General features: G+C 73.7%; 46 protein-coding genes, 1 tRNA gene and 4 pseudogenes. 27 read left to right on the top strand and 24 right to left on the bottom strand.

The features are described from left to right. Positions 1 to 134 precede the first annotated feature (134 nt). A complete protein-coding gene (locus AB0F18_RS22370) occupies positions 135 to 347 on the top strand; it encodes a hypothetical protein (RefSeq protein ID WP_362063316.1) in 213 nt (70 codons plus the stop codon). Between the two features lie 46 nt (positions 348 to 393). Here the strand turns inward: AB0F18_RS22370 and AB0F18_RS22375 are convergent, their stop codons facing one another. The 3 genes from AB0F18_RS22375 to AB0F18_RS22385 form a co-directional block, all read right to left on the bottom strand. Then, positions 394 to 897 (bottom strand): metallophosphoesterase, encoded by a 504-nt coding sequence (locus AB0F18_RS22375; protein WP_362063318.1) that lies wholly within the window; start codon positions 895 to 897, stop codon positions 394 to 396. Between the two features lie 51 nt (positions 898 to 948). Continuing rightward, positions 949 to 1383 carry a hypothetical protein gene (locus AB0F18_RS22380; protein ID WP_362063320.1) on the bottom strand — a complete coding sequence of 145 codons (435 nt, stop codon included), beginning with the start codon at positions 1381 to 1383 and terminating at the stop codon, positions 949 to 951. A 145-nt stretch (positions 1384 to 1528) separates the two neighbouring features. After that, positions 1529 to 2134 (bottom strand): TIGR03086 family metal-binding protein, encoded by a 606-nt coding sequence (locus AB0F18_RS22385; RefSeq protein WP_362063322.1) that lies wholly within the window; start codon positions 2132 to 2134, stop codon positions 1529 to 1531. Between the two features lie 145 nt (positions 2135 to 2279). On the opposite strand from AB0F18_RS22385, the gene AB0F18_RS22390 reads away from it, so the two are divergent. Beyond that, a tRNA-Trp gene (locus tag AB0F18_RS22390) sits at positions 2280 to 2354 on the top strand. A gap of 82 nt (positions 2355 to 2436) precedes the next feature. On the opposite strand, the gene AB0F18_RS22395 is transcribed toward AB0F18_RS22390, so the two are convergent. The 6 genes and pseudogenes from AB0F18_RS22395 to AB0F18_RS22420 form a co-directional block, all read right to left on the bottom strand. Then, on the bottom strand, positions 2437 to 3321 hold the full coding sequence (locus tag AB0F18_RS22395; RefSeq protein ID WP_362063324.1) for an aldo/keto reductase: 885 nt from the start codon (positions 3319 to 3321) through the stop codon (positions 2437 to 2439). A gap of 183 nt (positions 3322 to 3504) precedes the next feature. Next, positions 3505 to 5280: a methyltransferase gene (locus AB0F18_RS22400; protein ID WP_362063326.1), complete on the bottom strand. Its 1776-nt coding sequence runs from the start codon at positions 5278 to 5280 to the stop codon at positions 3505 to 3507. Positions 5281 to 5371: 91 nt separating this feature from the next. Continuing rightward, positions 5372 to 6541 (bottom strand): 4-hydroxybenzoate 3-monooxygenase, encoded by a 1170-nt coding sequence (locus tag AB0F18_RS22405; protein WP_362063328.1) that lies wholly within the window; start codon positions 6539 to 6541, stop codon positions 5372 to 5374. A 228-nt stretch (positions 6542 to 6769) separates the two neighbouring features. Further along, a complete protein-coding gene (locus AB0F18_RS22410) occupies positions 6770 to 8260 on the bottom strand; it encodes a hypothetical protein (protein WP_362063330.1) in 1491 nt (496 codons plus the stop codon). Between the two features lie 1259 nt (positions 8261 to 9519). Then, positions 9520 to 9954: pseudogene (locus AB0F18_RS22415) on the bottom strand (trypsin-like peptidase domain-containing protein); the annotation flags it as partial. 161 nt (positions 9955 to 10115) lie between these two features. Next, positions 10116 to 10319 carry a hypothetical protein gene (locus AB0F18_RS22420; RefSeq protein ID WP_362063332.1) on the bottom strand — a complete coding sequence of 68 codons (204 nt, stop codon included), beginning with the start codon at positions 10317 to 10319 and terminating at the stop codon, positions 10116 to 10118. A gap of 187 nt (positions 10320 to 10506) precedes the next feature. On the opposite strand from AB0F18_RS22420, the pseudogene AB0F18_RS22425 reads away from it, so the two are divergent. The 4 genes and pseudogenes from AB0F18_RS22425 to AB0F18_RS22440 form a co-directional block, all read left to right on the top strand. After that, positions 10507 to 11484 (top strand): annotated as a pseudogene (locus AB0F18_RS22425) (glycosyl hydrolase); the annotation flags it as partial. A gap of 486 nt (positions 11485 to 11970) precedes the next feature. Further along, on the top strand, positions 11971 to 12321 hold the full coding sequence (locus tag AB0F18_RS22430) for a C40 family peptidase (protein ID WP_362063396.1): 351 nt from the start codon (positions 11971 to 11973) through the stop codon (positions 12319 to 12321). Between the two features lie 462 nt (positions 12322 to 12783). Next, positions 12784 to 13854, top strand: a complete 1071-nt coding sequence (locus AB0F18_RS22435) for a MerR family transcriptional regulator (RefSeq protein WP_362063398.1) — start codon at positions 12784 to 12786, stop codon at positions 13852 to 13854. Positions 13855 to 13876: 22 nt separating this feature from the next. Then, positions 13877 to 14386: a hypothetical protein gene (locus AB0F18_RS22440; protein ID WP_362063334.1), complete on the top strand. Its 510-nt coding sequence runs from the start codon at positions 13877 to 13879 to the stop codon at positions 14384 to 14386. A gap of 2 nt (positions 14387 to 14388) precedes the next feature. Here the strand turns inward: AB0F18_RS22440 and AB0F18_RS22445 are convergent, their stop codons facing one another. Further along, positions 14389 to 15180: an SDR family NAD(P)-dependent oxidoreductase gene (locus AB0F18_RS22445; protein WP_362063336.1), complete on the bottom strand. Its 792-nt coding sequence runs from the start codon at positions 15178 to 15180 to the stop codon at positions 14389 to 14391. Positions 15181 to 15331: 151 nt separating this feature from the next. Between AB0F18_RS22445 and AB0F18_RS22450 the strand changes: the two genes are divergently transcribed. After that, a complete protein-coding gene (locus tag AB0F18_RS22450; protein ID WP_362063338.1) occupies positions 15332 to 15922 on the top strand; it encodes a TetR family transcriptional regulator in 591 nt (196 codons plus the stop codon). A 106-nt stretch (positions 15923 to 16028) separates the two neighbouring features. Here AB0F18_RS22450 and AB0F18_RS22455 read toward each other — a convergent pair whose 3' ends face one another. Then, positions 16029 to 16814: an alpha/beta hydrolase gene (locus AB0F18_RS22455; RefSeq protein ID WP_362063340.1), complete on the bottom strand. Its 786-nt coding sequence runs from the start codon at positions 16812 to 16814 to the stop codon at positions 16029 to 16031. Positions 16815 to 16949: 135 nt separating this feature from the next. Here AB0F18_RS22455 and AB0F18_RS22460 point away from each other — a divergent pair, with 135 nt between their 5' ends. Together AB0F18_RS22460 and AB0F18_RS22465 are read left to right on the top strand one after the other, a co-directional pair. Continuing rightward, complete coding sequence (locus tag AB0F18_RS22460) at positions 16950 to 17186, top strand: chaplin (RefSeq protein ID WP_362063342.1); 237 nt, start codon at positions 16950 to 16952, stop codon at positions 17184 to 17186. Between the two features lie 132 nt (positions 17187 to 17318). Next, entirely contained in the window at positions 17319 to 18170 is an 852-nt protein-coding gene (locus AB0F18_RS22465) for a GNAT family N-acetyltransferase (RefSeq protein WP_362063344.1), read from the top strand. A 26-nt stretch (positions 18171 to 18196) separates the two neighbouring features. On the opposite strand, the gene AB0F18_RS22470 is transcribed toward AB0F18_RS22465, so the two are convergent. Both AB0F18_RS22470 and AB0F18_RS22475 read right to left on the bottom strand, forming a co-directional pair. Continuing rightward, complete coding sequence (locus AB0F18_RS22470) at positions 18197 to 19642, bottom strand: amino acid permease (protein ID WP_362063400.1); 1446 nt, start codon at positions 19640 to 19642, stop codon at positions 18197 to 18199. Positions 19643 to 19779: 137 nt separating this feature from the next. Further along, positions 19780 to 20616 (bottom strand): undecaprenyl-diphosphate phosphatase, encoded by an 837-nt coding sequence (locus AB0F18_RS22475; protein ID WP_362063346.1) that lies wholly within the window; start codon positions 20614 to 20616, stop codon positions 19780 to 19782. Positions 20617 to 20740: 124 nt separating this feature from the next. Between AB0F18_RS22475 and AB0F18_RS22480 the strand changes: the two genes are divergently transcribed. Beyond that, entirely contained in the window at positions 20741 to 21184 is a 444-nt protein-coding gene (locus AB0F18_RS22480; protein WP_362063348.1) for a GNAT family N-acetyltransferase, read from the top strand. 93 nt (positions 21185 to 21277) lie between these two features. Here the strand turns inward: AB0F18_RS22480 and AB0F18_RS22485 are convergent, their stop codons facing one another. The 3 genes from AB0F18_RS22485 to AB0F18_RS22495 all read right to left on the bottom strand — a co-directional run bounded on the left by AB0F18_RS22485 (position 21278) and on the right by AB0F18_RS22495 (position 24423). Beyond that, a complete protein-coding gene (locus AB0F18_RS22485) occupies positions 21278 to 21715 on the bottom strand; it encodes a subtilase-type protease inhibitor (RefSeq protein WP_362063350.1) in 438 nt (145 codons plus the stop codon). Between the two features lie 267 nt (positions 21716 to 21982). Beyond that, on the bottom strand, positions 21983 to 22816 hold the full coding sequence (locus AB0F18_RS22490) for a DUF4389 domain-containing protein (RefSeq protein ID WP_362063352.1): 834 nt from the start codon (positions 22814 to 22816) through the stop codon (positions 21983 to 21985). 263 nt (positions 22817 to 23079) lie between these two features. Then, positions 23080 to 24423 carry a YhgE/Pip family protein gene (locus AB0F18_RS22495; RefSeq protein WP_362063354.1) on the bottom strand — a complete coding sequence of 448 codons (1344 nt, stop codon included), beginning with the start codon at positions 24421 to 24423 and terminating at the stop codon, positions 23080 to 23082. A gap of 162 nt (positions 24424 to 24585) precedes the next feature. On the opposite strand from AB0F18_RS22495, the gene AB0F18_RS22500 reads away from it, so the two are divergent. Beyond that, positions 24586 to 25266, top strand: coding sequence for a MerR family transcriptional regulator (locus AB0F18_RS22500; RefSeq protein ID WP_362063356.1), 681 nt, complete (start codon positions 24586 to 24588; stop codon positions 25264 to 25266). 163 nt (positions 25267 to 25429) lie between these two features. Beyond that, positions 25430 to 25864 (top strand): VOC family protein, encoded by a 435-nt coding sequence (locus AB0F18_RS22505; RefSeq protein ID WP_362063358.1) that lies wholly within the window; start codon positions 25430 to 25432, stop codon positions 25862 to 25864. 34 nt (positions 25865 to 25898) lie between these two features. Here AB0F18_RS22505 and sigJ read toward each other — a convergent pair whose 3' ends face one another. Beyond that, positions 25899 to 26816: an RNA polymerase sigma factor SigJ gene (gene sigJ / locus AB0F18_RS22510; protein ID WP_362063360.1), complete on the bottom strand. Its 918-nt coding sequence runs from the start codon at positions 26814 to 26816 to the stop codon at positions 25899 to 25901. Between the two features lie 139 nt (positions 26817 to 26955). Between sigJ and AB0F18_RS22515 the strand changes: the two genes are divergently transcribed. Next, positions 26956 to 27333, top strand: a complete 378-nt coding sequence (locus AB0F18_RS22515; RefSeq protein ID WP_362063362.1) for a hypothetical protein — start codon at positions 26956 to 26958, stop codon at positions 27331 to 27333. Between the two features lie 223 nt (positions 27334 to 27556). On the opposite strand, the gene AB0F18_RS22520 is transcribed toward AB0F18_RS22515, so the two are convergent. Further along, positions 27557 to 28747, bottom strand: coding sequence for an FAD-dependent monooxygenase (locus tag AB0F18_RS22520; protein WP_362063364.1), 1191 nt, complete (start codon positions 28745 to 28747; stop codon positions 27557 to 27559). Between AB0F18_RS22520 and AB0F18_RS22525 the strand changes: the two genes are divergently transcribed. Next, positions 28733 to 29044, top strand: coding sequence for a hypothetical protein (locus tag AB0F18_RS22525; protein WP_362063366.1), 312 nt, complete (start codon positions 28733 to 28735; stop codon positions 29042 to 29044). The two genes, AB0F18_RS22520 and AB0F18_RS22525, sit on opposite strands and share 15 nt — an antisense overlap. A gap of 99 nt (positions 29045 to 29143) precedes the next feature. After that, positions 29144 to 29317 (top strand): CsbD family protein, encoded by a 174-nt coding sequence (locus tag AB0F18_RS22530; protein ID WP_362063368.1) that lies wholly within the window; start codon positions 29144 to 29146, stop codon positions 29315 to 29317. A gap of 75 nt (positions 29318 to 29392) precedes the next feature. Here AB0F18_RS22530 and AB0F18_RS22535 read toward each other — a convergent pair whose 3' ends face one another. Together AB0F18_RS22535 and AB0F18_RS22540 are read right to left on the bottom strand one after the other, a co-directional pair. Further along, positions 29393 to 30439 (bottom strand): SRPBCC family protein, encoded by a 1047-nt coding sequence (locus AB0F18_RS22535; protein WP_362063370.1) that lies wholly within the window; start codon positions 30437 to 30439, stop codon positions 29393 to 29395. 4 nt (positions 30440 to 30443) lie between these two features. Continuing rightward, positions 30444 to 31424 (bottom strand): histone protein, encoded by a 981-nt coding sequence (locus tag AB0F18_RS22540; RefSeq protein ID WP_362063372.1) that lies wholly within the window; start codon positions 31422 to 31424, stop codon positions 30444 to 30446. A gap of 196 nt (positions 31425 to 31620) precedes the next feature. On the opposite strand from AB0F18_RS22540, the gene AB0F18_RS22545 reads away from it, so the two are divergent. The 10 genes from AB0F18_RS22545 to AB0F18_RS22590 all read left to right on the top strand — a co-directional run bounded on the left by AB0F18_RS22545 (position 31621) and on the right by AB0F18_RS22590 (position 36556). After that, complete coding sequence (locus AB0F18_RS22545; RefSeq protein WP_362063374.1) at positions 31621 to 31920, top strand: gas vesicle protein; 300 nt, start codon at positions 31621 to 31623, stop codon at positions 31918 to 31920. Positions 31921 to 31950: 30 nt separating this feature from the next. Next, positions 31951 to 32436 carry a gas vesicle protein GvpJ gene (gene gvpJ / locus AB0F18_RS22550; RefSeq protein WP_362063376.1) on the top strand — a complete coding sequence of 162 codons (486 nt, stop codon included), beginning with the start codon at positions 31951 to 31953 and terminating at the stop codon, positions 32434 to 32436. Positions 32437 to 32439: 3 nt separating this feature from the next. Further along, positions 32440 to 33156, top strand: a complete 717-nt coding sequence (locus AB0F18_RS22555; protein WP_362063378.1) for a GvpL/GvpF family gas vesicle protein — start codon at positions 32440 to 32442, stop codon at positions 33154 to 33156. Between the two features lie 22 nt (positions 33157 to 33178). Further along, complete coding sequence (locus AB0F18_RS22560; RefSeq protein ID WP_362063380.1) at positions 33179 to 33427, top strand: gas vesicle protein GvpG; 249 nt, start codon at positions 33179 to 33181, stop codon at positions 33425 to 33427. 36 nt (positions 33428 to 33463) lie between these two features. Continuing rightward, a complete protein-coding gene (locus tag AB0F18_RS22565; RefSeq protein WP_362063402.1) occupies positions 33464 to 33877 on the top strand; it encodes a gas vesicle protein in 414 nt (137 codons plus the stop codon). After that, positions 33874 to 34683 (top strand): GvpL/GvpF family gas vesicle protein, encoded by an 810-nt coding sequence (locus AB0F18_RS22570; RefSeq protein WP_362063382.1) that lies wholly within the window; start codon positions 33874 to 33876, stop codon positions 34681 to 34683. The genes AB0F18_RS22565 and AB0F18_RS22570 overlap by 4 nt, the downstream gene beginning before the upstream one ends. 5 nt (positions 34684 to 34688) lie before the next feature. Beyond that, positions 34689 to 34937, top strand: coding sequence for a gas vesicle protein (locus AB0F18_RS22575; protein ID WP_362063404.1), 249 nt, complete (start codon positions 34689 to 34691; stop codon positions 34935 to 34937). Beyond that, positions 34927 to 35331, top strand: coding sequence for a gas vesicle protein K (locus tag AB0F18_RS22580; RefSeq protein ID WP_362063384.1), 405 nt, complete (start codon positions 34927 to 34929; stop codon positions 35329 to 35331). The genes AB0F18_RS22575 and AB0F18_RS22580 overlap by 11 nt, the downstream gene beginning before the upstream one ends. Before the next feature lie 70 nt (positions 35332 to 35401). Further along, positions 35402 to 35770, top strand: a complete 369-nt coding sequence (locus AB0F18_RS22585) for a hypothetical protein (protein WP_362063386.1) — start codon at positions 35402 to 35404, stop codon at positions 35768 to 35770. Positions 35771 to 35863: 93 nt separating this feature from the next. Beyond that, complete coding sequence (locus AB0F18_RS22590) at positions 35864 to 36556, top strand: UdgX family uracil-DNA binding protein (protein WP_362063388.1); 693 nt, start codon at positions 35864 to 35866, stop codon at positions 36554 to 36556. A 134-nt stretch (positions 36557 to 36690) separates the two neighbouring features. On the opposite strand, the gene AB0F18_RS22595 is transcribed toward AB0F18_RS22590, so the two are convergent. The 4 genes and pseudogenes from AB0F18_RS22595 to AB0F18_RS22610 form a co-directional block, all read right to left on the bottom strand. Beyond that, positions 36691 to 37473: a VOC family protein gene (locus tag AB0F18_RS22595; protein WP_362063390.1), complete on the bottom strand. Its 783-nt coding sequence runs from the start codon at positions 37471 to 37473 to the stop codon at positions 36691 to 36693. A gap of 84 nt (positions 37474 to 37557) precedes the next feature. After that, on the bottom strand, positions 37558 to 38574 hold the full coding sequence (locus tag AB0F18_RS22600; RefSeq protein ID WP_362063406.1) for an iron-containing redox enzyme family protein: 1017 nt from the start codon (positions 38572 to 38574) through the stop codon (positions 37558 to 37560). Between the two features lie 102 nt (positions 38575 to 38676). Beyond that, a pseudogene (locus AB0F18_RS22605) lies at positions 38677 to 38874 on the bottom strand (CDGSH iron-sulfur domain-containing protein); the annotation flags it as partial. Further along, on the bottom strand, positions 38858 to 39535 hold the full coding sequence (locus tag AB0F18_RS22610; RefSeq protein WP_362063392.1) for a HemK2/MTQ2 family protein methyltransferase: 678 nt from the start codon (positions 39533 to 39535) through the stop codon (positions 38858 to 38860). The pseudogene AB0F18_RS22605 and the gene AB0F18_RS22610, both read right to left, overlap by 17 nt. Before the next feature lie 163 nt (positions 39536 to 39698). On the opposite strand from AB0F18_RS22610, the gene AB0F18_RS22615 reads away from it, so the two are divergent. Beyond that, positions 39699 to 40259: a hemerythrin domain-containing protein gene (locus AB0F18_RS22615; RefSeq protein ID WP_362063394.1), complete on the top strand. Its 561-nt coding sequence runs from the start codon at positions 39699 to 39701 to the stop codon at positions 40257 to 40259. A 3-nt stretch (positions 40260 to 40262) separates the two neighbouring features. Next, positions 40263 to 41273: pseudogene (locus tag AB0F18_RS22620) on the top strand (NAD-dependent epimerase/dehydratase family protein); the annotation flags it as partial. Positions 41274 to 41448: the final 175 nt, after the last annotated feature.

Here is a 41448-nt window from a genome sequence, read left to right on the forward strand (position 1 = left end):
AACCCGCGGCTCCGGGGGGGCTTTGGGGGGGGGGCCGGCCGTGTCGGCCGGCCACCACCGGTGCGGGTTCGCCATGCTGGGCCGGGCGCGGCAGCGGGGTCACGGCCCTCCCGCACGGCGACAAGGAGAACGGCATGCCGACGGACTCGGTCGGACGGTTCCTGGCGGCTCTGGATCCCCGGCACCAGGAGGCCGTCGGGGCCAGGCCGCGCGAGGAGCAGGAACGGCTCGCGGCGGCCTGGGAGGAGGAGCTCGGGTCGGACGACGAGCTGGACACCCTGGACGAGCTCTCCCCCGCCGCCGCCGAGGCGGAGGCGGCCCGCCGCGTCATGGACCGCGAGTCCTGACCCGGCGGCCCGGGCGGGACCCGGTCGGGCCGCACCCGGGCCGCTGTCAGGACCGCGCGGGCAGCCGGTGGAGAACGGTGTCGCGCAGGGTGCCGTCGACGGCGGTGAGGGTCAGGTACGTGTGGTGCGGCTGGCGCCGGCGGTCGGTCGGTGAGCCGGGATTGAGCAGGCGGAGCCCGCCCGGGGCCGTGGAGTCCCACGGGATGTGGCTGTGGCCGAACACCAGGACGTCGGTGTCGGGGAAGCGCGCGGCGCAGCGCCCCTCCCGCCCGGCCGCCGGGCCGGTCTCGTGGACGACGGCGAAGCGCAGGCCGCCGAGCTCGGCCCGGGCGATCTCGGGGAGCCTGGCGCGCAGGGCGGGGCCGTCGTTGTTGCCGTGGACGGCGATCAGGCGGCGCGACCTCGATTCCAGCAGGTCGAGGGTGGCTTCGTCGGTCCAGTCCCCGGCGTGGATCACCACGTCGGCTCCGTCGACGGCCGCCAGCAGGGCCTCCGGCAGGCGCGCGGCCCGCGCCGGTACGTGCGTGTCCGAGGTCAGCAGGATCCTCACGCGCCCACCGTACGCCTTCCGCGTCCGCGCACCTGCCGGGGCCGGGGGCCGTCAGCAGGTCACGGTCACCTCGTGGACGACCGGGCGGGCCGGCCAGGGGAACGAGGCCACGCCGAAGGTGGCGCGGACGGTCGAGCCGCACGGGGCTTCGGCGACCGGACCGGGCACCTCGACGGTCGAGGAGGTGAAGACGACCGGAACCTCCCGGGTGACGGGCGCCTCCGCGCCGACGACCTCGACGGACAGGGTCGTGAACAGCTGCTTCGGCGCGGGCTCCGGGCTGCCGGGAGAGGGCGGGCCGGCGAGTGCGACCCGGCCGTGGAACGCGACGGTGGTGCCGGTGACCTCGGCGCACACCCGGGTGGACAGACCTGCCTGAAGGCCCGAGCCGCCGCAGGAGGTGACGGTATCGGCGGCGTGGGCGGGGGCGGCGGTCAGGACGGCCAGGCTCGCGGCGCCGGCGGCCAGCAGGGCCAAGCGGTTCATCGGGGTTCTCCTCGTCATTGGGTTCACCGCCCGGGCACCTCCCGGGCCGTATGCCATGTGATATTTCACATCGCATCCGAAGGGGAGGTGACCGCCGGCTGAACCGTTCCCGCCCACCCGATGACAGCTCTCCGATGGGCGTGCCTCACGAGGACGCCGGCGGCGGCGTCCAGCCCGGGTCGCGTCCGCTCAGCCCGACCGTCCGGTCCAGCAGCGGGGCGTCCTGCGGCACGGGCACGGCGGGGCCGAAGACGCCCCCGCCGCGGCCGTCCTCCTGGGCGGCCGCCCAGAGGAAGGCGTGGGAAGCCCGGAGTGCGGCCGCGTCGGGCGCGTACTCCTGGCCGGTGGCGCGGGCCAGGTCCCAGCCGTGGACGACCAGTTCGTCGGCCGCCACGGCCGCGGCCACACCTCCGGGCAGGTCCACGCCGCCCGCGCGGGTCATGCCGGTCCACGCGGCCGGGTCCCGCCAGGCCTCCGCCAGCTCGCCGAGGACCCCCGGCAGCCGTTCGCGCCAGTCGGCGGGCAGGGCCGGCACGGACCCGCCCGGGGGCGTGTCGGTCGTGGGGCCGAGGTCCTTGCGGGCGGCGTCGCGGAAGGCGACGGCCAGGCCCGCGAGGTGGCCCAGCAGGTTCCCCACCGTGTACGCGGGACAGGGCGTCGGCCCGCCCAGCCGGGCGTCGGGCACGCCCGCGACGAGGCGGGCCACGACGGCCGCCTGCGGTCCGAGATCGAAAGTGGTCGTGTCGGTCATCCTGCCGCTCCCTCCGGAACGAAATCGTCTGCAGGGTAGACCGGCGGCCGGGCCGGAACTCATCGGACATGCCCGGACGGGGCGAGGGTTTCCACGGGGCCGGTGAGGCCGGCGGCGGGTGCCCGCATAGGATGCGGGCCAGGGCGGGGCCGTAGCGCAGAGGTCGACGCGCGCGGTCTCCAAAGCCGCGAGGACGCCGGTTCGAATCCGGTCGGCTCCGCCCGCTCCGGCTCCGGAACGGCTCGACCGGCCGACTCCGCCGCCGCCCGCAGCCCCTCCTCGCGCTCCGGCCCGTTCGCGGTTCAGCCCGGCAGTTCCCCGTCGAGCAGTGTCAGTTCCGCTTCCGTCAGCCGCAGGTGGGCGGCCCGGGCCGAGTCGGTGATGGAGGCCGGGCGGCCGGCCCCCGGTACCGGGATCACGGCCGGGGAGCGGCTGAGGTGCCAGGCCAGGGCGATCTGCTGCGGGCTGACGCCCCGTTCGGCCGCGACGCGGTGGAAGGCCGTGCCGGAGGAGGCCGGGCCCGAGGGTCCGTCGAGGGAGCTGCGGGAGATGCCGCCGAGGGGGCTCCAGGGGAGGAACGCCAGGCCCAGCTCGGTGCTCAGCCGCAGCTGGGGCTCGCTGTCGCGCACGGCGGGCGAGTACTGGTTCTGTACGGACACGAGGCCGTCGCCGAGGATCTCGTGGGCCCGGCGGATCTGGTCGGTGGTCACGTTGGAGATGCCGGCGGCGCGGATCGTGCCGGCTTCGAGGAGTTCGCGCAGGGCGCCGACGGACTCCGCCCAGGGGACGGCCGGGTCCGGCTTGTGCAGCTGGTAGAGGCCGATGGCGTCGACGCCCAGCCGCCGGGCGGAGGCTTCGGCGGCGCGCTTGAGGTGGTCCGGGGTGCCGTTGACGGTCCAGCTGCCGTCACCGGGGCGGCCGCGGCCGCCCTTGGTGGCGATCAGGACGCCGGAGGTGTCGCCGCCGTAGCGGGCAAGGGCGCGGGCGATGAGCCGTTCGTTGTGGCCCGCCTCGCCGGCGTGCCAGTGGTAGCTGTCGGCGGTGTCGATGAGCGTGACGCCGGCGTCGAGGGCGGCGTGGACCGTGGCGATGGCCCGGTCCTCGTCGGGGCGGTGCTCGATGGAGAGGGGCATGGCACCCAGGCCTATGGCGCTGATGGTGGTGCCTGCGATGGCGCGGTGGAGCATGGCGGTTCGTGTCCCTCGGTCGGCAGGGTGGGCGGACGTGGTGTGGTGCCCCCACCCTGACCGACTCCCGTCACCAGCAGAAGTGACCTTCTACTGGATGCGTTTTAAGCAGGACTGTTGACGGATCGATCCGCCGGGGCCGAGGTGGCGGTCCCCGGGCCCCGGCGGTCGGTTCCGTGGCGGTCAGGCCCGCGGCGGGCTCGGGAGCGGGGCCTTGCCGACGTGCAGTACGTGGGCGTCCAGGGGCAGCGGGGTGTGGCCGTGGAGGCGGAGGCCGGCGTCGGCGAGCAGGCGCGCGTAGTGGTCGGCGCGGCGTTCGCGGCCTCCGACGTTGCAGGCCATGTGCAGGTCCCAGGCGGTCGCCAGCGAGGGCGAACCGTCGGCGGGCAGGAGGCGCTCGACGACGAGCAGGTCCGCGTGGGCGGGCATCGCACGGGCGATGTGGCCGAGGATCTCCCGGCAGCGGTCGTCGTCCCAGTCGTGCAGGACGCGGGCGAGCACGTAGACGTCCCCGCCGGGCGGTACGTCGGCGAAGTCGCCCGCCCGGTAGTCACAGCGCGCGCCGCAGCCGGCGGCGTCGAGCAGGCGGCGGGCCGTGGCGACGGCGTGCGGGCGTTCGAGGAGGACGCCGCGCAGGCCCGGGTGGGCGGTGAGGATCTGCCGGAGCAGCTCCCCGTTGCCTCCGGCGACGTCGACGACCGTCGCGGGCCCGGGCGCCCGGGCGGCGGCGGTGACGGCCGGGTGGGCGGGCAGCGGCCGGAACATGCGTGAACTCGCGGCCATGGAACAGTCGAAGACGTCGACGAGCTCGGGGTCGCGGGCGAAGTGGTCGAAGTGGTTCTCGCCGAAGACGTGGTCGAAGGCCGGCTGCCCGGTCCGCACGGTGTGGTCGAGGGCGCCGAAGGAGCGGTAGAACGGGCCGCCGTACATCAGGGCCAGGGGGCGCATCGACGCGGGCGCGTCCTCGCGCAGCAGGGCTCCGAGTTCGGTGAGGCGAAATCCCTCCTGCTGCTCGTCGTCCGCGTCCGGGGTGTCGTCCCGGGTGACGGCGCCGAGCATCGTGAGGTAGCGCAGGAGCGTGGTGAGGCTCCCGGGGTGGGTGCCGGTCCGGCGGGCGAGGTCCTCGGCGCGGTACGCGGTGCGGGTGTCCATGGCGTCGGGCAGGCGCAGCCGGGCGAAGGAGGCGAGGGCCTGGGTCGTCCACGCGCCGGTGAGCAGATGAAGGAGCGTTTCGGCGGGCGGTCGCGCGTCGCTGCGGGGGCGGGCGGGGCCGTCGGGCCGGTCCAGGTGGGCGGCGAGGGAGTCGCGGTGGTCGCCGTGCGCGTAGAGCTCCATTCTGCGGTAGCCGCAGGCCGCGTCGGCGGGGGTGGTGAAGTACAGGACCGTGCCGTCCTCGTGCGGGTTGTAGCCGCCGCCGTCGGGGCGTGCGCCGTGGCGGGCGAGGATCGCGCACAGGCCGCGCAGCACCAGCGGGTCCGGGTGGTCTACCTCGAAGGCGAGGTGTGCCTCGTGCCGGCCGGTCCGCTCCAGGGCGGCGATCCCTTCCAGGCCGGAGTGCGGGGACACGGTCAGAGCGAAGACCTCGACGGCACGCCGTTCCCCCGCGACGCCGTACACCCGGGGGCGCAGGATCCGTACGTCGAGTTCGGCGGGGTCGCGGCGGTGGCGCCGGGCGAGGCGTTCGCGGACGACCACGCTGGGGTGCGAGGGGGTGTCCACCGCCAGTCCGCAGTCGGCGAGTTGGGCCCGCAGGGCGTCCGCGTCGGGCGGGAAGAGCAGCAGCCCGGCATGGGCGAAGTGGCAGTGGCCGGCCAGCGCCCGCAGGTCGGGGGCGCTGATGCCGGGCAGGAGCAGCGGGAGCAGGGTGGCGCTGTCGTGCTCGCGGACGAACGCGGCCGCCGCGCGCAGGCGGGCCGTGTCGTCCAGCAGCATCGTTTCGTCGGGGAAGGTCGTCGTCATCGTGGGCATGTCCTCGGGCCGGTACTGAGTCAGGGCAAGGCAAGGCAGGGCAGGGCGGGACAGGAAGGGAAGGAGCGGGGCGCTGCGGGGGTCAGACGCCGACGTAGTTGTCGGCGAACCACTCCTGGTGGACGCGCGAGGTGCGCAGCGAGGCGATCCGGGAGCGCCGCAGGGCGGCCTGGAAGAACGATCCGGCGGGCTCGTCACCGTCGGGTGCCGCGTGCAGCAGGCGGGTCATCCACCCGGTGAACTCCTGCGCCTTCCAGATGTGCGTCAGGCACCGGTCCGAATACGCGTCGAGTCCCGCGGTGTCGCCGCGGGTGAGGGCGTCGGTGAGCGCCGAGGCCAGGATCCCGGCCTCCAGGACCGCGAGGTTGGCGCCCTTGGCCGCGGCCGGGGCGAGCAGACTCGCCGCGTCACCGGCGAGGAAGAGCGACCCGTGGCGCAGCGGTTCGATCACGTCGCAGGCCAGGTCGACGAGGCCGCGTTCCAGGAACGCGCCCCGGTGCAGCGGACCGTGGTCCGCCGCGCGCATCCGGAGGTCGAGTTCGTCCCAGATGCGCTGCTCGGACCAGGCGTCGGCGGCGGTGCCGCGCTGCCACTGGAGGTAGTAGCGGGTCACGTCCGGGGTGCGGGCCATGTGTCCGGCGAATCCGCGGTCGTGGAGGGCGTAGCCGACGGCGTCGAGGCTCGGCGGGGCCTCGGCGAGCAGGCCGAGCCAGGTCACGCCGTGGTCGTGGTGGTGGCGGACGGTGTCCGGCGGCAGGGAACGGCGGGCCGCCCCGTGCCGTCCGTCGCACCCGGCGACGTAGCGGGCGGTCCACCGGGTGGGACGGCCGTCGGGCCCGCGCGTCGTGACGGACGGCCGGGTGCCGTCAGCGTCGTGGACGGCGAGCGCCTCCGTGTCGAAGCGGATGCGTCCGCCGCGGTCGAGGTAGTGCCTCAGGAGGTCCGTGACCAGGTTCTGCTGCGGGTAGACGTGGTGCCCTACGCCCTCGCCGAGGGCGCCGTAGTCGAGCCGGAAACGGCCCTCGGGGGTGCGGAACTCGCAGGCGCCGTGCCGGCGGCCGTGGCGGTGCAGGCCGTCGGCGAGGCCGTGCCGGTCCAGGATCCGGGCGGTGTGGGGGGCGAGGAACCCGGCGCGGGGCCGGGTCTGGACGTGGGAGCGGGAGGAGCGTTCCAGGATGACGCAGTCGATCCCGGCGGCGAGCAGGAGGTTTCCGAGCACGAGCCCGGCCGGACCGGCACCGAGGATGACCACGTCGGCTGATGCGCGTAAAGCGCAGGATGTCTGACTTTCCGTCATAGCGGGTGAAGCATAAGCACGCGAAGATCCGCGAACCTACGCCAGCCATCCCTTAGCGGGAATAGAGTGACAATCGCCCCGGGTGGCGGCGGCCCGTGACGGCGGGCCCGAAGGCGGGTTCCCGTGGCCTGCGGGTGGTACGCGCCGGGCGCGCGGGAGCGGGAGCACGCTCCCGTACGCCCCCTACTGAGCCCCCGGGGACCGGGGCCCCGTCGGCGGCATGCGCGGGATCACCGGTCCGGGTGAACCGCGGCCCGGCCGGGGCGGCGTTCCAGCGGCGCAGCAGGAAGGGGAGCTCTCGTAGCCGGAGCGGACGGTCCCCTGGTGGATCATGACCAGGACGGCCTTCGCCCTGCGGCGGTAGAAGGAGAGCACGTCCTCGTCCTGGGACAGTCCCACCAGCAGGCGCGGTGCCCGGGGGTGGCCCAGTTCGGCGAGGAGCCGGGCCGCCTTCACCCGTACGAAGGAACGGACGAGCAGCTCGCGCGGGGTCGAGGCGGGGCCCCGGACCGGGCGCACCAGCTCCGTCAGCACGGGTACGGCCCGGGTGTCCCCCAGCCGTGCCAGCGAATGGGCGGCGTTGACGCGGGAGACGGGGTCGAGCGCCTTGTCGCGGGCCATGTCCGCGAGGATCCGGTGCGGGCGGCGGTCGCCGAGCCGGACCGCCAGCAGGCGGGCCGCCAGCGCGCGCCCGGTGCCGTCGAAGCCGGGGTCCTTCGCGAGGGACAGCAGCAGTTCTCCCGCCCCCGCGTGCCCCAGCTGGGCGAGGGCGTGGGCGCGGGCGATCGGGGGTGTGCCGTCGGCGTGGACCAGCTCCAGCAGCAGTTTGACGCCGCGCCCGTCGCCGCCCGCGGCGAGCCGGAACGCGGCCTGGATGCGGGCGATGTCGTTGTACAGGCGCAGCATCCGCAGGCCCACCAGCCCCGCCTGGGACCGGGAGACGAGCGGCGGCACCGGGCTGCGGGCGTTCTCGTCCCGGGCGATCCGCAGGAGGAGGTCGCGGGCGCGTTCCTCGTCGAGGTCGGCCAGGGCCACGGCGGCGTGCAGTTCGTCGCGGAAGAGGTTCTGCCGGGTGGCGGCCAGTGCGGCCAGGGCCGAGGCCGTCCTCTCGGCGGCGTCCGGCGGTATCCGGGTGCCCAGCCTGGCCTGTGCGGCGATGAACTCCAGGTCGGGCAGGCCCGCGTCGCCGGCGCCGGCCAGCCGGTGCAGGGTGCGGGCGGCGGGGCCGGCGGGGCCGGCGGGTGCCGCGTCGAGCAGGAAGCCGACGTACGACATCCGCGCCGTCCGCAGGTCCAGGCGGGCGCGCAGGCTGCCGGGGCGTTCGGGGCGGCGGGTGCCGAGGAAGCGGCGCAGCTCGCCGCGCAGCCGCCGGGGGGCGGCGGCCACGGCCTGGGCGGCGAAGTAGTCGGCGAGCGTCTGGTGGAGGAAGGTGAGGCCGGCCTCGTCCTGGGTGAACAGCCCGCTGTGGCGCAGCAGGTCCGCCAGGAACCGGTGCCAGGTCTCCTCCGGCATGGGTGCGGGGCGCGCCGCCTCCGGGAAGCCGAGCAGCGCCGTGAGGACGTCGGTGCGGTGCGGGGCGCCGGGGCGGCCGGGCGGTCCCTCCACGTGGGGTGCGGCGAGGCGGGACAGGAGTGCGAAGAGCCGGTCGACCGTCTCCTGGGCCCGGCCGAGCACGGGGGGGGCCGTAGCGTTCCAGGGCCTGGCGGGTCTGCTGCTGGATCCCGGACATGCCGGCGGCGTGGTGCCGGTTGGAGAGCGCCCCGACGAAGCGGCGGTACAGGTCCCCCCGGTACACGGGCAGCGGCTCGTCCGGCGCCGCCGAGCCGAGGGTGCACAGGATGGCCGCCATCAGCGGGACCGTGCCGAGGCCCGTCGCGGGCCGGGCGGCGGCCGTCTGCGCGAAGCGGTCCGCCGCCTGCTCGGGCGCGGTGCGGCCCGCGGCGCGGAACCATCTCAGGGCGAGGGAGCGGAACTCCGGCGGGTCGAACGGGCGCAGTTCGAGCACCGGTGTGTCCTCGCCGAGGACGCCGAGCTCGGACTCGGGCAGCGGACGGGTCGCGACCACGAACCGGAACGGACCGCCGGCGGGCGCGGCCGCGGGCGGCGGCCCGGTGCGGGCGGCGAAACCGGCCAGGGTCTGCAGGGCCTCGCGCCGGGACTCCGGCAGCAGGATCTCGTCCAGCCCGTCCACCATCACCAGCCACGGCACACCCGGCTCCGCCTCGGCCCGGAAGAGTTCGGGGCCGGGCCCTTCGAGCAGCCCGAAGCGGCTCAGGTCCCGGGTGACGGCGCGGGAGAGGACCTGCGGCAGGGGTTCTCGCGACAGCAGGTCGGTGGCCCGGAGCAGCACGGGCAAGGCCCGCACGTCGGCGTCGGCGGGCGGGTCCGTGTCCGTGTCCGTGTCCGTGTCCGTGTCCTCGGCGGTGAGGCGGCGGCGGGCGGCCGTGGCCAGCGCCATGCGCAGGAAGGTGGTCTTGCCGCCGCCGGGTCCCGCCGTCAGGACCGTGACGCCGGCTTCCCGGCCGCCGCCGAGCCGGTGCAGGGCCTCCTCGGCGGTCAGCTCCCCCGGTGTGACCCGGGAGGCGCCGGGGCCGAGGGCGCGGACGCGGGCCCGCTGACCGAGGCAGACGTCGGCCAGCGGGGGTGCGCCGGTCCCGATGGTGCCGCCGACGTACGGGTGCTCCCGGGTCGCTCAGGTAGTCGTGGACCTGCTGGGCCTGTGGGTCGGCGGGCGTGAGGCCGGCCGGGCCGGGCGGCAGGCCGATCAGCCCGTGCAGGGCGGTGCGTTCGGCTTCGCCGAGGATCCCGTACCAGCGGTCGACGCGGCTGGCGGTGAGGGTTCCCGCGCCGTCGGTGGGGCGGTGCTCGCTGACGATGCCGATCAGGCAGCCGCCGCTCCACACCGCGGCCCCGGACATGCCCTCCCAGGGCGACGTTCCGGCGCCGTCGGCCTCGTCGCCGCCGGGCGGGTCGACGATCAGCTCCAGCGTGCCTTCGCGCCGCCCGGACAGGGCCACGGCGCTGCCGTGGGCGTGCCGGGTGTCCCGGTACTCGAACGGGGCCCCGTCCGGGCCCACTTCGTGGCGCAGCTTGAACCGCGGGAAGCCCACGGCCTCGCAGGGCGCCGAGCGGCCGAGCCGCCCGTACCAGAGCGGGTCGGCCGCCTGCTCCGGTACCGCGCGGGTCCCGCCGGGGGCCGGCCGCAGCGCGAGGACGGCGATGTCGAGCCGGCCGTGCAGGAACCCGGTGTCGGCCGCGACGTCCGTGATCCCGCCGCGGCCGTCCACGAAGCGGACCCGTACGGTCCGGGCGTCGTCGACGACATGGGCCGCCGTCAGCACGTGCCCGGGCCCGACGCGGACACGCATGGCGCGCACGGCGGACCGGACGCCCACAGCGCCCGGCCCACGTACGCCGCTGCCACCGTACGCACCCCCGAGCGCCCCTGTACGCGGGTTGGCCGAACCCCATCCGAATCCGGTCACACCCCCTCCCGTCCGGCCACCGCCGCGGCCGCGGGACCGGCCCGTCAGGCGCAGGTGTCCGTGTAGGGACTGCTGTCGGGAAGCCGGCCGACCTCGGCACGGATGCGGACCAGTACGTCGTCCTCGCCGCGCGTCCGACGGGGGGTGCCAGGGTCGCTGGAGGGGAAGAGGGCGGAGATCTGCTCCGCCGCCCGCACGGCCGCCGGCTCCGGGCCGCGGATCTCGATGGTGATCACGTTCGCGCTCATGCCGAAGGGGAGCGGCGGACGGCGGGTACGGTTCCTGCCCCCGGCCGCGGCTCACCCGAAGGGACGCAGGAGTGCGCGTGCGCTCCCGCGAATGGCTCAGGATCGGGACGCCGGGCAGGCCGTAAGTCGGATGGGATGTCTAGCGTCGTTGCAAGCACATCCGTTCGCGAGTCCTGTGGAGACGACCATGTCCCGTAGAGGGCGGTGGATGGCCGGCGCCTGCGTCAGTGCGGTCGCTGCCGGCCTGCTCGCCACCGCGGGCAGTCCTGCTCCGACGGCGCGCGAGGCCTCCGGGGGCGGCGCCGGTTCCAGGATCGCCGTGGGCGCCTATCTTCACTACGGCTCGCCCGGCGTCGACAGGATGCGGGGGCTTTCGCGCTGGCTCGGGGGTACCGAGCTGCGCGCCGGGCACACCTACCTGCCCGGCGACACCTGGGAGAACATCGAGGGGGCGCCCGATTCCCTGCGCAACTGGGCGCGTTGGCGCAAGGAGCGGCGGGACCGGCTGTTCGTCCTGAACGTGCCCATGTTCGAGGGCAACGAGGCCGACGTCCCCGACGAGCGGGTGGCCGAGCTGCTCCGGGCGGGCGCGGAGGGCGAGTTCGACCACCACTTCCGGCGGCTGGGCGAGCGCCTGGTCCGGCTGGGGGTGCCGGACACCGTGATCGTGCTGGGCTGGGAGATGAACGGCTTCAACTACACCCACCGGTGCCAGCCCGACCCCGAGAGCTGGAAGAGGTACTGGCGGCGCGTCGTGGCCGCCATGCGCTCCGCGGAGGGGCAGCGGTTCCGCTTCGACTTCGCCCCCAACCGGGGCAGGGACGCGATCCCCTGGACCCAGTGCTATCCCGGGGACGACGTGGTCGACATCGTCGGCATGGACTCCTACGACCAGCCTCCCGGCGACTCCTTCGACGAGCAGATCGACCAGCCCTACGGGCTCCGGCAGCACGTCGAGTTCGCGAAGGCGCACCACAAGCGGATCTCGTACCCCGAGTGGGGGCTGTTCCGCAACGGCGACAACCCCGAGTACATGCGGCGGATGCTGGCGTGGATCGCCGACCACAAGCCGCTGTACCACAGCATCACCGACTACTGCCCGCACGGTGTGTGGCAGTGCGGCGAGAACCCGCGCTCCGCACGGGTGTTCCGGGAGTCCCTGTCACCCCACCGGAAGGGCCGCCAGTCGCCCCGCCCCCGGCCGTGAGCCGCCGGGGCCGGTGAAGGGGGCGGCGGCGAGGCCGAGGCCGACATATTCGATGGAAGTCATGCCCGGGACGCCAGACGCGGCCCGGGCACGTCCGCTTCTCGATTCCTGATTTCCCCGCCCCGACGGGGCGGCGTACGGGGGAATGGTCGGACAAAATCAAGGCATATCATCTCGGATTGCTTTGCCCAACCGAGATATTTCACGCCGTGTCCGACACCTCGGGGATGCACGAGTCGTGCAAAATTGGCCGTCGTCGGGAGCCGTAACGCAGTCACCGAGAACAGTCACCGTCATGGTTTGTTCCAGTACCTGAATGCGGAGGTATCACGATTGCCGAAAACAAAAAAACGATGGGAGAGCCATCGCTCTCCGGCCCTGTTCCTGGCCGTCTCCGTGACCGCCGCACTGTTCACCCCCGCCGGCCCCGCCCAGGCCGCCTCGATGTACGGCATAAAGGCCGTCGCCGTCGCCGCGTCCAAGAAGGGCGCCCCTTACGTCTACGGCGCCACCGGGCCCAGCGAATTCGACTGTTCGGGCCTCACCCTCTACGCCTTCCGCAAGGCCGGCCGGGTCCTCCCCCGCACCGCGGAGGCCCAGTACGAGAGCACCGACCACATCTCGCGCACCCAGCGCGCACCCGGCGACCTGGTCTTCTTCCCCACCGGGGGAACCATGGCCCACGTCGGCATCTACGCGGGCCACGACAAGATCTGGCACGCCCCCCGGCCCGGCACCCGCGTGAGGCTCGAACGCATCTGGACCGGCACCGCCCGCTACAGCCGGGCCAATTAGCCGCACCGGCGCGAGCCGCCAGGAATCCCGACCGAGAAAGCCGAACCGAATCGGAATCGGCACGGACACGGCCCCGGCCGGCGGAAGCAAAAGAACACATTCACCGGCCCACGAGGAGCCCCCACGCGAAGGGCGCCCGACGGTCGCAGCACCGCCGCGCGCCCTTCGGCCCGAACTCCGAATTCCCACCGCCGTCATTGAAGGGATGAATGGGTGCCGGAATGGAATTACCGGATCAGGTCACTGGCCGGCGCTGACGGCAGTAAGGCGCGTCGTGTGGTCGCGCAGGGCCGTGACGCGGACCCGCCCCGCGGGGAAGGGCTCCCTGCCGTGCCGCCCGGGGGCCTGCGCGAACGGGGTCCATGACCCCGCCTCTCGATCAGGCCGTGCCGTGCGGCATCGGGTAGCCCTACCGCTCGTCGGTGTTGACCTTCACGTTGGTTGAAGGTCGATGATGGCGCGGTGCCAAAAGATGATCTGATGCCGATCGGAGTCTTCGCCCAGCGCACTGGTCTGACGTCCAGCGCGTTGCGGTTCTACGCCGACTCCGGGCTCCTGCCCCCTGCCGAGGTCGACCCGGTCTCGGGTTACCGGTACTACAGCGCCGACCAGGTGGTTCGGGCGACCGTGCTGCGTCGGCTGCGCGAGATCGCCATGCCCCTCGCCGGTGTCGGGGCGGTGCTGGATTCCGGGGCTGACGCGGCATCCCGGCTGCTCGATGAGCATGTCGCGAGGGTCGTCGGGAACGCGGTGGCGGCACAGCAGAAGGCTGCTGTCATCAAGTCCGCCCTCGGCCATGCGCCAGGTCTTCCGATTGCGGCGCTGAAGGGTCCCGTGCTGGCGGATGCGGTCGAGCAGGTCCTGACCGCGACCGCGCATGAGCCCGGGTTGCCGGAACTCGCCGGCCTGCGCATCGAGGCGAGCCATGAGGCGGTGACCCTGACCGCGACCGACCGTTACCGGCTCTCCACCCGAACCCTGGTGCCGGCTGGACCACCGACGCAGACGTGGGCCGGCACGGTCGACGGTGACGAGCTGCGGGTGGCAGCCGCCGAAATCCGCCGCAGCCCGCTGGTTCAGGTCGAAGCGGTGTCGCACGGGATCTGGCTCCGCGTGGCCGGCCGGGAGGACCGGCATTGCCGGTTGCTGCCCGGGGTCTTCCCCGACCATCGGCTGATGCTCGCGTCACTGGGCGAGGTCACCACCCGCGTGACGGTCCCGAAGGACCTGCTTCTGAGGGCCCTGGAAGAACATCCCGGTGAACGCATCGGGCTGCACGTCGCCGGCCACGGGGTGAAAGTCGTCTCAGCCGATGACAAGCGCCCCGGCATCCCGCTGTCGGCCACCGCGACGGGGCAGGCCCTCCGGATCTGGTTCGAGCTGACCACCTTCTACCCCGCCGTGAGCACCGCGATCGGCCCCGACGTGATGCTCGATCTGAGGGGGCACGACCAGCCCGTCACGATCCGCTCCGCCGACCGCGGTGATCTCACCACCCTGGCCATGCCCATCAAGGCCGACCACGCCGCCTGAACGAGACGACGAGGAACACCCCATGACGACCACACCCGCGAGCCCCGACCCGACCATGGCAGCCATCGGCCAAGCCGTCGCCGAAGGCCGGGCCGGTGACGTCCGTTCCGCCCGCCGAAGACTCCTGAACCTGTGGTCCGCGATCGGTGTCACCGGCGATCCGCTGCAGCGCTGCTCCCTGGCCCACTACCTGGCAGATCTCTACGAAGATCCCGCCCAGGCCCTGGCCTGGGACGTCCGAGCCCTGGACGCTGCCGACGCCGTGACCGAGCAGCGCGTCCAGGAGCACCACGCCGGCCTCCACATCGCCGGCTTCTACCCCTCCCTGCACCTCAACCTCGCCGACAACTACCGCCGACTCGGCTCCTTCGAAGCCGCCACCGAACACATCAACGCGGCCCAAGAGCACGCCCCCCGGCTTCCTCGGGATCCCTACGGCGACCTCCTTCGTCGCGCCATCCAAGAGGTCGCCGAGGCCATCGGCAGACGGGACCGCACACGGCGAGCCTCTGCACCCGGTTCTGCTGCGTGACGCTAGCGGTGGGAGCGCTGGGCCTCGACGATCCGGCGGACGGAGCCGTCGAGGCCGGCGCGGGCCTGGACCCGCTCGGCGAAGCCGGGGAACTGCCCGGCGACGGCGCTGAGCAGCCGCAGCTCCAGCGGCGCCACGTTCACCTCGCACCGGTCGCGCCGTACGGCCCGTACGACGCCGTCGGCGACCTGTCGGGGCGTCACGGTCCTGATGCCGCTCGGCGGGGTCGCGCCCGTCGCGGCGAACATGCCCGCGTCGCGGACGAAGCCCGGCTGGACGAGGGAGACCCCGACCCCGGTGCCCCTGAGTTCCTGGCGCAGGGCGAGGGCGAATCCGCGCAGCCCGAACTTCGTCGCGTTGTACAGGGAGGTCGACCCGGTGGCCGCCTTGCCGGAGATCGAGCCGACCAGCACGATGTGGCCGCGGCCCCGGGCCGTCATGCGCTCCGCGAGGAGGCGGGTCAGCAGCACGGGTGCGCGCAGGTTGACGTCGAGGGCGCGGTCGAGCTGCTCCTCGGTGTAGTCGATGAGGTCGCCGCTGGCGGGCAGGGCGGCGTTGGCGACGAGGACGTCCGTGTCGGCGCAGGCCTCCGCGAGCCGGACGACGTCCGGCCGGAGGGCCAGATCGGCGACCACGGTACGGGCGCCGTAAGCGTCGGCGGTGGCCTTGAGGGCCTCCTCCCGGCGCCCGGTGAGCGTGAGGCGGGCCCCCTGCGCCGTCAGGCGGGCCGCCAGGGCGGAGCCGATGCCGCCGGTGGCTCCGGTGAGCAGGACGTTGGATCCGGACAGTTCCACGATGACTCCCCTGCGGAGGCGTTCCCCTGCTGACTGTTCGTTCGAACGAACAGTAGGGATCCCCCCCGCTCCTGTCCACACCCCGGACGCCCCAACTCCCCTTCCCCGTAAGGGCGGACGGCCGTCGCGGCTGGTGGGGCAGAATATCGGCATGCCTCCTGCCTCCGACACCCGCCAGAGCATCGTCGACGCCGTGCTGCGGATCATCGGGCAGGACGGGATCGCCGCCGTCACCAACCGGCGGATCGCCAAGGAGGCCGGGGTCTCCCTCGGCTCCGTCACCTACCATTTCGCGACCCAGCACGAGCTGTTGCGCGAGAGCCTGCTGCACTTCGTGGCCGAGGAGACCCGGCACTTCACGGGGCTCGCCGACGCCTGCACCGACGAGCACTTCGACATCGGGCAGGCGGCGGACGTGGTGGCGCGGGTCGCGGGCGGCAACGCCTTCGACAGCCGCCATATCGCGCCGTTCGAGCTGTACGTCCAGGCCGGCCGCGACGAGCGGCTGCGTGCCGCCGCCACCGAGTGCTTCGCCGCCTACGACCTGCTGGCCGCCCGGGTCCTGACCCGCCTCGGCGTACCGGACCCCGAACGCCTGGCGGGCGCCGCCGTCGCCCTGGTCTTCGGGCAGCAGCTACGCCGCCTGGCCACCGGAGCCCCGGCGGAGCACCTCGTCGACGCCCTGCTGCTCCTCACCCGGCCCGCCCCGACGCCGCCGGCTCCGGCGCGCGGCGCGTCGTAGACGTACGCGTCCAGGTCCAAGCCCTCGGGTGCTGTGCCGTACCGCCTCCGCGACGACCTCGATGTCCGGGGCGGCCCGGAGCAGGGAACTACGCCTGGGCAGGGGGCTACAGCGTGTCGAGGAAGGTCCGCACCGTCGTCGCGAATCCCTCCGGGTCCGTCTCGTGGACCGTGTGCCCGGTGGCGAGTTCGGCGAGGCGGGTGCGGGGGCGGCGGGCCGCCATCTCCTTGGCGTGTCCGGCGGTGAGCGTGTCGCTCCGGGTGCCGTGAACGAGCAGGGCGGGGCAGTCCGTTGACAGCCAGTCGGCCCAGTGGTCGCCGTTGACGCGGCCGACGGAGGTGACCATGTCCTGCGGGCGGAAGGCCAGTCCCCAGCCGTCGGGGTGCTCGCGGACGGCGTCGGTCAAGTAGCGTGCCGAATCGCCGAGTTGCTCGATCAGCGCCGTGCGGGTGGGGGCCCGGTGCGGCCACCTCAGGCAGAAGGACAGGTCGGAGTCGATCTCGGCGCCGACGTCCTCGATGACCAACGCGCTGACCAGGTGCGGGTGGTGGGCGGCGAGCTGGTAGGCGTTGACGCCGCCGAGGGAATGGCCGAGGACCACCACCCGGTCCAGACCGAGGTGGGCGAGGAGCGCGGCGGCGTCGTCCACGTAGCCCTCCCGGGAGAAGTCGGCCGCCCGGTCGGAGAAGCCGTGGCCGCGCTGGTCCGGCGCCACGACCCGCCAGTCGGGGGCCAGGGCCCGTGCCAGCGCGGTGAAGGTGCGGCCCTCGTTGAAGTGGCCGTGCAGGGCGAGGAGGGGCCGGCCCGGGCCGCCGAAGTCGAGGTAGGACAGGCGGCGTCCGTCCAGGGTCATGGCTGCGCGTACCGGCTCGGTCCGGGGTGTCGGGATCATGAAATCAGCTTGCCACCCGGTGCCGGGCGTCGTCATGCGTCCCGTGACACGCCGGTGGTCAGGTGAATGCCGGGCGGAACACCCTCGGAGGCGGTGTGATCCTGCTTCGACGTCCGTCATCGACTTTGGAGTGACATGCGTATTCGCACTGCGTTCGCCGCCACCGTTCTGGCTGCGGTCGGGATCCTCGGAGCCACGGGTTCCGCCGTCGCCGACGCCAACGCCAACGGTTTCGCCATCGGCTCCCCCGGTGTGCTGTCGGGCAACGTCGTCCAGGTGCCCGTGCACGTACCGATCAACGTGTGCGGCAACACCATCAACATCATCGGTCTGCTGAACCCGGCGGCCGCCAACACCTGCGTCAACACCTGATCGCACCGCGGCCCCCGGGCCGCTCCGACGGTCCCGTCCGGGGGTTAACGCCCCCGGCCGGGGCCGTCGGCCACGTCCGCCCCCGGCCCCGTGTCAGTGCCCCGTGTCAGTGCCCCTGGCTAGGGTGAGTGGATGAATCGGATAGAGGTCGTCGCCGACCGGGGCGAGTGGCGTGGCGGGTTCGAGGAGCGGCTGCTGGCCGCCTACCGGGATGCGGGGTGCCCGGAACCCCTGGCCCGGGCCCTGAAGGAGCGGGCCCTGAAGGGGATCGACGGCTGGACGCTGGCCACGGACGGCACGGGGTGGATCGCCGTCGGGGTGACGCACGACAACGGGGCGGCCGTGGGCCGGATCCACGATCTGACGGTGCCGCAGGGGCGCGAGTGGGCCGAGCGGTGGTGTGCGGAGCAGGGGGCGCGGCGGGTGGAGGTCCGGCTCACCGGCGGGGCGGGGGTCTTCGCCGACTACCCCGTACGGGGCCAGAGCCGGATGCGTGCCGTGGCGGAACGGCCGGGACTGCCGCCGGGGCTGACGGTGCGGCGGCTGCGCGAGGAGGAGTACCGGGACTGGTACGCCCGTGAGGAGGCCTCCTACATCGCCGACATCGTCCGGGCCGGAGCCCTGACGCCGGAGGAGGCCCGGGAGAAGTCCGACCGGGACTTCGCCGAACACCTCCCCCAGGGCTATCTGACGCCGGGACACGCCTTCTACGCGATGGAGGCCGACGGCCTGGTGGTGGGAACCGGCTGGGTCAACCACGGCTTCCTGCCGGGCGTCACCTTCGGCTTCTCCCTGGAGGTGTACGAGGAGCACCGCGGCAAGGGCTACGGCCGGGCCGCGATGGCCGTCGGCGAGTGGGCCACCCGGCAGGGCGGGGACGAGGCGCTGATGCTCAACGTCTTCGGCGGTAACGAGGTCGCGATGGGCCTGTACGACAGCACCGGTTTCGCCGTACTGGACGAGTACCGCTCCATCGATCTCTGAGCGGCGGCCCGGGGAGCGGGCCCCCGCTACTCGGGCAGGCCCCCGCTGCCGGGCGTGCCCGCCGGCCGGGCCAGCCGGGAGTTGCGGTAGGAGTAGCCGAAGTAGATGACCAGGCCGATGAGGAACCAGACGACGAAGCGGATCCACGTCTCGACGCGCAGGTAGGTGATGAGCCAGACGGAGGCGATGACGCCGACCGCGGGGGTGAAGGGCATCAGCGGGGTGCGGAAGGTGCGGGGAAGGTCGGGGCGCCGGTAGCGGAGCACGATGACCGAGGTGCACACGACCGCGAAGGCGAGCAGGATGCCGATGTTGGTGAGCTCCGCCGCCTCGCCGATCGGCACGAAGCCCGCGATGACCGCGGACACCACGCCGACGATCCAGGTGACGCGGGTGGGGACGTGCCGGGTCGGGTGGGTCTTGGCGAACCAGTGGGGCAGCAGTCCGTCGCGGCTCATCGAGAACCAGACGCGGGTCACGCCGAGCATGAACGTGAACATGACGGTGAGGATGCCGATGATGGCCCCGACGGCGATGACGTCGGCGACGACGGGCAGCCCTGCCGCCTTGAAGGCGCTGGAGAAGCCGCTCTCCGGGTCGATCTCCGTGTACTTCTGCATGCCCGTCAGGACCAGGCAGGCCAGGACGTACAGGACCATGGCGATGGCGAGGGAGTAGAGGATCGCCCGGGGCATGTGCCGCTGGGCGTCCTTGGACTCCTCGGCCGCCGTGCTCATCGCGTCGTAGCCGAAGACGGCGAAGAAGACGGTGGCCGCTCCGGTGAAGGCGCCCCCCACCCCGAACGGGAAGAAGGGCGTGTAGTTGCCGCTGTGGACGTGGAAGAAGCCGACGACGATGACGAGCAGGACGACGAGCACCTTGAGGCCGACCACGACCGTCTCGAAGCGGGCCGCGTTCTTGATGCCCAGGGTGAGCAGGTAGGCGGTGAACAGGCACAGGACGGCCGCGATGAGGTCGAAGCGGTGTCCTTCGCCGGTGCCCGGCGCTCCGAGCATCCAGGTGGGCAGGGAGGCGCCCGTCTCCTCCAGGAGGAAGTTGAAGTACCCGGAGATGCCGATGGCGACCACCGCCACGATGGCCGTGTACTCCAGCAGCAGGTCCCAGCCGATGAACCAGCCCGCGAGCTCGCCGAGGACGGCGTACCCGTAGGTGTAGGCGGAGCCGGCCTTGGGGATCAGGCCGGCGAACTCGGCGTAGGAGAAGGCCGCCGCGGCGCTCGCCACGCCGGCGATGAGGAAGGAGAGGAGCACCGCCGGGCCCGCGACGCCGTTGGCGACCGTACCGGCGAGGGTGAAGATGCCCGCGCCGATGATGCCGCCGACGCCGATGGCCGTGAGCTGCCACAGGCCGAGGGTGCGGGTGAGCTGCTCACTGGGGGCGCCTTCGGGCTCCTCGATGTGCTCGATCGGTTTGCGACGGAACGCTCCCTGCCCTGACCAGACGCCGGCCATGCTCCGAACCTTTCCGCCGGGGATGACGAGGATGACGAGAATGACGAGCACACATCATCCCGAAACCCCCATCCTTGCGGAACTAGGCGCTCCGACCTCGGGTGAGGAAGGTGGAGCAGGCCGGCGCGGCGCGGGGGTCAGGCGTGCAGGACGCCGGTGCCCAGCAGGCCGAAGAGGAGGACGCCGACGGCGATCCGGTAGGCGACGAAGGCGTTGAAGGAGTGCTTGGCGACGAACTTCAGCAGCCAGGCGATGGAGGCGTAGGCCACGCCGAAGGACACGACGGTGCCGACGGCCAGCGGGAGGGTGTCCACGCCGGCCCCGAGCGCGTCCTTCAGCTCGTAGAGGCCCGCGCCGGTGAGCGCCGGGATGCCGAGGAAGAAGGAGAGGCGGGTGGCCGCGACGCGCTCCAGGTCGAGGATGAGGCCGGTGGCCATGGTGGCGCCGGAGCGGGAGAAGCCGGGGAAGAGCAGGGCGAGGATCTGCGAGGAGCCGACCAGCATGGCGTCCTTGAGGGAGGTGTCGTCCTCGCCGCGCTTGTGGCGGCCCATCTGGTCGGCCGCCCACATCAGACCGCTGCCGACGATGAGCGAGCCGGCGACCACCCACAGGGAGGCCAGCGGCCCCTCGATCAGGGGCTTGGCCGCCAGGCCGACGACGACGATGGGGATCGTGGCGTAGATGACCCACCAGGCGAACTTGTAGTCGTGGTGGTACCGCTCCTCCCGGTTGGCCAGCCCCCGCCCCCAGGCGGTGACGATCCGCGCGATGTCCTTGTAGAAGTACGTCAGGACCGCCGCGATGGCGCCGACCTGGATCACGGCGGTGAAGGCGACGACGGACTTGTCGTCGACGGGGATGCCCATCAGCCCTTCGGTGATCTTGAGGTGGCCGGTGGAGGAGACCGGCAGGAACTCGGTCACCCCCTCCACGACGCCCAGGACGACGGCCTGTCCCACACTGATCGCGCTCACGTGCCTGCACTTTCGGTCGGTCGGTTGACGGGGCACCCGGCATCCGGACCGGACGCGCGGGACGCACAGAGTAACCAACGGCCGCCGGGCCGCAGCGGCGGCGGCCGGCGGATACCGTGGGCTCGTGAAGATCATCGACCTGGAACCCGGCGATCCCCGCCTCGTCGCCGACATGCTGCCCGTGCTGCGCGAACTGCGGCCGCACCTCACCCCCGAACTGTTCGCGGAGGTCTACGCCGAGGGGTACGGCCAGGGGCTGCGGTTCAGCGCCGCGTACGACGGGGACGGCAGGTGCGTCGGCGCCGCCGGCTGGCGGATCGTCGCCGGGACCTGCGACATCCGCAAGCTCTACGTGGACGACCTCGTCGCCCGGGGCGACGCCCGCTCCGCCGGCGTGGGGCGGGGCCTGCTCGCGTACCTGGAGGACCGGGCCCGCGAGGCCGGCTGCCGGCTGCTGGACCTCGACTCGGGCACGCAGCGCACCGCGGCGCACCGCTTCTACTTCCGCGAGCGCATGGGCGTCATCGCCTTCCACTTCGGCAAGGAGCTCGACGCGGGAGACGGGTGAGACCGGCAACTGACACCGCCCGGCCGGCTGCTGAGGGCCGCCACCCGTCTGGGTGGCGGCCCCCGGTGTGCGGCGCTCCGGGAAGAGGACGCGTCAGAAGGCGAAGACCGCGTTGCCGTTGAGGGTCGCGGACATGGCGCAGGTGTTGGAGAAGGTGTGCTTCCAGGTGACCTGGCTGCCCTGCCAGACGCCCTGCGCGGTCACGGTGACGGGGGCGTAGTGCATCGGACAGGCGCGGTTCGCGTCCGGGGCGGCCAGCAGCCGGTCGAAGGTGCCGCCGGTGGAGTTGAGCGCCGCACAGGCCGCCTTGGGGTCCGGGTGCGTGCCCTGGGCGGAGGGCATGCAGCTGAGGGTGGCGGCACGCAGGACGGTGCCGCCGTCCGCGTCGTCGCCCTGGGCGATGGAGAAGACCAGGGCTGAGGGGGCGTACAGGCTGGTGGGCTTGGCCTCGGCCATGCCGGTGGCGCCTGCCAGGCACAGGAGGGCGGCGGCGGAGACGGCAGCGAAGCGGTAGCGCACGACAAGACTCACTTTCGATACGAAGGTTTAGCGCGGCATTTTGTTTCGTTGTCGCGCTTCGATGTGGCCGAGTCTGTCGGATCCGAAGGTGGGGCGCATATCGATGACCGATTTACGGACAGACCGTTCGAATGCCGGTGAACGAACGGTCGTTCGGGCAGCTCAGACGGGGTGTGCTCGCTCCGTATCCGGGCGGAAACGGGGGGTGATCGCCCGAAGGGCCGTCCGGGCAGGCGCGCTGACCTGCGGTCGAGCACCCCGCGTACACCTGGAGGTCATTCAGCTTGTCCGGATAGGTACGGTTGCGAGCCCGACGTCGTAGTTCCAGCGCTCCCGCCTGATGTGCACGCTCTGGGACGCGGCCGCGCCGGCCACACCGAGCACGAGGATGAGGACGAGCAGCACCCTGGCCGGCGTCCCGAGGAGCAGGGGGCGGGTGGCGGAGGGCGGCGGCCCCGCGGCGGGAACGGGGGCGGGGACGGGGGCGGGGACGGGGGGCGACCCGTCGCCGAACAGGCGCTTCGGATAGGCGGAGGTCAGCATCATCGCGTACGCCTGGTAGCGCATGCGGAACCGCGCCACCGCCGCGACCGCACCGAACACCGGCTCGGGCATCCGCCCCAGCACCAGGGTGATCAGCCAGAACACCCAGCAGACGGCCCCCCAGCCGTACTGCAGGACGGTGCTCACGATCATCGCCGGGATCATCAGGACGAGGCGGAACAGCACGGCCAGCCGGTTCAGCTCCCCCGGGCGCAGTTCGATCCGGACGGGGTGGTCGGGGGCGTCGAAGGAGAAGGGCGGGTAGCGGTCCACGAGCAGCATCGCGCTCGCGGTGACCCGTGTCTCGTACGCCAGGAATCCGCCGAGGAAGCCGGCGATGCCGGCCGGGAGGCGGCCCTGGATCAGCGCCGCGAACCAGCCGACGATCGTCACGAAGAAGGCGGCGATGCCGAGGAGGGCCGTGACGATGAACTGGGGCAGCAGCAGGAGGAGCCGCAGCAGGACCGTCCAGCGCCGCTGCCGGCCCGGTGGAGGGACGTCGAGCTCGGGCAGGAACTCGCCCGGCGGGAAGCCGGGCTGGGGCGGGCGGGGGGTCCAGCCTGTGGTCACGGGGCGCTCCTGCCGTCGGTGGGCGCGCGGTCCGTGTCCCGGGACTCGCCGGAGAGCCCGCGGCTGCGCGCATGGGCCCTGCCAGGGGTACCGCGCGGAACCCGTCATTCCAAGGATCCCGGCTGTACGGGGCCGCCCATTGCCCTGAAGGGCCCCTCCCCCGGCCCGCGCGCCGTGGTCCCCGCCGCCGATGCGCCGGAGCGCCGGCCCGCCGTCTCTCCGACGGTGGACCGGCGCTCCGGTTCGGGTGCTGCGGGGGCCGCTCAGGCCGTGGCCGGCTCCGCGGCCTCGGGAGCGGCGGGCGCCTCGGCGGGGGCGCCGGTCTCCGCGTCGGGCCGCGGGATGCGGTGCAGGCCCCGGCGGTCGTAGAGGGCGGCGACGGCGAAGCCGAAGGCCAGCGCGGCGACGAGGGCGATGCCCATCGAGGTCCAGGCCCGGGTCAGGCCCGCGTCGGCCTGGGCGCCGTAGTAGAGCAGGGAGCGCATGCCCTCGGTGATCTGGCGCAGCGGCTCGAACTCGGAGAGCCCGCGGAAGAAGCCGGGCAGCGCCTGGAGCGGCACGGTCGCACCGGAGGACGGCACGGCCATCGCGACGAAGACGACGGTGGCCAGCAGCATGCCGGGGGTGCCGAAGGCGGCGAAGAGGGCGAGGCTGCCGATGCCGACGACCGCGATGGTGGAGACCGAGTAGAGCCACAGGTGGCCGAGGTGGGAGGCGTCCATGTCGAGGATGCCGACCGTGGCGACCTCGACCAGGGAGCCCATCACCAGGGACAGGCCGAGCATGAGCGCGATGCCGATGGCCAGGGTGCGGACGCGGCTGGTGTGCTGGACGGGCTCGCGCTTGCGGACGGGACCGAAGTCGGTGTGCAGGTAGCCGAGCGCGGTGTCGACCTGGGAGTTGACCAGGTTGGCGCCGAGCATGCCGCAGACGACGAGGACGAGTGCGTAGTAGAAGGCGCTCAGGCCCATGGCGCTGCGGGCGCCGACGGGGTGGCCGTCGGCGACGGTCACGGTCACCGGGTCGGCCAGCTTGAGCTGGGCGGCCGTCGGCAGCTGGGCCTTCTGGGCCGCGGCCTGCTTGAGGAGCTCCTGGCCGATCTGGGCGGAGGCGGCGTGGGCGGCCTTCTGCGCGGCCTGGGAGGACATGGAGGAGCCGATGCTGCCGGCGGACTGGTTGGTCAGCACGCTCAGGGTCGGCGGGGCGGGCTGCTTGCCCTGGGCCGCGGGCTGCGGGGCGCCGAGGGCGGTCACCGTGGCGCTGAAGTCCTGCGGGATGACGAGGGCGCCGAAGACCTTGCCCCGGCCGAGGCGCTTGTCGGCCTCCTCCCGGCTGACCAGCTGCCAGTCGATGCTCTTGTCGTTCTCGGCTGCCTTGCGTATGCCCTGGACGACCTGGTCGCCCAGCTTGACGTGGCGGCCGCCCGCGTCGGCGCCGGCGTCGGCGTTGACCAGGGCCACGGGGAGGTCGCGCAGGTTGCCTCGGGGGTTGACGTTGCCGCCGACGTAGAGCAGGGCGAACAACATCGAGACCACTGCGGCGATGAGCCCCGTTCCGATCCACAGCTGGGGTCGGCGGAGCACGGAGCGGGGCATGGGGTGGGGCATCGATTCTCCGGATTCTCCGGTGCGGCTGCGGGTGGGCTGCTTGGGCTGTGTTCCTAGAGCTGGATACTTCTGGTATCCAGCTACTGGATACTGGCAGTATCTTGTTGTGGTGTCCAATCGCCGGTGACGGATGCCGGACCGGAAGACCAGCAGGGAGGCCGCATGAAGATCTCGGAGCTCAGCCGGCGGACCGGCGTGCCGGTCGCCAGCATCAAGTACTTCCGGCGGCAGGGCCTGTTGCCCGCCGGCCGGGCGACCGCCGCGACCCTGGCCGAGTACGGGGAGGAGCACGCGGAACGACTGCGGCTGATCAAGGCGCTGACCACCCTCGGCGGCCTGTCCATCGCCGCCACCCGTGACGTGCTCGGCGCGGTCGACGAGGCCCACACCACCGAGGGCGCCCTCGGAGCGATCAGCTACGCCCTCCCTGTGCCGGTGGCCTCGCAGGGCGGGGCGGACGAGGACGAGGACGCCGCGGCCGAGGAGGCCGCCGGGGCGGAGGTGGCGGAGCTCCTCACGGCGCTGGACTGGCGGGCGCCCGGCACGTCACCGCACGTACGGGGGCTGACGACGGCCCTCAAGGAGCTGCGGCGGCTGGACGCCCAGTACGCCCCGGGCGAGCTCGCCGCGTACGCCAGGCTGGCCGAGTCGGTGGCCCGGCTGGACCTGGAACGGGCGGAGTGCCTCGACGACCCGCTGGCCCTCGCCGAGCGGGCCGTCATCGTGTTCGCGATCTGCGCACCCGTCTTCGAGCTGCTGCGGCGCCTCGCCCAGGAGGACCAGGTCCGGCGCCGGATGACGGACGAGGAGGCCGGGGCGTCCCCGGCGTGCGGGCCGCACTGAACCGGCGGGCTAACCCGTCGGCCGGGAGGGCGACGACGTGCGTCCCGCAGGACGGAATGGGTGTCCCGGGAGCGGCGTCCGGACGGGGCGATCGGTGCAACGGGCCGGTTTTCAGCGGGAATTGAGGGTGAACGCGGCGAGGCCGTCCTGCTAGGGTGCGCCGATGTCAACGATCAAGAAGTTCCAGGTCACCTTCGACTGCGCGGAGCCCGAGCGCGTCGCCCGCTTCTGGTGCGAGGTCCTGGGGTACGTCGTACCGCCGCCGCCCGAGGGGTTCGCCACGTGGGAGGACTTCGGCCTTTCGCTGCCGCCGGAGCGTCAGGGGGCGGATTTCGTCTGCATGGATCCCACGGGGGTGGGCCCCCGTATGTACTTCCAGCGGGTTCCCGAGGGCAAGGTCGTCAAGAACCGGGTGCACCTCGACGTGCGGGTGGGCACCGGGCTCGTGGGGGAAGAGCGGGTCGCCGCGCTGGAGGCGGAGTGCGCGCGGCTGGTGGCGCTCGGTGCGGTGCGCGTGCGGCTGCTGCTCGCCGACGGCTTCGACGAGTCGTGCCTGTTGATGCAGGACGTCGAGGGCAACGAGTTCTGCCTCGACTGAACCGCCGGCCCGCGCGGTCGTGGCCTGTGAGGGGTCAGGGGTGGGTGGGGGTGGTCCAGGGGTGGAGCTTTCTGGGGTTGCGGACGGCCCAGATGTGGGTGATGCGGCCCTCCTTGAGGTGGAAGGCGGCCACCGTGGCCGTGAGGCCCTCGCGCTGGGCCACCAGGCCGGGGCGGCCGTTGACCGTGCGTTCCAGGAGGGTCAGGCCGGGGGCGAGGGCGGCGATGTGCATCAGGTACGCGGCGATGTCCCGGCTGCCCTCGATCGTGCGGCGGGCGGTGCTGGCCAGTCCGCCGCCGTCGGCCGTCATCACGGCGTCGGGGTCGAGGAGGCTGATGAGGGAGGTGATGTCCGCCGTCTGCCACGCTTCCTTGAAGTCGCGCAGCAGGGCCGCCTGTTCCGGTCCGGGAGTCGGTGTGGTGCGGCCGGCGGTCACGCGGCGGCGGGCCGAGGAGGCCAGTTGGCGGCAGGCGGCCGGGGTGCGGCCGACGATCCCGGCGATCTCGGGGAAGGGGTAGCGGAAGACGTCGTGCAGGATGAACGCCACGCGTTCGGCGGGCGTCATCGACTCCAGGACGACGAGGAAGGCCATGTCGACCGAGTCGTCGAGGGTGACCCGGTCCGCCGGGTCGGTCCCGCCCCGCGGTCCGCCGGGCCACTCCGAGCGGTCGGGCAGGGGCTCGGGGATCCATGCCCCCACGTAGCGTTCGCGGCGGACGCGCGCCGAGGCGAGCAGGTCCAGGCAGATCCGGCTGGTCACCGTCGTGAGCCAGGCACCCGGTGACTCGATGGCCGCCTGCCGTCGCGGCGGCATCGCGTACCAGCGGGCGTAGGCCTCCTGGACGGCGTCCTCGGCCTCGGTCAGTGAACCGAGCAGCCGGTAGGCGAGGTTGGTCAGGTGGCGCCGCTCGCCGGCCACCGCCGTCGCGTCCGGCGCGGGTGTGGTGGTCATGGCCGCGGTCGCTCCTCGGTTCGTCTCGCTGCACGGTGCTCGGAGTTCGGCGTCGGAGCTCACATTTCACGGGGCTGCGTCGTCGGAGTAGCGAGACAGTACCGAACACTGCCGCTGGGCAGAGAAGGGGGGCCGTTCCATGGCCGCCATAGAGACGACGACCGGCCCGCGCGGAGCGAGTTTCCTGCGGGTCGCGCTCGCACTGCAGACCCTGGCCGTCTTCTTCCAGGCCGTCACCGCGGGACTGCTGCTGGCCACCTCCTACGGGGAGACGCTGCACGGCGTCGGCGCGCGCGTAATGTACGGCGCGACGATGCTGTACGTGCTCGCGGCGGTCCTGGCGTGGCGTCCGGGGGGCGGGTCGGCCCGCCCCGTCCTGCGCTCCTGCGGGTTCCTGGCGCTCGCTTCGGTGCAGGTGGTGCTGGGGATCGCGCACGTCCCCTCGGTCCATGTCCCGCTGGGGGTCGCGATGTTCGGGCTCAGCCTGCTGGACCTGGGGCGCGGCGACCGGAGTTAGGCCGTGCCCTTGCCCGTCCCGGCGGGTCACCGGGCCCTGGGGAGGACACGGGTGGCCTCCGTGCCGGGAACGCGCATGGCGATGTGCGCCTCGGCGGTTTCGGGGGCGTGACGCGGCGGACGTCGTATGGGGGGGGTCCGCCGAGACGCTTCAGGTGCCGAGTTCCGCACTGCCCCGGCTGGGAGCCGCGCGCTGAAGGCCGCCGCGGCGCCCGTGCCCGCCGCTACCCGGGGAGGCGGAAACCGTTGAAGAGGTCGTCCATGCCGCGCAGGGCCAGGCGGGTGGGGGTGGCGCGGACCGCGAGGTCGCGGGCCGCCGTCGTGAGGGGGCCGCGCAGAGCGCCCAGGCGGCCGACGCGGCGGGCGCGGACACGTACGGCGTCGGTGCGGTCGCGGCGGGCCACGGTGTACGCCGCGAGGGCCGCCCGGACCGGGTCCGCGCCGTCCGGACCCGCCGGGCCGTCGCCGCGCGGCAGCAGGTGGGCCAGTACCACCGCGTCCTCGATGGCCTGGCAGCCGCCCTGGCCGAGGTTGGGGGCCATGGCGTGGGCGGCGTCGCCGATCCAGGCGATCCGGCCGCGGTGCAGGGCGGGGAGCGGGGCGGCCAGGTCGTAGAGGTCGTTCCGGAGGACCTCGGCGGGGTCGAGCCGGCCGACGCGGTCGAGGAGGGCCGGAATGGGGTCGTGCCACGAGCCGAAGCGGCGCCGCAGCTCGGCCCGCGGGTCGCCCGACCGCGCCCCGGCGGGCAGGACGGCGGTGGCGTACAGGTAGAACCGGCCGTCGGAGAGCGGGGTCACACCGAAGCGCGCACCCCTCCCCCAGGTCTCGCTCATGGCCGGGATCCGCAGGTCCGGGGCGTCCACGAGGGCCCGCCAGGCGGTCTCGCCGAGGTAGTGCAGGCCGGGGTGGGCGGGGAAGTGCGCCCGGCGCAGCGGACTGCGGATGCCGTCGGCGGCGACCACCAGATCGGCGGGAAGGTCCGGGCCGGCCGCCGTGCGTACGGTCGGGCGGCCGTCGCCGTCGTCGACGCCGGTCACGGCGGTGCCGTAGCGGACGGTCCCCCGCGGCAGCCCGGCCGCGAGGGCGGCGGTGAACGCGGGGCGCGGGACCGCGATCGGGGGAACGCCGTAGCGGGAGGCCAGGTACGCGGTCTCGGTGCGGGTCAGCCACTGGCCGGCGGAGCGGCGTACGCCCATCCACCGGGGCACGGCGCCGCCCACGGCGTACGCGGCGTCGACGCCGATGGCGTCGAGGGCGCGCAGCGCGTTGGGGGCGAGGCCGATGCCGGCGCCGGTGACGGGGGGTTCGGGGGCGCGTTCGCAGACGGTGACCCGCCAGCCGCGGTGGTGCAAGGCGAGGGCGGCGGTCAGTCCGCCGATCCCGGCCCCGGCCACCACCGCGTGACGCTTCGGCACGCCCCACCCCTTCGCTCGGCTCGGGCGCCGTTCGCCGCCACGGGGGCCCCACTCTACGACCGGGCGGCGCGGGCGCGTCCAGGCCCGGTCGCCGTCACCGGCGGCTCGGCCCGGGAGACCGGCCTGCCGGCGGCCCCCTTCACCCAGGTCTTCGGCCGGCTGCTGCCGGTCACCGACCACCACCTGTACGTGGTGTGCGTGGTCCTGGGCGGCTCGGCCACGGGAGCGCTCACCGCCCCCATGTGCCTGAACCGCCTCGTCCTGCTGCTGGGCACGGTGTGGCCCTGGCCCTGCTGATCGTGCTCCGTACGCTCGGAAAAGGTCCTGTATGGAGGCATATCCGGGGATCTGCCGGGAAGGCGGGGTAGTGAAGCTCTGTCCAGGAGGTGACCACGCATGGCAGCCGGCAAGAAGGCCAAGAACATCGGCAAGGACGCGAAGGGCAAGGTCAAGGAAGCGACCGGCAAGGTCGTCGGCAACGAGAGCCTCGAAGCGAAGGGGCGGGCCGAGCAGGCCGTCGCCGACGCGAAGCAGACCGGGCAGAAGGCCAAGGACACCCTGAAGCACTAGCCGACGCCCAGCTCGTGCGGAGGCCGCCATCCTCGGGGATGGCGGCCTCCGCGCGGGTGGACGCGTACGGGGCTGTCAGCGCCGGCGGGCGCGACGGGCGCGGGGGTGTTCCTCCTCCTCGTCTTCGTCCTCGTCCTCCTCTTCCCCGTACTCGGCCTCCTCCTCTTCGTCCTCTTCCCCGCCTTCCTCGGCCTCGGGCTCTTCGTCCTCCTCGTACCCCCGGTCCTCGTCCTCCGCGTACCCCTGGTCCTCGTCCTCGTCCTCGTATTCCTCCTCGCCCTCCTCGCCCTGCGACTCCTCCTGCTCGACGGCCTCCTCGTGGGTGGTCACCACCTCGCCGTCGCGGATCTCACCGCGCCAGCCGTCGGGCTCGTCGTCGCCCGAGAGGGTCACGTAGCGCAGGAAGTTCTTCAGGTCCAGGCGCATACGGCGGCCCTGGGCGCGCCACAGGTTGCCCGTCCTCTCGAGCAGGCCGGAGGGGTAGTACTCCACGACGAGCAGCACACGCGTGAGGGAAGGGGCCAGCTCGTGGAAGCTGACGCATCCGCGGGTGGTCCCCTTGGGCCCGTCCGAGGACCACACGATCCGTTCGTCGGGGATCTGTTCCTGGACCTTCGCCTTCCAGCCGCGCGTGGAGGGACCGACCTTCACCTTCCACTCGGTGGTGGTGTCGTCGTCCTGGGAAACGCTGCGCACGCCCTCGGCGAAGCCGCTGAACTCCTCGAACCGGGTCCAGTGGTCGTAGGCGGTGCGCACGGGGACGCCGATGTCGACGGACTCCGCGATGTGGGTGGGTTTGGAGCCGCCCTTGTGGCTCTTGCCCCCTCCGCCGCCCAGCAGGCCGCCGCCGATCTCCTTGGCCTTGTCCACGAGGCCGCCGACCGTGCCGCCCACGGCGGCCTTGAGGGGGGAGTCGCCCTGGAGCATCCGACCGCCGATCCCGGCGAGGGAGCCTCCGTTCTCCGCCACGTCGATGAGCTGGTCGGTGAGGTCGTCGATCTTGTCCGCGGCCTTGTCGGCCAGGTTCTCGGCCTGTGCCGTGAGGTAGTTGCCGAGTTCGCCGAGCAGTTGGTCCATGGGGGACGTCTTGTCTCCGGAGCGGGAGCGTTCGGTGGTGGCCATGGCGCTACCTCCGGGCCGACGACTTGCGGGCCGCCGTCTTCTTCGCGGGTGCGGCCGTCTTCTTGGCCGTACCGGCACGGGTCGGACGCCGGGAGGCGGCGGTCTTCTTCGCCGGCGCCCGCTTGGCCGCCGTCTTCTTCGCGGGCGGCTTCGTCGTCTTGCGCGCCGGAGCGGCCTTCTTCGCCGGAGCCCGCCGCGGGGCGGAGGTCTTCTTCGCGGACGCGGCCGCCTTCTTGGCCGGCTTGGCCGACTTCGCCGGGGGTTTGGCCGGCGGTTTGGCCGACTTGGCCGACTTGGCCGGCGGCTTGGCCGACGACGCGGACTTGGCCGACGGAGCGGACTTCCTCGCCGGTTCGGCCGCCTTGCGGGGCCGTGAAGCGCGCGGGGCCGCCCGGGCCGACGACGAGGAACGTGAGGGGGTGCGGCGGGAGTGCGGGGCGGACCGTGTCCTGCGCGGCTTCTCCTCCTCTTCCTCCTCCGGTTCTTCCTCCTCTTCCTCCTCCGGTTCTTCCTCCTCTTCCTCCTCCGGTTCTTCGTCGGCTTCGTTCCGTTCTTCCTCCTGGTCCTCGTCCTCGTACTCTTCTTCCTCGTCCTCGTACGGCTCCTCGTCCTCGTACTCCCGGCCGTCGTCCTCGTCGTACGCCTCTTCGTCCTCCGCCTCGTCCTCGGGCCCCCGCGTGAGTTCGAGGGTGCGCTCGTGGAGCGTGTCGGCCAGGCCGGACAGCTGGCGGTTGGCGGCCGCGGCGAGGGCCTTGCGGCCCGCCGCGAAGGCTTCGCCGCGGACCTGCTCCCCGAGTTCGGCGACCTGGGGCATCTCACCGAGTTTCCGGAGGCCCTGCGTCATGAGCTGGCCCGGGTCGAGGCCGAACCTGCGGCCCGCGAGGTAGGTGGCCAGTGACAGGGCCATGCGCCCCTTCTTCGCCCGGCCCAGTACGTAACCCCCCGCGATGGCGGCCGCCAGGGCGATCTTGCTCGCGTCGTCCATCAGCCTGGTCCCTTCCGACGGTAGTGGGTCAGCGCGCCGTACCGAGGCCCATCCGGCCGGTGCGATACCTACAGGCCTGCTCGCCCCGGAGCGGATTATGCAGGTATATGACGGAAAAGTTCTGTTTAAGGGGTGTGATGCGCACAGGGCTGGGGAGGGGCGCTAGTCCATGGAGATTCGTACGCGAGGGGAGCAGATGGCCACGCAACGACCCGCACGCCGCAGGCGCGGTGCGCCCGGTGCGGCCGCGGTGCTCCGGGCCGCCGCCCAGCAGCTGGCCGAGCTGCTGGGACGGCCCCCCGACTCGGTGTCTTCCGTGAAGCCCACGGAGGACGGCTGGGAGGCGGTCGTGGAGGTGGTCGAGCTGGAGCGCATCCCCGACACCACCAGCGTGATGGGCAGTTACACCGTGCTGCTGGACGAGGACGGCGAACTGATCTCCTACGAAAGGACCCGGAGGTACAGCCGGGGCATGGTCGACCGGCGGGGCCGCTGACACCGGACCGCCGGGAAGGGAAGCGACGCCATGACGATGATGCCGCAGGGAGCGGGCGCTGCCGTCAGGGGCGCCGGCGGAGGCAGCGACGCCAGCAGCCTCTACGACGTCCTGGAACTCATCCTCGACCGGGGAATGGTCATCGACGTCTTCGTGCGCGTCTCCCTGGTCGGAATAGAACTGCTGAAGATCGACGCGCGGATCGTGGTCGCGAGCGTCGACACCTACATGCGCTTCGCCGAGGCGTGCAACCGGCTCGATCTGGAGGTCGGCCGCAAGGCGCCCGCGCAGCTGCCCGACGTCGTCGGCAAGATGGTCGAGGGCGGCAGCCGGGGCAAGAGCCAGGGCGCCCTCAGCGGGGCGGTCGAGGCCGTCAAGCAGTCCCTCACGGGCGGCGACGACGAGGAGGAGCCGGAGGAGCAGGAGGAGGACGAGCGCGAGGAACGGGAAGAGGAAGAGCAGCCCGTCCGGCGCCGTAGGACCGCACGCCGGCCGGCGCGCCGTGAGAGGGAGTGACCCATGGCCGTCTACGTGTACGCCGTCACCCGGCGCGAGCACCCCTGCCGACTGGACGGCCTCCCGGGCGTCGGCCCGGACGCCCCGGCCGTGCGGACGCTGGAGAGCGGGGACCTGCGGGCCGTGGTCAGCGACGTGAGCGAGGAGATCCGCCCCAAACGGCGGGACGTCACCGCCCATCAGGCGGTCCTGGAACGGCTCCTGGCCGACGGGACCCCGCTGCCCCTGCAGTTCGGCTACACCGCGCCCGACGACGAGGCCGTACGACGTGTCCTCGACGAGCGCGCCGACACCTACCTCGACGCCCTGGACGACGTACAGGGGTGCGCCGAGTACAACGTCAAGGCCGTGCAGGAGGAGGGTCCCCTGCTGCACGGGATCCTGGACGACTCACCGCGCGCGAGCAGCCTCAACGAGGAGATCCTCGCCGGGGACACGGATCCCCGGCTGTCCCTGGAGCTGGGGCAGCTGGTGGCCACCGAGGTCGACGTGCGGCGCGCGAACGCGTCCGCGGAACTGATCCGGGCCCTGGCGCCGCTGGCCCGTGCCTACGTCGTCCACCCGCCCACCGGCGAGGACTTCCTCAACCTGTCCCTCCTCGTACCCCGGGACGGCGAAGGCCCCTTCCTCGACGCGCACGCCGGACTCGCCCGGGAGGTCGACGCCGGCGTCCGGATCCGGGTGGCCGGGCCCCTGCCCCCGTACAGCTTCGTGCCGTGACCCACGAGAGGAGCGCCCGGCCATGGGACTGATCGCCAAGCTGGTCACCTCGCCCCTGCTGCCGGTCCGTGCCGCCCTGTGGGTGGCGGAGCGCGTGGCGCAGAAGGCGGAAGCCGAGTACTACAACCCCGCCCCGGTCTGGGCGGCGCTCGCGGAGCTCGAACGCCGGCTGATCGAGGGGGAGATCAGCCAGGAGACGTTCGACCGCGAGGAGGATCTGCTGCTCGACCGCCTGAGGGAGATCGAGGAGTTCCGCAACCCCGACCGCTGACGGGACCCGCCGGAGGTGAACGCAGTGACTGACCCGATGGCCCGCAGGTTCGGTTCGGGCCCCGCGATGGGCGGCTACCCGTCCGGTTCCTCGGCCAGCCTGGCCGACATCCTGGAGCGCGTGCTCGACAAGGGGATCGTGATCGCCGGGGACATCCGCATCAACCTCCTCGACATCGAGCTGCTGACCATCAAGCTGCGGATCCTGATCGCCTCCGTGGACAAGGCCAAGGAGATGGGCATCGACTGGTGGGAGCACGACACGTCGCTGTCCTCCGGCCGGCGGGACCGGGCGCTGGCCGCCGAGAACGAACGGCTGCGCGCCGAGCTGGAGGAGCTGCGCCGGACGGCCCTGCCTCCCCCCGGGGCCGACGCGGCGGCCGAGCCCGTCGCCCGCGCGGAGGACGAAGCCCCCGTGCGCCGCACGGCGAAGCGCAGGCCCCCGTCATGAGCGGCCCGGCCCCCGTGCTCACGTACGTCTACGCCGTCGCCCCTCCCGCGCCCGTGGTCCGGCGGCTGCTGCCCGGGCTCACCGGCGTGGGGGGCCGTCCCGTCACCCTGCTGCACGCTCCCGGTGACGACCCCGGCCCGGTCGCGTTCGTCATCAGCGACGTCCCGCGCCCCGAGTGGGACGAGGAGGCCCTCAGGGCCCGCTTCGAGGACCTGCGGTGGCTGGAGGAGGCCGCGCGTTCGCACCACCGCGTCATCGAGGCCCTCGCCGCGCACACCACCGTCCTGCCGCTGCGCATGGCCACCCTCTACGAGGACCACGCCGGCGCGCTGAACGCCCTGCGCGCGCAGGCGCAGGACTTCGCCACCCTGCTGGCCCGCCTCAGCGGCCACACCGAGTACGGCGTCAAGCTCTACGTCCGGCCCGCCCCTCCCCCGGACGCCGGCGCGGCGCCCGCCGACACGAGCCCCGGCCGGGCCTACCTCCAGGCCCGGCGGACCCAGCGGAGCTCCCACGAGGAGCACTACCGGCAGGCCGCTCTGGCCACCGAACGCGTCGTCGCCGTCGCCCGCCGCTTCACCGCGGACCGTGTGCGCCACCCCGCGCAGAGCGGGCCGCTCGTCGCCGCCTCGGCCGAGGAGAACGTCCTCAACGACGCCTATCTGGTGCCCGACGCCCACGCCGAGGAGTTCCGCTCGGCCCTGGCCGGTGCGACGCACGGCCTGCCGGGGATCCGCCTGGAGGTGACCGGCCCCTGGGCCCCGTATTCCTTCGCCGCCCCGGCGCCCCCGCCCCCGGAGCCGTGAACGTCATGGACCCCCTGGAGCCCGTGAACGCCCTGCCGCCCGCCGACCGCCGTGAGGCCGCCCTGCCCGGCCGTCAGGTGGCCCTCGTCGACCTGCTCGACCGGCTGCTGGCGGGCGGGGTGGTCATCGCGGGCGACCTCGTGCTGTCGATCGCCGACATCGACCTCGTCCGGATCTCCCTGCGCGCCCTCGTCTGCTCCGTCGCCACCGCCGACGACCCCGGGCCGCGGGACGGTGACCGCGATGGCCCCTGACGAGCGCCCGCCTGCCCGCGCCGCCGGACCCGACCTGTACGGCGTCGGGGACGCGCTGGCCGAGGCGCTGCGGCTGCTGCCCGCCACTCCCGCCGAGACGGCCGGCGGGCACGGCCCCGGCAGGCGGATCCGCACCGGTCCCGACAGCGCGGCGGAGGACCTCGTCAAGCTCGTCCTGACCCTGGTGGAACTGCTGCGCCAGCTCATCGAACGCCAGGCCCTGCGCCGCGTCGAGGCCGGAGGGCTCACCGAGGCGCAGGAGGAGGAGCTCGGCGCCACGCTGCTCGCGCTCCACGACCGGATGACCGAGCTGTGCGCCCAGCACGGCTTCAGCCTCGCCGACCTCAACCTCGACCTCGGTCCCCTCGGCCCGCTGCTGCCCCCGTCCGGCTGAGGGCGGGCGGGGCGGCGGAGTCCATGCGTTCCTTCGGCATCGGGCGGGGGGCGGGACTACGCTCCGCAAGATGGAACGCGCAGAGATACTCAAGCGGGTGATCGGCATCCTCACCGAGGCGCAGGACGTCCGCCGGGCCGTGGAGACCGGCCGGGACGAGGACGCCGAGGCGGCGGACACGCCCGGAGTGGCCACGCTGCTGCTCAACGAGATGCTGCCGTCGATACGGGTCCCCGCCGACGCCACGCCCCAGCAGGTGGCGGCCCTGGTGGCCGAGGCCCTCGGCCCGGCCCTGCACACGATGGTCTCCGGGTTCAGCCTGGCGTTCACCAGCCTCGCGATCGCGCACGACAGCGGGCGTACGGACGTCTCGTCCATCGAGGTCCTGCAGGAACTCGCCCTGGAGGTGGAGGCGGGCACGTACGACGAGGGCGCGTAGGTGACCGGGTTTGCCGGCGCCGTCCCCGGTGAAGACGCCGGGTGAGCCCGGAGGCGGGGCATCCCGTCCACGGACGTGCCGGAGGTGAGCGGTGTGGCGGAGCAGCGCGCGCGGAAGGGGGCGGACAGCGGCGCGGACCACGACGCCCGGCCGTACGTCCCCCACACCGACGACCTGGACGAACTGAGCCGGGCGGCGGCCTCCTGCCGCGGCTGCCCGCTCCATGCGGCCGCCACGCAGACGGTGTTCGGGGCGGGGCCGCGCCGGGCACGTGTCGTCCTGGTGGGCGAGCAGCCCGGGGACCGGGAGGACCGGGAAGGAGAGCCGTTCGTCGGGCCGGCCGGTGCCCTGTTGCGCCGGGCCCTGGCCGCGGCCGGCCTCGACGAGTCCGCCGTGTACTTCACCAACGCGGTCAAGCACTTCAAGTTCACCGTGCCGGAGACGGGCAAGCGGCGGATCCACAAGGCTCCGAGCCTGCGCGAGATGACGGCCTGCCGGCCGTGGCTGGTGGCGGAGCTGGCCTCGATCCGGCCTGAGCTGGTCGTGGCCCTGGGGGCGACGGCGGGGAGGGCTCTGTTCGGCGGTTCCTTCCGGGTCGGCGACCACCGCGGCCTGCTGGAGCCGCTGCCCGCGGACGACGGCGCCGAAGGCGAGCAGGTCCTGCCGGACGCCCGGGTGCTGGTGACCGTCCACCCGTCGGCGGTGCTCCGTGCGCGGGACCGGGACAGCGCCTACCGGGGCCTGGTGGCCGACCTGAGGGTCGCCGCCCGGGCCCTCGCGGACTGAGGCGGGGCGCGGCCCGGCGGACGAGGGAGCGGCACGGTCTGGGCGGACCGGTAGCCGGCCTCGTGTGCCGCCGTGTGACCCGGCCCCGTGTGCGAGCGGCGGGGGGACGGCCGGCTGCCGGCGGGCGGGGGCCGTCAGGGGCGGTCGGTGGCTTCCGTGATGGTGAAGGGCGTTCCCGCCCGGTCGCTGAGGGTCACCCGCCGCTCCATGGACGAGCTGCTGACCGCGCAGATGACCCGGCCGCCGTAGTGGACGGCCCGGTCGGCCACCGCGTCGAGGTCGGGGACGGCGAAGTGGACCTCCCAGCGCGGTCGCGTCCGGGGATCGGGGGCGGCCTCCACGGCTCCGGCGTCGATCCTGGCCACGGTGTGGTGGTGGCGCCGCACCACGACGTGGTCCTGTTCGTAGGCGACGTCCAGCGCGCCGGGCCGATCCGCGGCCCAGTCGAGCACCTCGCCGTAGAAGACGGCGGCGGCGAACGCGTCGCGCGCCTTGAGCTCGACCCACACCGGGCCGTCCCGGTCCGACCAGCGCTCGGGCCCGACCTCGCCCTCCCAGAACCCGAAGACCGCGCCGTCCCGGTCCGCCGCCAGGGCCGCCCGTCCGGTGGCGAAGGCCAGCGGGCCGATGGCGGTGGTCGCACCGCGTTCGCGGATGCGGGCCGCTGTCACGTCGGCGTCCCCGACGGCGAAGTACGGGGTCCAGGCCATGGGAACGCCCAGCCGCGGCACGACGGCGGCGATGCCCGCCACCGGGACGCCGTCGGCGCAGGCCACCCGGAACTCCTCGCCGAGCCGGCTGCGGCGGAACCGCCATCCCAGGACGTTTCCGTAGAACTCCTCGACCGGGTCGAGGTCGTGGGTGGCCAGGCTCACGCAGACCGGCGCCCCGAACACGTCACCACTGGACCTGGACATCGCACCGCCTCCGTTCCTCGCCGTCGTCGTCTACCCCGGCCCCGCGCCCTTCACCGCCGGACCGGCGGCCGCGGGCGGGCCGGATCACGTCGTCCCGTCCAGGGGGCGGCGCAGGGCCGACCGGCCGGCGGTCCAGCGGGTGCGCAGGTGGCCGGCCAGGCGGTCCTCCAGCAGGCCGGTGGCGGCGCAGCCGAAGGCGACGTCGGCTTCGAGGGCGGGTTCGGTCTCCAGCAGCCCGGCGACGACGCCGTGCCGGACGACCTGTTCGTGGACGGCGTCCGCCTCGACGTGCTCGGCGTAGAAGTGCTCCGCCGCGGGCCCCGCCCCGCAGCGGCGCATCGCCGCGGCCAGCCGCCGGGATCCGGGCGAGGAGGTGATCTCGACGCGGGCGAAGTGGCCGACCAGGGCGCCGCGCAGGGCGCGGTGCAGGCCGAACAGGGACATCAGGTTGACGGTGGCGAGTGCGGGGGCGGGCGCGCACTCCAGGTAGCGGCCGTAGGCGGGGTCCAGGCCGAGGTCGGCCATCAGGTCCGCGAAGAGGCGGGCGTGCACCCGTTCGGCGCGGCCCGCGCCGAACTCGTCGTACTCGATCGCCGCCATCGCGGCCTTGGCCCGGCCGGTGAGCCTCGGGACCACCCACAGGTGGGGGTCGGCCTCCTTGAGGTGGTACAGCGAGCGCAGGGCGGCGTACTCGCGCAGCTGCCAGAGCGCTCCGTCGGTCTCCAGGTAGCCGCTGAGGCCGTCGCCGGGACCGGCGGGTTCCTCCAGCAGCGGTGCGAAGGCCCCGTCGACGGTGCCGGGGGCATCGGTGAGTGCATCGCGCAGGGCCGCCAGCATGCGGGACTCCAGGCGGGCGCGGACGCGCAGCAGCTCCGGGTCCCACTCCAGGTCGTCGGGGACGCCCGCGAAGCCCCGGTAGTGCAGTTCGTAGAGGAGGTACAGGGCGAGCTGGGCGTCCTCGCCCCAGGGGTCCGGCGGGACGGCGGCGACCAGCGGGCGGGCGGGGCCGGTGCGCAGGGCGGCGAGCACGGCCTCGGACAGGGGGCCGCGTGCGGCGGGGAGGGGTGGTGCGGCCTGCGTGGCGGAAGCCGGGGAGGTCATGGGCGGCGCTCCTTCGCTGCGGGGGGCCCGGGGCCGGCCGGGGGCGGGCGGGGGCGTCCCGGCCCCCGTCCGGCCGCGGCGGCGGTGGCGGCGGTGGCTGGTGTCGCACCAGGGCGGGGTGCGGGTGCGCCGGCAGGTGCACAGGGCGACGGCGAACCGGTCCGAGACGGCGGTGGTGCCGTCGGGCAGGGCCACCTCGACGGGGCCCTCCAGCAGCACCGGCCCCTCGGGGTCGGTCCGGACCCGGCACACCGGGCGGGAAGCGCCTGCGGGCGCGGCGGGATCAGGCGTAGCAGCCACGGATGACCACCAGTTCCTCCAGGTCCTCGCCCCGCGCGGCGAATCCGCGTTCGATGAGCCAGGCGCGCCGCGAGGACAGCACGGGCCCCCAGCCGATCCGGCGGCGGAACGCGATCCGGGCGCGGAGGCCCGCGTCCTCCAGGAGCCGCACGGTGCGCTCGCTGCCGCACAGGGCGGAGTGGACCACGAGCAGTACGCCGCCGGGCCGCAGCAGGGTGGGGGCGGCCGCGCAGATCGGGTCGAGGACGGCCCGGCCGTCCCCGCCGGCGTCCCAGGCGCGGCGGGCCCCGCGGGCCGGCAGGGCGCCGTCCGGGCAGGGCACGTACGGGGGGTTGGCGACGACGAGGTCGTAGCGGGGGCCGCCCGTGGTCCGGGTGGCGAAGTCGCCGTGGAGCACCTTCACGGGCAGTCCGCGCAGCCGGGCGTTCAGCCGGGCGGCGAGCACCGCCGGCCAGGAGGCGTCGACGGCCGTGACCTCGGCACCGGAGGCGGCGGCGCGCAGCGCCACCACGCCCGTGCCGGTACCGATGTCCAGGACGGTTCGTCCGGGGCCGAGGTCTTCCAGGGCCACGGCGGCCTCCAGCAGGCGGCTGTCGTCCTGGGGCCGGTAGACACCGGGCAGCGACACCAGACGGTGCCGTGCGGGAGCGGTGGCGGTCATCCTCACCTCCGGGAATCGGGTGACGTCTCGTGATCACGGCGTCTACCCCGGCCGGGCGCTCCCATCCCCGGGACCGGCGGGAAGCAGGCATGGAAGGGCGGGCCAGGGGCAGGCGCGGAAGGACCCGAACGCGAGGACCCTACGAACGGAAGGACACGGAGCCATGGGACACGGCGGCGATGTGGTGGCGGAACTGACCGCGGACCACGACGAGGTCAAGGAGTACTTCCGGAAGCTGGGGCGGACCGGCGGCGCGGAGGAGCGGCGGGGCCTCGCCGACCTCCTGACGATCGAACTGGTCCGCCACTCGGTCGCCGAGGAGCAGTACCTGTACCCGGCGGTGCGCGAGTACCTCGACGAGGGGGACCTCATCGCCGACAAGGAGCTCGCGGACCACGGGCGGGCCGAGCGTCTGATGAAGCAGCTCCAGGAGGAGGACGCGGCCGGGACGAGGTTCACGTCCGTGCTGCGCGAGCTGGAGGCGGACGTGCTGGCGCACATCCACGACGAGGAGCAGAACCTGTTCCCCGCGCTGCGGCGGGTCTGCGGCAAGGACGTGCTGGACGACCTGGGCGACAAGACGCGCCGGGCCAAGAGGACGGCGCCGACGCGCCCGCACCCGGGGGCGCCCACCACCCCGCCGGCGAACAAGCTGCTGGCGCCGGGGATCGGCCTGGTCGACCGGGCCCGCGACCTGCTGTCGGGGCGCGGCAAGGACGGCTGAGCCATGAAGGTCGTCGTCACCGGGGCCACCGGCAACGCCGGCACCAGTGTGGTGTGCCGTCTGGCCGCCGATCCGCGGGTAACGGAGGTACTGGGGCTGGCCCGGCGGGTGCCCCAGTGGCGGCAGCCGGGCGTCCGGTGGGCCGCGGCCGACATCGACCCCGGTGGTACCCCCCTGGCCCCGCTGTTCGCGGGCGCCGGGGCGGTGGTCCACCTGGCGTGGAAGTTCCAGCCGACGCACGATCCGGTGGAGACCTGGCGCACGAACGTGCTCGGTTCGCTGCGGGTGTTCGAGGAGGCCGCCGAGGCGGGGGTGCCGGTCCTGGTGCACGCCTCGTCGGTGGGGGCCTACGCGCCGGGGCCGCCGTACGACCGCCCGGTGGACGAGTCCTGGCCCACCCACGGGTGGCCCGGGGCCGCCTACACGCGGGAGAAGGCGTACCTGGAGCGGTGTCTGGACGGGTTCCAGGCCGGGCATCCGGACATGCGGGTGGTGCGCATGCGCCCCGCGTTCCTCTTCAAGGAGACATCGGCGTCCGAGCAGCGCCGGATCTTCGCCGGCCCGCTCCTCCCGGGCCGGCTGGTACGGCCGGGGCTGCTGCCGGTGGTGCCCGATCTGCCGGGGCTGCGCTTCCAGGCGCTGCACACGGACGACGCCGCGGCCGCTTATGCCGCCGCCGTGCTGCTGCCGGTGCGCGGGGCGTTCAACCTGGCCGCGGAGCCCGTGCTGGACGCGGCCGCGCTGGGCCGGCTGCTGGAGGCCCGGGCGGTACGGCTGCCGCTGCGGCCGGCCCGTGCGGCGCTCTCCGCGGCCTGGTGGCTGCGCCTGGTGCCGGCCCCGCCCGGCCTGCTGGACGCCCTGCTGCGGCTGCCCCTGCTGAGTTCGGCCCGGGCCCGCGACGAACTGGACTGGCGGCCGAGCCATTCGGCCACGGAGGCCATGGCGGCCTTCCTGCGCGGGCTGCGCGAGGGGGCCGGCCTGCCCACTCCCCCGCTGGCCGGGGACCACGCCCCGCGGGCGGCCGATGTGGCCGATCCGGCGGAGGCGCGGGCCCAGACCGAGACGGGGGCCGCGGCCGGCGAGGCGCGGCGGGCCCGGTGTCCCGGCCCGGGGCCCCCCGCCGGCGCCGCCGGGGGGCCCCGGTCAACCCCCCGGCGGCCCGGGGGGGGGGGAGAGGGGGGGGGGGGGA

The sequence above is a fragment of the Streptomyces sp. NPDC029216 genome (assembly GCF_040648015.1).
Taxonomy (GTDB): Bacteria; Actinomycetota; Actinomycetes; order Streptomycetales; family Streptomycetaceae; genus Streptomyces.

Bases quoted from the DNA above. Each gene is read 5' to 3' on its own strand.
- AB0F18_RS22370 (WP_362063316.1), top strand. From the start codon at position 135: ATGCCGACGGACTCGGTCGGACGGTTCCTGGCGGCTCTGGATCCCCGG.
- AB0F18_RS22380 (WP_362063320.1), bottom strand. From the start codon at position 1,383: ATGAACCGCTTGGCCCTGCTGGCCGCCGGCGCCGCGAGCCTGGCCGTC.
- AB0F18_RS22385 (WP_362063322.1), bottom strand. From the start codon at position 2,134: ATGACCGACACGACCACTTTCGATCTCGGACCGCAGGCGGCCGTCGTG.
- AB0F18_RS22395 (WP_362063324.1), bottom strand. From the start codon at position 3,321: ATGCTCCACCGCGCCATCGCAGGCACCACCATCAGCGCCATAGGCCTG.
- AB0F18_RS22400 (WP_362063326.1), bottom strand. From the start codon at position 5,280: ATGACGACGACCTTCCCCGACGAAACGATGCTGCTGGACGACACGGCC.
- AB0F18_RS22420 (WP_362063332.1), bottom strand. From the start codon at position 10,319: ATGAGCGCGAACGTGATCACCATCGAGATCCGCGGCCCGGAGCCGGCG.
- AB0F18_RS22430 (WP_362063396.1), top strand. From the start codon at position 11,971: ATGTACGGCATAAAGGCCGTCGCCGTCGCCGCGTCCAAGAAGGGCGCC.
- AB0F18_RS22440 (WP_362063334.1), top strand. From the start codon at position 13,877: ATGACGACCACACCCGCGAGCCCCGACCCGACCATGGCAGCCATCGGC.
- AB0F18_RS22450 (WP_362063338.1), top strand. From the start codon at position 15,332: ATGCCTCCTGCCTCCGACACCCGCCAGAGCATCGTCGACGCCGTGCTG.
- AB0F18_RS22455 (WP_362063340.1), bottom strand. From the start codon at position 16,814: ATGATCCCGACACCCCGGACCGAGCCGGTACGCGCAGCCATGACCCTG.
- AB0F18_RS22460 (WP_362063342.1), top strand. From the start codon at position 16,950: ATGCGTATTCGCACTGCGTTCGCCGCCACCGTTCTGGCTGCGGTCGGG.
- AB0F18_RS22465 (WP_362063344.1), top strand. From the start codon at position 17,319: ATGAATCGGATAGAGGTCGTCGCCGACCGGGGCGAGTGGCGTGGCGGG.
- AB0F18_RS22470 (WP_362063400.1), bottom strand. From the start codon at position 19,642: ATGGCCGGCGTCTGGTCAGGGCAGGGAGCGTTCCGTCGCAAACCGATC.
- AB0F18_RS22495 (WP_362063354.1), bottom strand. From the start codon at position 24,423: ATGCCCCACCCCATGCCCCGCTCCGTGCTCCGCCGACCCCAGCTGTGG.
- AB0F18_RS22500 (WP_362063356.1), top strand. From the start codon at position 24,586: ATGAAGATCTCGGAGCTCAGCCGGCGGACCGGCGTGCCGGTCGCCAGC.
- AB0F18_RS22505 (WP_362063358.1), top strand. From the start codon at position 25,430: ATGTCAACGATCAAGAAGTTCCAGGTCACCTTCGACTGCGCGGAGCCC.
- sigJ (WP_362063360.1), bottom strand. From the start codon at position 26,816: ATGACCACCACACCCGCGCCGGACGCGACGGCGGTGGCCGGCGAGCGG.
- AB0F18_RS22515 (WP_362063362.1), top strand. From the start codon at position 26,956: ATGGCCGCCATAGAGACGACGACCGGCCCGCGCGGAGCGAGTTTCCTG.
- AB0F18_RS22530 (WP_362063368.1), top strand. From the start codon at position 29,144: ATGGCAGCCGGCAAGAAGGCCAAGAACATCGGCAAGGACGCGAAGGGC.
- AB0F18_RS22535 (WP_362063370.1), bottom strand. From the start codon at position 30,439: ATGGCCACCACCGAACGCTCCCGCTCCGGAGACAAGACGTCCCCCATG.
- AB0F18_RS22540 (WP_362063372.1), bottom strand. From the start codon at position 31,424: ATGGACGACGCGAGCAAGATCGCCCTGGCGGCCGCCATCGCGGGGGGT.
- AB0F18_RS22545 (WP_362063374.1), top strand. From the start codon at position 31,621: ATGGCCACGCAACGACCCGCACGCCGCAGGCGCGGTGCGCCCGGTGCG.
- gvpJ (WP_362063376.1), top strand. From the start codon at position 31,951: ATGACGATGATGCCGCAGGGAGCGGGCGCTGCCGTCAGGGGCGCCGGC.
- AB0F18_RS22555 (WP_362063378.1), top strand. From the start codon at position 32,440: ATGGCCGTCTACGTGTACGCCGTCACCCGGCGCGAGCACCCCTGCCGA.
- AB0F18_RS22560 (WP_362063380.1), top strand. From the start codon at position 33,179: ATGGGACTGATCGCCAAGCTGGTCACCTCGCCCCTGCTGCCGGTCCGT.
- AB0F18_RS22565 (WP_362063402.1), top strand. From the start codon at position 33,464: ATGGCCCGCAGGTTCGGTTCGGGCCCCGCGATGGGCGGCTACCCGTCC.
- AB0F18_RS22570 (WP_362063382.1), top strand. From the start codon at position 33,874: ATGAGCGGCCCGGCCCCCGTGCTCACGTACGTCTACGCCGTCGCCCCT.
- AB0F18_RS22575 (WP_362063404.1), top strand. From the start codon at position 34,689: ATGGACCCCCTGGAGCCCGTGAACGCCCTGCCGCCCGCCGACCGCCGT.
- AB0F18_RS22580 (WP_362063384.1), top strand. From the start codon at position 34,927: ATGGCCCCTGACGAGCGCCCGCCTGCCCGCGCCGCCGGACCCGACCTG.
- AB0F18_RS22585 (WP_362063386.1), top strand. From the start codon at position 35,402: ATGGAACGCGCAGAGATACTCAAGCGGGTGATCGGCATCCTCACCGAG.
- AB0F18_RS22595 (WP_362063390.1), bottom strand. From the start codon at position 37,473: ATGTCCAGGTCCAGTGGTGACGTGTTCGGGGCGCCGGTCTGCGTGAGC.
- AB0F18_RS22600 (WP_362063406.1), bottom strand. From the start codon at position 38,574: ATGACCTCCCCGGCTTCCGCCACGCAGGCCGCACCACCCCTCCCCGCC.
- AB0F18_RS22610 (WP_362063392.1), bottom strand. From the start codon at position 39,535: ATGACCGCCACCGCTCCCGCACGGCACCGTCTGGTGTCGCTGCCCGGT.
- AB0F18_RS22615 (WP_362063394.1), top strand. From the start codon at position 39,699: ATGGGACACGGCGGCGATGTGGTGGCGGAACTGACCGCGGACCACGAC.